The sequence below is a fragment of the Alicycliphilus sp. T452 genome (assembly GCF_054512775.1).
Window position 1 is genome coordinate 1 of record NZ_JBTNEH010000025.1, and the last position, 55,146, is coordinate 55,146.

General features: G+C 70.1%; 51 protein-coding genes (1 of these 51 only partly in view). 18 read left to right on the top strand and 33 right to left on the bottom strand.

The features are described 5' to 3' along the window. Positions 1-256 precede the first annotated feature (256 nt). From gshB to ACX12L_RS18695, 7 genes are all read right to left on the bottom strand, one after another. Positions 257-1,213, bottom strand: coding sequence for a glutathione synthase (gshB, locus tag ACX12L_RS18665; RefSeq protein WP_459263939.1), 957 nt, complete (start codon positions 1,211-1,213; stop codon positions 257-259). Positions 1,214-1,235: 22 nt separating this feature from the next. Next, positions 1,236-2,435: a benzoate/H(+) symporter BenE family transporter gene (locus ACX12L_RS18670; protein ID WP_459263940.1), complete on the bottom strand. Its 1,200-nt coding sequence runs from the start codon at positions 2,433-2,435 to the stop codon at positions 1,236-1,238. Between the two features lie 133 nt (positions 2,436-2,568). After that, on the bottom strand, positions 2,569-4,440 hold the full coding sequence (locus ACX12L_RS18675; RefSeq protein WP_459263941.1) for a potassium transporter Kup: 1,872 nt from the start codon (positions 4,438-4,440) through the stop codon (positions 2,569-2,571). A gap of 93 nt (positions 4,441-4,533) precedes the next feature. Then, positions 4,534-5,829, bottom strand: coding sequence for a glutamate--cysteine ligase (gene gshA, locus ACX12L_RS18680; protein ID WP_103018276.1), 1,296 nt, complete (start codon positions 5,827-5,829; stop codon positions 4,534-4,536). Positions 5,830-5,896: 67 nt separating this feature from the next. Next, on the bottom strand, positions 5,897-7,363 hold the full coding sequence (locus tag ACX12L_RS18685) for a TrkH family potassium uptake protein (protein WP_459263942.1): 1,467 nt from the start codon (positions 7,361-7,363) through the stop codon (positions 5,897-5,899). Position 7,364: 1 nt separating this feature from the next. Next, positions 7,365-8,840, bottom strand: a complete 1,476-nt coding sequence (gene trkA, locus ACX12L_RS18690; RefSeq protein WP_459263943.1) for a Trk system potassium transporter TrkA — start codon at positions 8,838-8,840, stop codon at positions 7,365-7,367. Between the two features lie 379 nt (positions 8,841-9,219). Beyond that, on the bottom strand, positions 9,220-10,500 hold the full coding sequence (locus tag ACX12L_RS18695) for a glutamate-5-semialdehyde dehydrogenase (protein WP_459263944.1): 1,281 nt from the start codon (positions 10,498-10,500) through the stop codon (positions 9,220-9,222). 65 nt (positions 10,501-10,565) lie between these two features. On the opposite strand from ACX12L_RS18695, the gene ACX12L_RS18700 reads away from it, so the two are divergent. Beyond that, positions 10,566-10,853 (top strand): hypothetical protein, encoded by a 288-nt coding sequence (locus ACX12L_RS18700; RefSeq protein ID WP_459263945.1) that lies wholly within the window; start codon positions 10,566-10,568, stop codon positions 10,851-10,853. A gap of 159 nt (positions 10,854-11,012) precedes the next feature. Here the strand turns inward: ACX12L_RS18700 and ACX12L_RS18705 are convergent, their stop codons facing one another. Further along, positions 11,013-11,939: a LysR family transcriptional regulator gene (locus ACX12L_RS18705; RefSeq protein ID WP_459263946.1), complete on the bottom strand. Its 927-nt coding sequence runs from the start codon at positions 11,937-11,939 to the stop codon at positions 11,013-11,015. Between the two features lie 33 nt (positions 11,940-11,972). On the opposite strand from ACX12L_RS18705, the gene ACX12L_RS18710 reads away from it, so the two are divergent. Further along, entirely contained in the window at positions 11,973-12,806 is an 834-nt protein-coding gene (locus tag ACX12L_RS18710; protein ID WP_459263947.1) for an enoyl-CoA hydratase/isomerase family protein, read from the top strand. Between the two features lie 36 nt (positions 12,807-12,842). Continuing rightward, positions 12,843-13,802 (top strand): tripartite tricarboxylate transporter substrate binding protein, encoded by a 960-nt coding sequence (locus ACX12L_RS18715; RefSeq protein ID WP_459263948.1) that lies wholly within the window; start codon positions 12,843-12,845, stop codon positions 13,800-13,802. Between the two features lie 18 nt (positions 13,803-13,820). On the opposite strand, the gene holA is transcribed toward ACX12L_RS18715, so the two are convergent. From holA to leuS, 3 genes are read right to left on the bottom strand one after another with little or no spacing between them, the layout of a single operon-like run. Continuing rightward, a complete protein-coding gene (gene holA / locus ACX12L_RS18720; protein WP_459263949.1) occupies positions 13,821-14,867 on the bottom strand; it encodes a DNA polymerase III subunit delta in 1,047 nt (348 codons plus the stop codon). A 20-nt stretch (positions 14,868-14,887) separates the two neighbouring features. Beyond that, complete coding sequence (locus tag ACX12L_RS18725) at positions 14,888-15,400, bottom strand: LPS-assembly lipoprotein LptE (RefSeq protein ID WP_459263950.1); 513 nt, start codon at positions 15,398-15,400, stop codon at positions 14,888-14,890. Continuing rightward, positions 15,400-18,105 carry a leucine--tRNA ligase gene (leuS, locus tag ACX12L_RS18730; protein WP_459263951.1) on the bottom strand — a complete coding sequence of 902 codons (2,706 nt, stop codon included), beginning with the start codon at positions 18,103-18,105 and terminating at the stop codon, positions 15,400-15,402. The genes ACX12L_RS18725 and leuS overlap by 1 nt, the downstream gene beginning before the upstream one ends. 201 nt (positions 18,106-18,306) lie before the next feature. On the opposite strand from leuS, the gene ACX12L_RS18735 reads away from it, so the two are divergent. The 3 genes from ACX12L_RS18735 to ACX12L_RS18745 all read left to right on the top strand — a co-directional run bounded on the left by ACX12L_RS18735 (position 18,307) and on the right by ACX12L_RS18745 (position 23,418). Beyond that, positions 18,307-19,506, top strand: a complete 1,200-nt coding sequence (locus tag ACX12L_RS18735; RefSeq protein WP_459263993.1) for a mechanosensitive ion channel family protein — start codon at positions 18,307-18,309, stop codon at positions 19,504-19,506. A gap of 182 nt (positions 19,507-19,688) precedes the next feature. Next, positions 19,689-21,215 carry an acetaldehyde dehydrogenase ExaC gene (exaC, locus tag ACX12L_RS18740; protein WP_459263952.1) on the top strand — a complete coding sequence of 509 codons (1,527 nt, stop codon included), beginning with the start codon at positions 19,689-19,691 and terminating at the stop codon, positions 21,213-21,215. Positions 21,216-21,300: 85 nt separating this feature from the next. Then, positions 21,301-23,418 (top strand): TonB-dependent receptor family protein, encoded by a 2,118-nt coding sequence (locus ACX12L_RS18745; RefSeq protein ID WP_459263953.1) that lies wholly within the window; start codon positions 21,301-21,303, stop codon positions 23,416-23,418. An 829-nt stretch (positions 23,419-24,247) separates the two neighbouring features. On the opposite strand, the gene ACX12L_RS18750 is transcribed toward ACX12L_RS18745, so the two are convergent. Together ACX12L_RS18750 and ACX12L_RS18755 are read right to left on the bottom strand one after the other, a co-directional pair. Next, positions 24,248-25,225 carry a quinoprotein relay system zinc metallohydrolase 1 gene (locus ACX12L_RS18750; protein ID WP_459263954.1) on the bottom strand — a complete coding sequence of 326 codons (978 nt, stop codon included), beginning with the start codon at positions 25,223-25,225 and terminating at the stop codon, positions 24,248-24,250. Further along, on the bottom strand, positions 25,222-25,980 hold the full coding sequence (locus tag ACX12L_RS18755) for a quinoprotein dehydrogenase-associated SoxYZ-like carrier (protein WP_459263955.1): 759 nt from the start codon (positions 25,978-25,980) through the stop codon (positions 25,222-25,224). The genes ACX12L_RS18750 and ACX12L_RS18755 overlap by 4 nt, the downstream gene beginning before the upstream one ends. A 263-nt stretch (positions 25,981-26,243) precedes the next feature. Here ACX12L_RS18755 and ACX12L_RS18760 point away from each other — a divergent pair, with 263 nt between their 5' ends. Then, the gene (locus ACX12L_RS18760; RefSeq protein WP_459263956.1) at positions 26,244-26,576 is read left to right on the top strand and encodes a c-type cytochrome; all 333 of its coding nucleotides are present in this window, start codon (positions 26,244-26,246) and stop codon (positions 26,574-26,576) included. Continuing rightward, positions 26,573-26,878 carry a hypothetical protein gene (locus tag ACX12L_RS18765; protein WP_459263957.1) on the top strand — a complete coding sequence of 102 codons (306 nt, stop codon included), beginning with the start codon at positions 26,573-26,575 and terminating at the stop codon, positions 26,876-26,878. Before ACX12L_RS18760 ends, ACX12L_RS18765 begins: the two co-directional genes overlap by 4 nt. A 2-nt stretch (positions 26,879-26,880) precedes the next feature. On the opposite strand, the gene ACX12L_RS18770 is transcribed toward ACX12L_RS18765, so the two are convergent. From ACX12L_RS18770 to ACX12L_RS18805, 8 genes are all read right to left on the bottom strand, one after another. Beyond that, positions 26,881-28,140, bottom strand: a complete 1,260-nt coding sequence (locus tag ACX12L_RS18770; RefSeq protein WP_459263994.1) for an FCSD flavin-binding domain-containing protein — start codon at positions 28,138-28,140, stop codon at positions 26,881-26,883. Next, a complete protein-coding gene (locus ACX12L_RS18775) occupies positions 28,140-28,472 on the bottom strand; it encodes a c-type cytochrome (protein ID WP_459263958.1) in 333 nt (110 codons plus the stop codon). Before ACX12L_RS18775 ends, ACX12L_RS18770 begins: the two co-directional genes overlap by 1 nt. A 133-nt stretch (positions 28,473-28,605) precedes the next feature. Then, the gene (gene pqqD, locus ACX12L_RS18780) at positions 28,606-28,878 is read right to left on the bottom strand and encodes a pyrroloquinoline quinone biosynthesis peptide chaperone PqqD (protein ID WP_459263959.1); all 273 of its coding nucleotides are present in this window, start codon (positions 28,876-28,878) and stop codon (positions 28,606-28,608) included. Positions 28,879-28,885: 7 nt separating this feature from the next. Beyond that, positions 28,886-29,395, bottom strand: coding sequence for a c-type cytochrome (locus ACX12L_RS18785; protein ID WP_459263960.1), 510 nt, complete (start codon positions 29,393-29,395; stop codon positions 28,886-28,888). A gap of 1 nt (position 29,396) precedes the next feature. Beyond that, the gene (locus ACX12L_RS18790; RefSeq protein ID WP_459263961.1) at positions 29,397-29,990 is read right to left on the bottom strand and encodes a pentapeptide repeat-containing protein; all 594 of its coding nucleotides are present in this window, start codon (positions 29,988-29,990) and stop codon (positions 29,397-29,399) included. A 69-nt stretch (positions 29,991-30,059) separates the two neighbouring features. Next, positions 30,060-31,955: a methanol/ethanol family PQQ-dependent dehydrogenase gene (locus ACX12L_RS18795; protein WP_459263962.1), complete on the bottom strand. Its 1,896-nt coding sequence runs from the start codon at positions 31,953-31,955 to the stop codon at positions 30,060-30,062. A 297-nt stretch (positions 31,956-32,252) separates the two neighbouring features. Then, positions 32,253-32,780, bottom strand: coding sequence for a cytochrome b (locus ACX12L_RS18800; protein ID WP_459263963.1), 528 nt, complete (start codon positions 32,778-32,780; stop codon positions 32,253-32,255). Positions 32,781-32,796: 16 nt separating this feature from the next. Next, positions 32,797-34,764 (bottom strand): sigma-54-dependent Fis family transcriptional regulator, encoded by a 1,968-nt coding sequence (locus ACX12L_RS18805; RefSeq protein ID WP_459263964.1) that lies wholly within the window; start codon positions 34,762-34,764, stop codon positions 32,797-32,799. A 301-nt stretch (positions 34,765-35,065) separates the two neighbouring features. Here ACX12L_RS18805 and pedF point away from each other — a divergent pair, with 301 nt between their 5' ends. The 3 genes from pedF to ACX12L_RS18820 all read left to right on the top strand — a co-directional run bounded on the left by pedF (position 35,066) and on the right by ACX12L_RS18820 (position 38,784). Next, positions 35,066-35,557: a cytochrome c-550 PedF gene (gene pedF / locus ACX12L_RS18810; RefSeq protein ID WP_459263965.1), complete on the top strand. Its 492-nt coding sequence runs from the start codon at positions 35,066-35,068 to the stop codon at positions 35,555-35,557. 203 nt (positions 35,558-35,760) lie between these two features. Continuing rightward, positions 35,761-36,174: a hypothetical protein gene (locus tag ACX12L_RS18815; RefSeq protein ID WP_459263966.1), complete on the top strand. Its 414-nt coding sequence runs from the start codon at positions 35,761-35,763 to the stop codon at positions 36,172-36,174. Positions 36,175-36,285: 111 nt separating this feature from the next. Next, the gene (locus ACX12L_RS18820; RefSeq protein ID WP_459263967.1) at positions 36,286-38,784 is read left to right on the top strand and encodes an EAL domain-containing protein; all 2,499 of its coding nucleotides are present in this window, start codon (positions 36,286-36,288) and stop codon (positions 38,782-38,784) included. 18 nt (positions 38,785-38,802) lie between these two features. Here the strand turns inward: ACX12L_RS18820 and ACX12L_RS18825 are convergent, their stop codons facing one another. The 4 genes from ACX12L_RS18825 to ACX12L_RS18840 form a co-directional block, all read right to left on the bottom strand. Further along, a complete protein-coding gene (locus tag ACX12L_RS18825; RefSeq protein ID WP_459263968.1) occupies positions 38,803-39,237 on the bottom strand; it encodes an ExbD/TolR family protein in 435 nt (144 codons plus the stop codon). Positions 39,238-39,243: 6 nt separating this feature from the next. Beyond that, positions 39,244-39,897: a MotA/TolQ/ExbB proton channel family protein gene (locus ACX12L_RS18830; protein WP_459263969.1), complete on the bottom strand. Its 654-nt coding sequence runs from the start codon at positions 39,895-39,897 to the stop codon at positions 39,244-39,246. A 7-nt stretch (positions 39,898-39,904) separates the two neighbouring features. Then, complete coding sequence (gene dapB, locus ACX12L_RS18835; protein WP_459263970.1) at positions 39,905-40,726, bottom strand: 4-hydroxy-tetrahydrodipicolinate reductase; 822 nt, start codon at positions 40,724-40,726, stop codon at positions 39,905-39,907. Between the two features lie 65 nt (positions 40,727-40,791). Beyond that, positions 40,792-41,334, bottom strand: coding sequence for an outer membrane protein assembly factor BamE (locus ACX12L_RS18840; protein WP_459263971.1), 543 nt, complete (start codon positions 41,332-41,334; stop codon positions 40,792-40,794). Positions 41,335-41,445: 111 nt separating this feature from the next. Here ACX12L_RS18840 and fur point away from each other — a divergent pair, with 111 nt between their 5' ends. Continuing rightward, positions 41,446-41,865: a ferric iron uptake transcriptional regulator gene (gene fur / locus ACX12L_RS18845; protein WP_459263972.1), complete on the top strand. Its 420-nt coding sequence runs from the start codon at positions 41,446-41,448 to the stop codon at positions 41,863-41,865. A 7-nt stretch (positions 41,866-41,872) separates the two neighbouring features. On the opposite strand, the gene hprK is transcribed toward fur, so the two are convergent. The 3 genes from hprK to hpf all read right to left on the bottom strand — a co-directional run bounded on the left by hprK (position 41,873) and on the right by hpf (position 43,803). Continuing rightward, positions 41,873-42,826 carry an HPr(Ser) kinase/phosphatase gene (gene hprK, locus ACX12L_RS18850; protein WP_459263973.1) on the bottom strand — a complete coding sequence of 318 codons (954 nt, stop codon included), beginning with the start codon at positions 42,824-42,826 and terminating at the stop codon, positions 41,873-41,875. 25 nt (positions 42,827-42,851) lie between these two features. Beyond that, positions 42,852-43,319 (bottom strand): PTS sugar transporter subunit IIA, encoded by a 468-nt coding sequence (locus ACX12L_RS18855; RefSeq protein WP_094439236.1) that lies wholly within the window; start codon positions 43,317-43,319, stop codon positions 42,852-42,854. Positions 43,320-43,455: 136 nt separating this feature from the next. Continuing rightward, on the bottom strand, positions 43,456-43,803 hold the full coding sequence (gene hpf / locus ACX12L_RS18860; protein WP_013520870.1) for a ribosome hibernation-promoting factor, HPF/YfiA family: 348 nt from the start codon (positions 43,801-43,803) through the stop codon (positions 43,456-43,458). Between the two features lie 310 nt (positions 43,804-44,113). Here hpf and ACX12L_RS18865 point away from each other — a divergent pair, with 310 nt between their 5' ends. Then, complete coding sequence (locus ACX12L_RS18865) at positions 44,114-45,034, top strand: phosphoribosylaminoimidazolesuccinocarboxamide synthase (RefSeq protein ID WP_459263974.1); 921 nt, start codon at positions 44,114-44,116, stop codon at positions 45,032-45,034. 28 nt (positions 45,035-45,062) lie between these two features. On the opposite strand, the gene ACX12L_RS18870 is transcribed toward ACX12L_RS18865, so the two are convergent. Next, on the bottom strand, positions 45,063-45,881 hold the full coding sequence (locus tag ACX12L_RS18870; RefSeq protein ID WP_459263975.1) for an META domain-containing protein: 819 nt from the start codon (positions 45,879-45,881) through the stop codon (positions 45,063-45,065). Next, on the bottom strand, positions 45,878-46,786 hold the full coding sequence (gene trxA / locus ACX12L_RS18875; protein ID WP_459263976.1) for a thioredoxin: 909 nt from the start codon (positions 46,784-46,786) through the stop codon (positions 45,878-45,880). The genes ACX12L_RS18870 and trxA overlap by 4 nt, the downstream gene beginning before the upstream one ends. Positions 46,787-46,924: 138 nt before the next feature. Between trxA and purE the strand changes: the two genes are divergently transcribed. The 4 genes from purE (at position 46,925) to ACX12L_RS18895 (ending at position 50,640) form a co-directional block, all read left to right on the top strand. Continuing rightward, positions 46,925-47,422: a 5-(carboxyamino)imidazole ribonucleotide mutase gene (gene purE / locus ACX12L_RS18880; RefSeq protein WP_459263977.1), complete on the top strand. Its 498-nt coding sequence runs from the start codon at positions 46,925-46,927 to the stop codon at positions 47,420-47,422. An 8-nt stretch (positions 47,423-47,430) separates the two neighbouring features. Further along, positions 47,431-48,600 (top strand): 5-(carboxyamino)imidazole ribonucleotide synthase, encoded by a 1,170-nt coding sequence (locus ACX12L_RS18885; protein ID WP_459263978.1) that lies wholly within the window; start codon positions 47,431-47,433, stop codon positions 48,598-48,600. 5 nt (positions 48,601-48,605) lie between these two features. Beyond that, the gene (locus tag ACX12L_RS18890; protein ID WP_459263979.1) at positions 48,606-49,604 is read left to right on the top strand and encodes an L-threonylcarbamoyladenylate synthase; all 999 of its coding nucleotides are present in this window, start codon (positions 48,606-48,608) and stop codon (positions 49,602-49,604) included. An 82-nt stretch (positions 49,605-49,686) separates the two neighbouring features. Beyond that, entirely contained in the window at positions 49,687-50,640 is a 954-nt protein-coding gene (locus ACX12L_RS18895; protein WP_459263980.1) for an SGNH/GDSL hydrolase family protein, read from the top strand. 72 nt (positions 50,641-50,712) lie between these two features. On the opposite strand, the gene ACX12L_RS18900 is transcribed toward ACX12L_RS18895, so the two are convergent. From ACX12L_RS18900 to dacB, 3 genes are all read right to left on the bottom strand, one after another. After that, the gene (locus ACX12L_RS18900; protein WP_459263981.1) at positions 50,713-51,408 is read right to left on the bottom strand and encodes an OmpW/AlkL family protein; all 696 of its coding nucleotides are present in this window, start codon (positions 51,406-51,408) and stop codon (positions 50,713-50,715) included. A 28-nt stretch (positions 51,409-51,436) separates the two neighbouring features. Then, positions 51,437-52,996, bottom strand: coding sequence for an alpha/beta hydrolase family protein (locus ACX12L_RS18905; RefSeq protein WP_459263982.1), 1,560 nt, complete (start codon positions 52,994-52,996; stop codon positions 51,437-51,439). Between the two features lie 105 nt (positions 52,997-53,101). Further along, positions 53,102-54,574: a D-alanyl-D-alanine carboxypeptidase/D-alanyl-D-alanine endopeptidase gene (dacB, locus tag ACX12L_RS18910; protein WP_459263983.1), complete on the bottom strand. Its 1,473-nt coding sequence runs from the start codon at positions 54,572-54,574 to the stop codon at positions 53,102-53,104. 59 nt (positions 54,575-54,633) lie between these two features. Between dacB and tsaB the strand changes: the two genes are divergently transcribed. Further along, on the top strand, positions 54,634-55,146 hold the 5' portion of the coding sequence (gene tsaB / locus ACX12L_RS18915; RefSeq protein WP_459263984.1) for a tRNA (adenosine(37)-N6)-threonylcarbamoyltransferase complex dimerization subunit type 1 TsaB. Its footprint extends 216 nt past the window's final position; the window shows 513 of its 729 coding nt (coding positions 1-513); the start codon lies at positions 54,634-54,636; the stop codon falls past the right edge of the window.

The following is a 55,146-nucleotide window of genomic DNA, read 5'->3' on the forward strand; positions in this document are numbered from 1 at the left end:
TATGACACGTTTTTTAAAGACCTGTCAAACTTTGTGGTCTTTCGACCCCCCCGCCAACTTCGCAAACCACCATCTCTCGACAACAGTCCGCCTCCGCCAGCGAAGCCTTGAAGTATACATCGGTTTTGAACCTCCTGACTACTCCAAGCAAGGAAATTTCTTTCCTTCTCGCTGCAGCCATCAAGTCCCGGCTGGGAACTGGCTTTCGCTGCAGCAAGCCCGCAAGTATAGCGGGAAAAACGCCCCTCCATAAATATCAGCGCGCCATGCGTTCGATGGCGGTTTCGAGGGCATCCACGAACAGGGCCGCCACATCGCAGCCGGTCTGCTCGAAGATCTCCTGGAAGCAGGTGGGGCTGGTGACGTTGATTTCCGTGACGCAGTCGCCGATCACGTCGACGCCGGCGAGCAGCAGGCCGCGTTCGTGCAGGATCGGGCCCAAGGCGTCGCCGATCTGCTGGTCGCGCGCCGTGAGGGCCCGGGCCACGCCCAGGCCGCCGGCGGCGAGGTTGCCGCGCACTTCCGAGCCCTGGGGGATGCGCGCGAGGCAGTAGGGAACGGGTTTGCCGCCGATGATGAGCACGCGCTTGTCGCCGTCGGCGATCTCCGGCAGGAATTTCTGCACCATGACGCTCTGGCTGCCGCCCTGGTTGAGCGTTTCGATGATGCTGCCCAGGTTCATGCCGTCGGGCCCGACGCGGAAGATGCCCATGCCGCCCATACCGTCCAGGGGCTTGAGGATCACGTCGCCATGCTCGGCGTGGAAGCGCCGGATGTCCTGCGGCTCGCGCGTCACCAGCGTGGGGCCGATGAATTGCGGGAATTCCATGATCGCCAGCTTTTCCGGGTGGTCGCGCAGCGCCCGCGGCTTGTTGAACACGCGCGCGCCTTCGCGCTCGGCCTGTTCGAGCAGGTGAGTGGCGTAGAAGTACTCGCTGTCGAACGGCGGGTCCTTGCGCATGAGCACGGCGCAGAAGTCGGCCAGCGCCGCCTCGCGCGGCTCGCCGGCAGAGAACCAGTCGACGGCATGGCCCGTCAGCGTGATGTCCCGCACGCGCGCCACGACCTTGCCGCCGCACTGCCAGTGCATATGTCGAGGCTCGCAGACCGCCAGCCCGTGGCCGCGGCGCTGCGCCTCGCGCATCATGGCGAAGGTGGTGTCCTTGTAGATCTTGAAGTGTTCGACGGGATCGGCGACGAAGAGGAGATTCATGGCGTGCACGGGTACTGTGTTGTCAAGGCCGGCGCGGCGGCTGGTGCGCGCGGGGCCGCCCATACTGTTGCACAAGTAGCGCAAGGCTGCCCGCGACCACGCCCCAGAACGCCGAGCCGATGCCGGCAAGGGTCACGCCGCTGAGCGTGACGAGGAAGGTGATGAGCGCCGCCTCGCGCTGGCTTTCGGACTGCAGCGCGCCCGCCAGCCCGCCGCCGATGGCCGACAGCAGAGCCAGGCCGGCAATGGCCACCACCAGTTCCTGGGGAAAGGCCGTCAGCAGCCCCGTGACCACCGCGCCAAAGATGCCCACGGCGATGTACAGCAGCCCGCAGGAGGCCGCGGCCGTGTAGCGCCGCGCGCGGTCGGGGTGCGCCTCGGGCCCCATGCAGATGGCGGCGGTGATGGCGCTGAAGTTGAGGGCGAAGGCGCCGAACGGGGCCAGCGCCAGCGTGGCCAGGCCCGTCATGGTGACGAGGCGCGAGACCGGCAGCTGGTAGCCGGTGGCGCGCATCACGGCCACGCCCGGCAGGTTCTGCGAGGCCATGGTCACGATGAACAGCGGCAGGGCCAGGCTCATCAGCGCCTGCAGGCTGAACTGCGGCGCGGTGAATACCGGCATGGCCGGCGCCAGGTGCACGGCGGACCAGCGCATCTGCCCGCCGGCCGCCGCCCAGGCGATGCCCGCGGCCAGCGTGATCACCACGGCATAGCGCGGCAGCAGGCGGCGCGCCAGCAGGTAGGCGAGCAGCATCGCCAGCACCAGCGGCAGCGCCGTCTGCAGGGCCGCGAAGGCCTGCATGCCGAAGCGCGCCAGCACGCCCGCCAGCAGCGCCGAGGCGATTTCCATGGGGATGCGACTCATCACCCGCTCGAACCATCCGGTAACGCCGGCCAGCGTGATCAGCAGCGCGCAGACCATGAAGGCGCCGATGGCCTCGCCCATGGAAAAGCCCCCCGCCAGCCCCGCCGTGGCCAGCACGGCCGCGCCCGGCGTGGACCAGGCGACCATGACCGGCTGGCGCAGGATGAGCGAGGGCACGAGCGAGCACAGACCCATGCCCAGCCCCAGCGCCCACATCCAGGACGTGATCTGCTCCGGCGTGGCGCCGAACGCCTGCGCCGCCTGGAACACGATGGCCACGGAGCTGGTGAAACCCACCAGCACGGCCACGAAACCCGCCGTGAAGGCGGACAGGCTCAGGTCTTTGAAAAACTGCATGGCGGCGGATTGTGGCACCGCCCTCCGGCCGGCACAGCACGCGAAACTATGAAAACCATAGCATTCACCACTTTAAACACAAGGGCCGGAGGCCAAAAACGATGGAATGTGGATGCACCGTGCCGACGGCGGCTCAGATTTCGATCTTGCCGCCCAGCTCGACCACCGCGTTGCTGGGCAGGTTGAGGAATTCGGCCGCCGCGCCCGCGTTGTGGTGCATCTGGGCGAACAGCTTTTCGCGCCAGGCCGCCATGCCCCGGCCGAGGGTGGGCATGACGATCTCGCGCGAGAGGAAGTAGCTCGTGCCCATGGGGTCGAGCTTGATGCCGCGGCCGGTGATGTTGGAGAGCGCGCGCGGCAGGTTCACGTCGTTCTTGAAGCCGTAGTGCACCATCACCTGCCAGCAATCGTGGCCCAGCGACTCCACCTCCAGCCGCTTGTCCATGCCTATCCACGGGGTTTCGTGGTTGCACACGGTGACGAACAGGTTCTGCTCGTGCAGCACCTTGTTGTGCTTGAGGTTGTGCAGCAGGGCGTTGGGCACGATGCCCGGCTCGCTGGTCAGGAACACCGCCGTGCCGTCCACGCGCGCCGGCGGCGCGACGAACAGCGACTCCAGAAACTCCGCCAGCCCCAGCGCCGTGTCCTGCAGGGCCTTGTTGAGCAGTTCGCGCCCGCGCTTCCAGGTCATCATCAGCGTATACACCAGGCCGCCGAGCAGCAGCGGGAACCAGCCGCCCTCGACCAGCTTGAGCAGGTTGGAGCCAAAGAACAGGATGTCCACGGTGAAGAAGAAGCCCGTGGCCGCGACGCACAGCGCCAGCGGGTAGCCCCAGCCGTAGCGCACGACGAAGAAGGTGAGCACGGTGGTGATGGTCATGTCCAGCGTCACCGCAATGCCATAGGCCGCCGCCAGGTTGCTCGACGAGCGGAACAGCATCACGGCCAGCACGATCATGGCGAACAGGGCCCAGTTGACGAAGGGCATGTAGATCTGGCCCGTGTCCCAGGTGCTCGTGTGCTGTATCTGCAGCCGCGGCAGGTAGCCCAGCTGGATCACCTGCTTGGTCACGCTGAAGGCGCCCGAGATCAACGCCTGCGAGGCGATCACGGCCGCCACGGTGGCCAGGCCGACCAGTGGCAGCGTGATCCAGTCCGGCGCCAGGTGGAAGAACGGGTTGGCCACGGCCTCGGGTTCGGCCAGCAGCAGGGCGCCCTGGCCGAAATAGTTCAGCGTGAGCGCGGGCATGACGATGGAGAACCAGGCCAGGCGGATGGGCTGGCGCCCGAAGTGGCCCATGTCGGCGTACAGCGCCTCGCCGCCGGTCACGCACAGCACCACCGCCCCCAGGATGATGAAGGTGGTCCCAGGCTGGTGCGCGATGAAGCGCAGCGCGTGGTGCGGGCTCAAGGCGAACAAGATCTCCGGGTGGCCCGCGATGTGGTAGACGCCCAGCGCCCCGATGGAGAGGAACCAGAGCACCATGATCGGCCCGAAGAACCGGCCTATGCCCGCCGTGCCGCGCTTTTGCAGCAGGAACAGCCCCAGCAGGATCAGCAGCGTGAGCGGTATCACCGCCCTGCGGAACGTGGGCGAGACCACGTCCAGGCCCTCCACCGCCGACAGCACCGTGATGGCCGGCGTGATGACGCCGTCGCCATAGAACAGGCAGGTGCCGAAGATGCCTATCGCCAGCATCCACTTGCGCAGGGCGGGCGCCTTGTCCTTGACCGACTGCGAGGCCAGCGCCAGCATGGCGACCAGCCCCCCTTCGCCGTTGTTGTCGGCGCGCAGCACCAGGACCACGTACTTCAGCGAGACGATGATGGTGAGCGTCCAGAACACGATGGACAGCACGCCGTACACGTTGGCGTGGGTGAACGGCACATGGCCCGAGCCGAACACCTCCTTGAGCGTGTACAGCACGCTGGTGCCGATGTCGCCATACACGACGCCGATGGCGCCCAGGGTCCTAAAGGCCAACGACGATTTGGTGGTTTGCACGGTGCGGTGCCCCTGGTCTCGAGCCAGAAGTTGCTGGTGTTTTTGTGTGGTCGCCATTGTGCGCCGCCCTCGCAGGCGGCGCATGCGCGGCGTTCAGTCGTAGGTCTCGGCCTCGGGGTCCGTGGCTTCCAGCTCGTAGCTGGCGGCCAGCATGGCCAGGCGCGCGATCACGCCGTACATGTAGAAGCGGTTGGGCGCGCTCGCGCCCGGACGGGCGCCGGGCTGGGGCAGCTGGGTGCTGTGCTGGAAGGCCAGCGGCACGAAGCTCGCGCCGGGGGCGTTCAGGTTCTCGTCCACGCCGCGCTCGGCATGCATGCGGTAGAAGCCCCCGACCACGTAGCGGTCCATCATGTAGACCACGGGCTCGGCCACGGCCTCGTGCACGCGCTCCTGGGTCAGCACGCCCTCCTGCACGATCACGTCGTGCACCTCCTGCCCGTCCTTGATCACGGCCATCTTGTTGCGCGTCTTGCGGTTCAGCCCTTCGAGCTCCCTGGCGTCGTGCACGGTCATGATGCCCATGCCGTAGGTGCCGTTGTCGGCCTTGACGACGGCGAAGGGCTTTTCCTTGATGCCGTATTCCTTGTACTTGCGCCGCACCTTGGCGAGCAGCGCGTCGACCGCGCTGGCCAGCCCCTCCATGCCCGTGCCCTGGTTGAAGTCCACGCCCTCTACGCTGCCGAACAGCGGGTTGATGAGCCAGGGGTCTATGCCCAGCATCTTGCCGAAGCGCTTGGCCACCTCTTCGTAGCTCTTGAAATGGTGGCTCTTCCTGCGCACGCTCCAGCCCGCGTGCAGCGGCGGCAGCAGGTACTGCTCGTACAGCTCCTCCAGGATGCCCGGCGCGCCGGCCGACAGGTCGTTGTTGAGCAGGATGGTGCAGGGGTCGAAGTTCTTCAGCCCCAGGCGGCGCTTGGTGCGGATCACCGGCTCCAGCGTCACCGTCTCGCCGTGGGGCAGCGTGATGGTGGTGGTCTTCTTGATGTCCGGGCTGATCGAGCCCACGCGCACGTTGAGCCCGGCCATGTTGAAGATGCGCACCAGCTGCGCCACGTTGGCCAGGTAGAAGGTGTTGCGCGAATGGTTCTCGGGGATGATGAGCAGGTTGCGCGCCTCGGGGCAGATCTTCTCGATGGCCGCCATGGCCGCCTGCACCGCCAGCGGCAGCATCTCGTCGGTCAGGTTGTTCCAGCCGCCGGGGAACAGGTTGGTGTCCACGGGCGCCAGCTTGAAGCCGGCGTTGCGTATGTCCACCGAACTGTAGAACGGCGGCGTGTGCTCCATCCACTCCAGGCGGAACCAGCGCTCGATGGCCGGCATGGAGTCCAGGATGCGCTGCTCCAGCTCGTTGATCGGGCCTGTGAGTGCGGTGACGAGGTGCGGAACCATATAACCCCAGGTATTGCAGTCAAGCGCCGCATTGTAGGGACGCGGCACGCCGCCTCCCGTACGTAGTTCACCGACGCCAGAACGCGGGCGACAGCAGCGCCATGAAGCTCAGTATCTCCAGCCGCCCCAGCAGCATGCCCAGGGTGCAGATCCAGATCTGGAAGTCGGTCAGCCCCGCGTAGTTGGAGCTGGGGCCTATCGTGCCCAGCCCCGGCCCCGTGCAGTGCACGCTGGCGAGCACGGCGGAGAACGCCGTCAGCGGATCCAGGTCGGTCAGCAGCAGCACCATGCTCAGCACGATCACCGTGGCGCCGTAGACCAGCATGAAGGCCAGCACCGAGAAGATCATGCGGTTGTCCACCACGCGCCCGCCCAGCAGCACCGGCTGCACGGCGCGCGGGTGCACCAGGCGCGTGAGCTCGCGGCGCGCCTGCTGCACCAGGATCAGCATGCGCACCATCTTGATGCCGCCGCCCGTCGATCCGGCGCTCGTGGCCACGCCCGACAGGAGCAGCATGAACACCGGCGCGAACACCGGCCAGGCCAGGTAGTCCTGCGTGGCGTAGCCCGTGGTCGTGGCCACCGACACCACGTGGAACATGCCGTGGCGCAGCGCCTGCAGCGGCTCGTACACGCCCTTGGCCCACAGCAGCAGCGCCACCAGCAGGCCTCCGCCGATCAGCACGGCCATGGTGGCGCGCACCTCGGGGTCGCGCCAGAAGCCCTGCCAGTGGCCCTTGCGCAGCGCCACGAAGTACAGCGTGAAGTTGCAGCTGGCCACCAGCATGAAGAACACCGCCATCGCCTCCAGCACGGGCGAGTCGAAGAAGGCGAAGCTCGCCTCGTGCGGGGACAGGCCCCCCAGGCTCACGGTGGTGAACATGTGCATGACGGCGTCCATGGGCGTCATGCCCCCTGCCCAGAAGCACAGCGCGCACACGACGGACAGCACCGCGTACACGCCCCACAGCCCCTTGGCCGTCTCCGTCATGCGCGGCGTGAGCTTGGTGTCCTTGATGGGGCCCGCGGCCTCGGCCTTGAAGAGCTGGCTGCCGCCCACGCCCAGCAGCGGCAGCACGGCCACGGCCAGGATCAGGATGCCCATGCCGCCCATCCACTGCAGGAAGGTGCGCCAGAAGTTGACCGACAGCGGCAGCGCATCCAGCCCCGAGAGCACCGTGGAGCCCGTGGTCGTCAGGCCCGAGACGGCCTCGAAGTACGCGTGGGTGAACGTGATCGGCTGCCCCAGCTGCGCCATGGCCAGCCACAGCGGCAGGCTGGCGCACAGCGGCAGCAGCACCCACACCAGCGTCACCAGGATCACGCCGTGGCGCGGCTGCAGCTCCTCGCGGTGGCCGCGCAGCAGCCACCACAGCGCCAGCCCCGCCCCCAGGGTCGCCAGGGCGGAGGCCGGGTAGACGCGCCACACCGCCTCCTGCAGCCACCACGACAGCAGGCCCGGCAGCACCATGCCCAGGGAGAACATGCACATGAGCATGCCCAGCACGCGCAGGACGGGGAACAGGTCGCGCATTTCAGAAGAAGATGGCGTTCACGCGGAACAGCTTTTCCACCTCGCGCACCAGGCGCTTGTTCGGCAGAAAGAACACCACATGGTCGTTGCTCTCGATCACCGTGTGGCTGCGCGGGATGATGACCTCGGGCGCGCGCGGCTGCACGGGCGCGATGGCGCCCTCGGGCGGCGGCGGCGCGTCCGGGTCGGGCAGGCCGCGCACGATCAGGCCCATGTGCACGGCCGGCGGCAGCGGCAGGTCCTCCACGCGCCGGCCCACCACGCGCGAGCTCTTGCGGTCGCCGCGCGCCACGATCTCCAGCGCCTCGGCCACGCCGCGGCGCAGGCTGTGCACGGCCTGCACGTCGCCCTGGCGCGTGTAGGCCAGCAGCTCGCCCAGCATGGCCTGCGCGGGCGTCAGGGCGATGTCGATCTGCGTGCCGTGCATCAGCTCGGCGTAGGCCTGGCGGTCGATGAGCGCCAGCACGCGGCGCGCGCCCATGCGCTTGGCCAGCAGGCAGGACATGATGTTGTTCTCGTCGTCGTTGGACAGCGCCAGGAAGAAGTCCACCTCCTCGATGCCCTCCTCGCCCAGCAGCTCCTCGTCCGACGACTCGCCCTGCAGCACCAGCACTTCCTCGGGCAGGTTCGACGCCAGCGCCACGCAGCGCTGCGCGTCGTGCTCGATGATCTTGATGTTGAAGCGCCCCTGCTCGGCCGCGAGGGCGCGCGCCAGGCGTTCGCTGACCACGCCGCCGCCGGCCATCATGATGCGGCGCACCACGCGCGGCGGCTGGCCCGGGCGCATGCGCAGCGCCGCCAGCACCTGGGGCACGCGCTCGCGGCCGGCCAGCGCGAACACCTCGTCGCCGGGCTCGATGCGCGTGGCGCCGTCGCAGGGCACGAAGCGGTCGGGCTCGTCGGGAAAGCGCCGGTAGATGGCGACGATGCGTACCGCCACGTCCGGCATCTGCTCGCGCAGCAGCTTGATCTCCAGGCCCACGGCCGGCGCGCCGGTGCGCGCGCGCGCCGACACCAGGCAGGCGCGCCCGTCGGCGAACTCGCGCACCTGCAGCGCGCCGGGGTGTTCCACGAGCTTGCCGATGTAGCGCACCAGCGAGTTCTCGGGGCACAGGATGTGGTCCACCGCGAAGCCCTCGCGCGAGAGCAGCGCGCTGCCGTCCTCGAAGCCGTTGGTGCGCACGCGCGCGATGCAGCGCGGCACGTTGAACTGCATCTGCGCCACCTTGGCGCAGACCAGGTTGGTCTCGTCCTGCGCCGCGCAGGCGATGAGCAGGTCGGTGTCGCGCGCGCCGGCCTCGGCCAGCACGGCCGGGTCTATGCCGTTGCCCACCACGCCGCGCAGATCCAGGCGCGCCTCCAGGTCGCGCAGGCGCTGGGCATCGGTGTCGATGACGGTGATGTCGTTGCTCTCCGACACCAGGCTGGCCGCCGCGCTCTGGCCCACGCGGCCCGCGCCCAGAATGATGATTTTCATGAGAAGTCGGCCTGAACTAGTCAACGGCAGGCAGTTCCCTGCCTTCGATCAAAGCGATCTCTCTCACTGCAAGATCAGTCAAGCGCTGCCGATGGAAAGGCCTTTGGACCAAAACGCTGTTGTTATTGTCAGAGGATGCGCATAGCTGTATGCACTCGGGCTCACCATCAGGGCCAAACAAGACACGAAAGACACGCGTGCTTCGACCTGGATACCAATCAATCCTGTCGTAGAAATAAGTGCGAGAGACATTGCTCTGGGCTAGCTCAGGCACCAAGCCCAAAGCACTCACAAGCAAATCATGGAGTTCTTGCTTGCTCATCCAATACTCCCTCGTCTCGATGCTGACATACGCTGTCACTATGAAATCAGGAGTTGATCAGCCCCGCACCTCGCCCTCGCCCAGCACCACCCACTTGAGCGACGTCAGGCCCTCGATGCCCACGGGCCCGCGCGCGTGGAACTTGTCGGTGCTGATGCCGATCTCGGCGCCCAGGCCGTACTCGAAGCCGTCGGCGAAGCGCGTGCTGGCGTTGACCATCACGCTGGCCGAGTCCACCTCGCGCAGGAAGCGCTGCGCGTGCATGTGGTCGCGCGTGAGGATGGCGTCCGTGTGGTGGCTGCCGTAGCGGTCGATGTGCGCCATGGCCTCGTCCAGCCCCGCAACCACCTTCACGCTGATGATGGGCGCCAGGTACTCCTCGCCCCAGTCCTGCTCGGTGGCCTCGGCCAGGTCGGCGCCCGGCACGGCGCGCAGGATGGCCAGCGCCTCGGGGCAGCCGCGCATCTGCACGCCCTTGGCGGCGTAGACGGCGCCGATCCTCGGCAGGAAGGCGGCCGCCACGCCGCGCGCCACCAGCAGGCCCTCGCTGGCGTTGCAGGGGCTGTACTTGTTGGTCTTGGCGTTGTCGGCCACCTTCACGGCCATGTCCAGGTCGCAGGGGTCGTCCACGTAGGTGTGGCAGTTGCCGTCCAGGTGCTTGATCACGGGCACCTTGGCGGAGGCAGCGATGCGCTCGATCAGCCCCTTGCCGCCGCGCGGGATGATCACGTCCACGTACGCGGGCATGGCGATGAGCTGGCCCACGGCCGCGCGGTCGGTGGTCTGCACCAGCTGCACGCCGTGCTCGGGCAGGCCCGCCTCGGCCAGCGCCTGCGCCACCAGCCGCGCCAGCGCCCGGTTGGAGTCGATGGCCTCGGAGCCGCCGCGCAGGATGCAGGCGTTGCCGCTCTTGATGCTCAGGGACGCGGCCTCGATGGTCACGTTGGGCCGGCTCTCGTAGATCATGCCGAACACGCCGATGGGCACGCGCATCCGGCCCACGCGGATGCCGCTGGGCTGCTGCTTCATCCCGATGATCTCGCCGATGATGTCGGGCATGGCCGCCAGCTGCTCGCAGCCCTGGGCGCAGGTCTCGATCACCGTGGGCGTGAGCCTGAGCCGGTCCACCATGGGCTCGGCCAGGCCCGCGGCGCGGGCGCGCTCCAGGTCGCGCGCGTTGTCCTGCTGCAGCGCGTCCACGTTCGCGCGCAAGAGCCGCGCCAGGGCCAGCAGCGCCTTGTTTTTGATAGCTGCCGGCGCCCGCGCCATGAGCGCTGAGGCGGTTTTTGCTTGCAAGCCCAGCGTCTGGGTGTATTCGGCGATGTTCAGGGCGTTCATACGCGAATTGTGGCGCAGTTCGCCCCTGGCGTGCCCGCACGGCAACCGGCGCTACGCTATGCACCATGAGCACCCAACCCGCCACCCACCAGCTCGACCGGCTGCAGCACGACCTGCGCGCCCTGCAGGACATGCGCACCAGCCCCCACGCCTTCAGCGCCGCCGCGCGCGGCCACGCCGACCTGCTCGCGGCCCTGCCGCCGCGCTACGGCGAGGTGCTGCTGGGCCTGCTGGACCGCCTGGAGGCCGGCGCCCTCTTCACCGAGGAAAGCTGCTCCTTCAGCCACCAGGGCGTGGTGGACAGCCTGCAGCTGTGGGTGGACAAGGCGCGCGGCGTGCTTGCGAGCAGCTGAACATGCGCTCCCTTTGATCCGCCTGGCAGGCTTGATGGACTGGCGGCACGCCAACGATGCCGACCATCGAGACCGCCAGGACCGCGGGGCTGGCCGACAAGGCGCGGGGCACAACCTGCGCCTGATCCTGGCCGCGCTGCGGCTTTGCCGCGGAAGCAGTCAAGCCGTGATGTGCCGCCGCACGACGGCGTGCCACGCGCGCAGCGCCGGGTCGTCGGCCTCGCTGGCGAGCCAGGCGCCGCGCACGATGGAGGCCACCGGGCTGGCCTGCAGGTCTACGAAGCACAGGTCCGGGTATCGCGACCGCACCAGGCTGCGCGGCACGAGGGTGATGCCCAGTCCCTTGAACACGCAGGCCAGCACCGTCAGCCAGTGGCGGGCCTCGTGCCGCACGCGCGGATGGAAGCCCGCGGACAGGCACAGCGACACCACGTGGTCGTAGTAGGCCGGCGAGAAGGTGCGCGCGAACAGGACGAAGGGCTCGTCCTTGAAGCGGGCCAGATCGACGGCCCGCGCGCGGCGCCGGCCGGTGTTCAGCACCGCCCGGGCCATCGGGTGCGCGGCGGGCAGGCACAGCACGAAGGGCTCGCACAGCAGCTCCTCGGACATCACCGTCGCCGGCAGCGCCGTGCTGTGCACGAAGCCGTAGCGGATGCGGTGGCGCTGCAGGGCCGGGATCTGGTCGGCCGTGCTCAGCTCGACCAGGCGCAGGTCCACGTCGGGGTGGCTCTGTCCGAAGACCTGCACGGCGCGGTCCAGGCCGCGGTGCAGCATGGAGGCGAAGAAGCCCACCTCCAGCGTGCCCTGCATGCCCTGGTGCACGCGCGCGGCCGTGGCGTGGGCGCGCTCGAACTGGCTGGCGACTTTCAGCGCCTCCTCGTAGTAGGCCGCGCCGGCCGCGGTCAGCCGCACCTCGTGCGTGCTGCGCTCCACCAGCGCGAAGCCCAGGGCCTGCTCGAGCTGGCGGATGGAGACGGAGAACGGCGGCTGGGAGATGTGGCAGCGCTGCGCCGCGCGCCCGAAGTGCAGCTCTTGCGCGAGGGCGATGAAGTGGCGCAGGTGGCGCAGTTCGATGGCGGTGGTCATTCGTCGGGCGAATCAGCTGTTCCCGAAAGAATAATGGACGGGACCGGACGCACGCCGCGACACTGCCGCATCGATGGACAAGGAGGCAGCGTGCAGGATCTGGTGCAGTACACGGTGAGCGACGGCGTCGCCGAAATCACGATGAACCGAGGGCCGGTCAACGCGATCGACCTGGGCCTGGCGCGCGGCGTCATCGAGGCCTACCGCCGCGCGCGGGAGGACCGCGCCGTCGGCGCCGTGGTGCTGACCAGCGCCATGCCCGAGGTGTTCTCGGCGGGCCTGGACCTGAAGCTCGCGCTGGACTACGACGGCCGGCAGCTGCGCGCGTTCATCGAGGTCTTCTACTACGAGATGCACGAGGCGCTGTACCGCCTCGGCAAGCCGGTGATCGCCGCCGTCAACGGCCATGCGCGCGCGGCCGGCGTCACCTGGGCCGTGTCGTGCGACATGGTCGTGGCCGCGCAAGAGGCCGACATGGGCTATCCGGAGATCGACGTCGGCCTGCTGCCGGCCATGCACCTGGTGCACTTGCCGCGGCAGGCGGGCCGGCACCGCGCGGCCGAGCTGCTGTTCACCGGCGACATCGTGAGCGCGCGCCGCATGCAGGAGCTCGGCGTCGTCAACCACGTGGTCCCGCGCGCGCAGGTGCTGCCGACGGCGCGCGCGCTGGCCAGCCGGCTCGCCCGCAAGTCGCCGCTGGCGATGAAGCTGCTGCGCGATGCCTTCGTGCGCGCCAACGATCTCGACTACCGGCGCGCGATGGAAGGCGTGATCGAGACCATGTGCTCGCTCAAGGACTCCCCCGACTCCCGCGAAGCGCTGCGCGCGTTCGTGGAGAAGCGCGCGGCCGTGTACGGCGAGCGCTGAACCGATTCCGGCCCGATCCACTTCCAGGAGACTTCCATGAACGCATTCCACCGCCTCGTCGGCGGCGCGGTGCTGGCCTGCGCCGCCGCCGCGGCCTGCGCGCAGGCCTGGCCCGCCAAGCCGGTCCGCATCGTCGTGCCGTTTCCGGCCGGCACGGTGACGGACACCGCGACCCGCATCCTCGCCCCCGCGCTGGCGGCGTCGCTGGGGCAGCCGGTCGTCGTGGACAACCGCGCCGGCGCCGACGGCGCGATCGGCGCGCAGGAGGTGGCGCGCGCCGCGCCGGACGGCTACACGCTGCTGATGTCGACCAACGGCTTCGCCGCCGTGCCGGCCATGCGCAAGGCGCCGCCGTACGACGCGGTGCGCGACTTCACGCCGGTGTCGATGGTGTGCCGCTTCGCCTTCTTCCTGTTCGTCAACGCCGCGGTGCCGGCGACGACCGTGGCCGGGCTGATGGACCATGCCCGCGCGCACCCCGAGGCGCTGAACTACGCGACGGGCAATCCCACGGGCATCGTCGCGACCGGCCAGATGCTGTCGCTGGCGGGCGTGAAGATGACGCAGGTGCCCTACAAGGGCGAGCCGGCGGCGGTGGTGGACCTGGCGAGCAACCGGGTGCAGCTCATGTTCGGCACCATGACGACCGCCGGCCCGCACGTGGCCAGCGGCAAGCTGCGCATGCTGGCCACCACGCTGCCGGCGCGCAGCCCGGCGTTCCCGGAGGTTCCGACCATGGCCGAGGCCGGCTTCCCGGGCTTCGCCGTGGCGTCCTACGCCGCCTTGCAGGGGCCGGCGGGCCTGCCGGCCGACATCGCGCAGCGCCTGTCGCGCGAGGTGGCCGCCGCGCTGGCCCGGCCCGAGGTGCGGGAGGCGCTGGCCCGGCAGAACATCGTCCCGGCGGCGTCCACGCCGCAGGAGCTGGCAGCCTACGTCCGCGAGCAGCTCGCGCTCTATGCCCGCGTGCTGAAGGAGGCCGGCGTCCAGCCCGAATGAGGCCGCCGGCCTGCCGGCTCAGCGCCCCAGCCGGCACATCTGCAGCGCCAGCCGCGAGAGCGCCTGCCAGCCGCTGGTGGGCCAGTCCGGCACCTTGAGGCCCTTGACGATGCCGTCCACGACGTGGGCGGAGTGCACCAGGCGCGCCAGCTGCGCGTCGCCCGCCTGCGGCAGCAGGCGCTCGTACAGGCGCTCCTTGGCGCCCCAGATGCGGTTTTCGCGCAGCGCCATGGGCAGGGGCTTGCCGGCGTTCATGGCGTCCTTCACGCGCTTCAAGGCGCGTATGTCCTCGGCCAGCGCCCAGTGCACGAGCACTTCGGCCTCGCCCTCGGCCTGCAAGCCGTCGAGCATGCGCTGCACGCGCGCCACCTGGCCGGAGAGGACGGCCTCGCTGAGCTTGAACACGTCGTAGCGCGCGACGTTGAGCACGGCGGCCTCGACCTGCTCCCAGGTGAGCTCGCCCGGGGGGTGCAGCAGCGCGAGCTTTTGTATCTCCTGGTGCGCGGCCAGCAGGTTGCCCTCCACGCGGTCGGCGAAGAACTGCAGCGTGCGCTGACCCTCCTCGCCCGCGGCCACGCGCTGGCCCTGGGCGGCCAGGCGCTGGGCGATCCACTGCGGCAGCGCGGCGCGCTCCACGGGGTCGATCTGCACGGTGGCGCCGTGCGCCTCCAGGGCCGAGAACCACGCGCCCGTGCGGGTGGCCTTGTCCAGCCGCGGCAGCAGGACGATAGCGAGGGTGCTGTCGTTGCCGTCGGCCTGGGCGGCGATCTGCTGCAGCGCGGCGGCGCCGTCCTTGCCGGGCTTGCCCGAGGGGATGCGGATCTCCAGGATCTGCTTGTCGGCGAACAGGCTCAGGGACCCGCCCGCGGCCAGCACCGCGCTCCAGTCGAAGTGCGCGCCGGCGACGGTGTGGCTGCTGCGCTCGGTGTAGCCCTGGGCGCGCGCGGCGGCGCGGATGGCGTCCTGCGCCTCCTGCTGCAAGAGCGGCTCGTCGCCGTGCAGCGTGTAGAGCGAACGCAGGCCTTTGTGCAGTTGCGCGCCGAGCTGGTTCAGTGGGATTTGCATAGGGCCCCGTGAGGCGGGCGTCACTGGGGTTTCACGGCGGACAGGCGGCGTATCAGCTGCCGGACCAGGTCGTTGCGCATGTCGCGAAACAGCATGGCCTCTTCGCCTTCCTTGGACAAGGCCAGCGTTTCGTTGTAGCTGATGTCGCGCTGCTGCAGCAGTTCGGTGTCGGCGATCCATTCCTGGCCCTGCTGGCCGCGCAGGCGGAAATGTATGCGCAGGCGCAGCTGCAGCTCGCGCACCTGGCCGGCGGAGCTCAGGCCCACGGCCACGCGCTCCTGCCGCTCGGAGAGCAGGTCCAGCACGGCCTCGGCCTGGGGCATCTGGGCGGGGTCGGTGAGCACGGTGAGCTCGCCGCCCCCGCCCTGCAGGGTGCGGACGAGGTCGCGCGCGAGCGCCGAGCCCCCGGGGGCCTGCACGTACAGCGTGCGGAAGGCGAACTCCGGCGCGCCGCGCAGGCGGAAGCCGCAGGCGCCGAGCAGGCCGGCCGCGGGGGCGGCGGCCAGGCCGGCGAGCAGTGTGCGCCTGAGCATCACAGCACCACGTTGACGAGGCGCCCGGGCACGATGACGATCTTCTTGGGCGCCCGGCCTTCGGCGAACTTGTGCAGGTCGGGGCTGGCCAGCGCCGCCTGCTCGATGGCGGCCTTGTCGGCCGTGGCGGCGACGCGGATGGCGCCGCGCAGCTTGCCGTTGACCTGCAGCATGAGTTCGAGCTCGTCCTGCACCAGGGCCTGCGGGTCCGCCTGGGGCCAGGCGGCGTCCAGCAGGTCGCCCAGCGTGCCGGCATAGCCCAGGCCCTGCCACAGCGCGTGGGTGATGTGGGGCGTGGCCGGGTAGAGCACGCGCAGCAGGATGCCGAAGCCCTCGATCAGCGCGACCTGGGCGCCGGCGCCGTCCATGGCCTTGAAGTCCTCCAGCGCGTTGATCATCTTCATGGCGCCCGAGACCACGGTGTTGTACTGCATGCGCTGGTAGTCGTAGTCCACCTGCTTGAGCACGGTGTGGATCTCCAGGCGCAGGGCGCGGGCCTCCTTGCCGAATTCCACGTCTTTCAGGCTTGTAGCGCCCGCCACGCTTGCCAGTGCAGCTTCTTTATCGATAGCAGACAGCTTGACGCCGAAGTTCCACACGCGGCGCAGGAAGCGGTAGCTGCCCTCGACGGCGGCGTCGTTCCATTCGAGCGTGAGCTCGGGCGGCGCGGTGAACATGGTGTACAGGCGCGCGGTGTCGGCGCCGTACTTCTCGATCAGGTGCTGCGGGTCCACGCCGTTGTTCTTGGACTTGGACATGGTGCCCACGCCCTCGTAGTCGATGGGCGTGCCCGCGCTCAAGAGGCCGTCGCCGCTCTCGGCGGGGTTCCTGAGCCGCGCGCCGACGATCTTGCCGGACTCGTCCAGCACATGCTCCACGTCGTGCGGCCAGAAGTAGTCCTTGGCGCCCTTGGCCGTGCGGCGGCTGTAGATGTGGTTGAGCACCATGCCCTGCGTGAGCAGGCGGGTGAAGGGCTCGTCGACCTTGACCAGACCCAGGTCGCGCATGACCTTGGTCCAGAAGCGCGCGTACAGCAGGTGCAGGATGGCGTGCTCGATGCCGCCGATGTACTGGTCCATGGGCATCCAGTAGTCGGCGCCCCCGGCGACCATCTTCTCGCCGTTCCTGGCGTCGCAATAGCGCATGAAGTACCAGGAGCTGTCCACGAAGGTGTCCATGGTGTCGGTCTCGCGCCGCGCGCTCTTGCCGCAGCAGGGGCAGGTGACGCCGGCGTGGAAGGCCTCGCTCTTGACCAGCGGGTTGCCCGAGCCGTCGGGCACCAGGTCCTGCGGCAGCACCACTGGCAGGTCCTTCTCGGGCACGGGCCGGGGGCCGCAGTCCTCGCAGTGGATGATGGGGATGGGCGTGCCCCAGTAGCGCTGGCGGCTGATGCCCCAGTCGCGCAGGCGCCAGGTGGTCTTGAGCTCGCCCAGGCCCTCGGCGGCCAGCGCATGGGCCACGGCGGCCACGGCGTCCTGGTGGCCCAGGCCGCTGAAGTTGTCGGAGTTGATGGTGACGCCGCGCTCCTTGTCGGCGTACCAGTCCTGCCAGCGCTGGTCGTCGAAGCACTCGCCATCGACCAGGATGACCTGCGTGATCGGCAGGTCGTACTTGAGGGCGAAGGCGAAGTCGCGCTCGTCGTGCGCGGGCACGCCCATCACGGCGCCGTCGCCGTAGCTCATGAGCACGTAGTTGCCGACCCAGACCTCGATCTGCTCGCCCGTCAGGGGGTGGGTGACGAACAGGCCCGTGGGCATGCCCTCCTTTTCCTTCAGGGCCAGCTCGGCCTCGGTGGTGCCGCCCTTCTTGCATTCCTCGATGAAGGCGGCAAGCCGCGGGTTGCCGGCCGCCGCGTGCTGGGCCAGCGGGTGCTCGGGCGCCACGGCGCAGAAGGTAACGCCCATGATGGTGTCGGCGCGCGTGGTGAACACGTAGAGCCTGCCGTCCTGGATCGGCTGGCCGTCCGCGCCCCGGATGTCGTGCGTGAACGCGAAGCGCACGCCGCTGGACTTGCCGATCCAGTTCTCCTGCATCAGCCGCACCTTGTCGGGCCAGCCGTTCAGGGTCGCCTTCTCGTTGCCGATCTGCACGTGGTCGAGCAGCTCCTGCGCGTAGTCGGTGATCTTGAGGTAGTAGCCCGGGATCTCGCGCTTTTCCACCGGCGCGCCGGTGCGCCAGCCCTTGCCGTCGATGACCTGCTCGTTGGCCAGCACCGTCTGGTCCACCGGGTCCCAGTTCACGACCTGGGTCTTGCGGTAGGCGATGCCCTTTTCCAGCATCTTGAGGAACAGCCACTGGTTCCACTTGTAGTAATCGGGGTCGCAGGTGGCCACCTCGCGGCTCCAGTCGATGGCCAGGCCCATGGCCTGCATCTGCTGCTTCATGTAGGCGATGTTCTCGTAGGTCCACCGCGCCGGGGGCACGCCGTTCTTGAGCGCGGCGTTCTCGGCCGGCAGGCCGAAGGCGTCCCAGCCCATGGGCATGAGCACGTTGTAGCCCTTCATGCGCAGGCTGCGCGTGAGCATGTCGTTGATGGTGTAGTTGCGCACGTGGCCCATGTGCAGCTTGCCGCTGGGGTAGGGCAGCATGGAGCAGGCGTAGAACTTCGGCCGGGCCGCGTCCTCGGCCACGCGGTAGGCGTCGCTGGCGTTCCAGTGGGCATGCGCTGCGCGCTCCACCTCGGTGTGGTTGTATTTGTCTTGCATGGAAGCTGGAGAAAAAGGGACTGCGGGGAACTGCGCTGCGGCGCAGCGGTCACACTAAGCATCAGTTGCGCCCAATTCTAGGCGTTCATCCCCCATTCCACCCCGCACCGCCCGCCCGCAAGGGCCGGCGTGCCGTTCCATTGCAAGGAGTTTTTCTTGACCGAGACCACCCTCGCGCTGCTGGGTTCGTTCAGCCCCCGGATGCAGGCGGCCATCGGCCTGGCGGGCCTGCTGCTGCTGTCCTACGCCGCCCAGGCCGTGGCGCAGTACCTTCTGCTGCACATGGTGCCGCGCATGCGCGAACGCATGGACGTGCGCTGGGCGCGCGTGGTCTGGCACGACCAGGTGCTGCGCCGGCTGGCGCGCGTGGTGCCGTCGCTGGTCATACAGGCGGGCATCGGCGCCGTGCCGCACCTCGACCCGGCGGCCTTCGCGGTGATCCGCAACCTGGCCGTGGCGCTCACCGTGCTGCAGCTGGTGCGCACGCTCAACGCCCTGCTCGACGCCGTCCTGCTGGAGCAGGCGCCGGGCGGCGCGCCCACGGGCACGCGCTCCATCAAGAGCTACGTGCAGCTGGGCAAGCTGGCGCTGACCCTGGTGGGGGCCATCGTCATCGTGGCGGTGCTCATCGACCGCTCGCCGCTGATCCTGCTGTCGGGCCTGGGCGCGATGTCGGCGGTGCTGATGCTGGTGTTCAAGGACACCATCCTCTCGTTCACCGCGGGCGTGCAGCTCTCGTCCAACGACATGCTGCGCGTGGGCGACTGGATAGAGATGCCCCAGGTGGGCGCCGACGGCGACGTGGTGGACATCGCCCTGCACACGGTGAAGGTGCAGAACTGGGACAAGACCATCACCACCATCCCCACCTGGCGGCTGATGAGCGAGAGCTACCGCAACTGGCGCGGCATGAGCGAGTCCGGGGGGCGGCGCATCAAGCGCACGCTGCGGCTCGACACCGCCACCGTGCGGTTCCTGAGCGACGAGGACATCGACCGCCTGTCGCGCATCACCCTGCTGGCGCCCTACCTGGCGCACAAGCGCGAGGCCGTGCACGCCACCAACGCCGCCCTGGGCGAGGACGCCGCCGCCCCCGCCAACCGGCGGCGGCTGACCAACCTCGGCACCTTCCGCGCCTACGTGCAGGCCTACCTGCGGGCCCACCCGGGCATCCACCAGGGCATGACGCTGATGGTGCGCGCCCTGGAGCCCACGGCCGAGGGCGTGCCGCTGGAGCTGTACTGCTTCACCGCCACCACGGCCTGGGTGCAGTACGAAGCCATCCAGGGCGACATCTTCGACCACCTGATCGCCGTGCTGCCCGAGTTCGACCTGCGCCTGTACCAGAGCCCGACGGGCGGCGACATCCGGGCGGGCCTGCGGCAGGCCGCGGCGCAATGAAAACCCGGCATGCCCTGTGTACCAGGGCATGGCGGCGGTGGCGCAATCTGGGACACATGCGTCGCGATTCGTGACAGTCGGCGGCGCACAGGCCCCGGTCCGGGGCTTGGCACGGAGTTTGTATGTCTTCCGGCAGTCGGTTTTCCTGCCTGCACCGACCTTCAACCCAACCGGAGACCACCATGGACATGTTCGAGCTCAAGCACTTCAACCTCGATGCCCGCTACCCCTACAAGCAAAAGTACGACAACTTCATCGGCGGCACATGGGTGGCCCCGCTGGCCGGACGCTATTTCGACAATGTCTCCCCCATCACCGGCAAGCCGTTCTGCACGGTGGCACGGTCGGACGCCAACGACGTGAACCTGGCCCTGGACGCCGCCCACGCCGCGCAGGCCGCATGGGCCAGGACCTCGGTGACCGAGCGCTCCAACATCCTGCTCAAGATCGCCGACCGCATGGAGCAGAACCTGGAGCTGCTGGCGATCGCCGAGACCATCGACAACGGCAAGCCCCTGCGCGAAACCATGGCCGCCGACATTCCGCTGGCCATCGACCACTTCCGCTACTTCGCGGGCTGCATCCGCGCGCAGGAGGGCGGCATCTCCGAGATCGACGCCAACACCGTCGCCTACCACTTCCACGAGCCCATCGGCGTGGTCGGTCAGATCATCCCGTGGAACTTCCCCATCCTCATGGCCTCGTGGAAGCTGCCCCCGGCGCTGGCCGCGGGCTGCTGCGTGGTGATGAAGCCCGCCGAGCAGACCCCAGCCTCCATCATGGTGCTCATGGAGCTGATCGCCGACCTGCTGCCCCCGGGCGTGGTGAACATCGTCAACGGCTTCGGCAAGGAGGCCGGCGAGGCGCTGGCCACGAGCAGGCGCATCTCGAAGATCGCCTTCACCGGCTCCACCGCCGTGGGCCAGCGCATCCTGCACGCCGCGGCCGACAACCTGGTCCCCTCCACCGTGGAGCTCGGCGGCAAGAGCCCCAACATCTTCTTCGCCGACGTGCTGGACGCCGACGACGAGTTCCTGGACAAGGCGCTCGAAGGCTTCTCCATGTTCGCGCTGAACCAGGGCGAGGTCTGCACCTGCCCCTCGCGCATCCTGGTGCAGGAGTCGATCTACGAGCGCTTCATGGAGCGCGCCGTGGCGCGCGTGCAGTCTATGAAGCAGGGACACCCGCTGGACAAGAGCACCATGGTGGGCGCGCAGGTGTCGCAGCAGCAGCTCGAACGCATCCTGGGCTACATCGACATCGGCCGCCAGGAAGGCGCCCGGTGCCTGACCGGCGGCGAGCGCCTGCGCGCGGGCGGCGAGATCGACGACGGCTTCTTCATCAAGCCCACGCTGCTGTACGGCCAGAACGGCATGCGCGTGTTCCAGGAGGAAATCTTCGGCCCCGTGGCCTCGGTGACGACCTTCAAGGACGCGGCGGACGCCGTGCGCATCGCCAACGACACCGACTACGGCCTGGGCGCCGGCGTGTGGACGCGCAACGGCATGCAGGCCTACCACATGGGCCGCGCCATCCAGGCGGGCCGCGTGTGGACCAACTGCTACCACCTGTACCCCGCGCACGCCGCCTTCGGCGGCTACAAGAAGTCGGGCATCGGCCGCGAGAACCACAAGCAGGCCCTGTCCAACTACCAGCAGACCAAGAACCTGCTCGTCAGCTACAGCCCGAAGGCGCTCGGCTTCTTCTGACCCCCCGTCACCCCGCGCGCCGATGATGCAACGCCTGCGCGCAGGCGTTCTCCATGGCGGCCGCCACCATGAGAAGGAGTGGAGCATGCATTCGAACCAGCTCTGCACGGCCGCCGGCCGGCCGCTGCGCGCCGCGCTCTGCGGCCTGCTGTGCGCCCAGGGCGCGGCGGCGCAGGAGGCCGCGGCCCCTGCCCTGCCCGAAGTCACGGTGCGCAGCGTCCTGTCGCCCACAACCGTGGAGAAGGCCCCCGCCGCCGTCACCGTGGTGGACGGGCAGCAGCTGCGCGAACGCCAATGGCAGGTGAACCTGTCGGAGTCGCTGGGCAGCGTGCCCGGCATGCTGATACAGAACCGCCAGAACTACGCGCAGGACCTGCAGCTGTCGATCCGCGGCCATGGGGCCCGATCGACCTTCGGCGTGCGCGGCATACAGGTGTACATGGACGGCATCCCGGCCACCATGCCCGACGGCCAGGGCCAGGCCAACCACATCGACCTGTCGTCGCTGGAGCGCCTGGAAGTCCTGCGCGGCCCCTACTCCACGCTGTACGGCAACGCCTCGGGCGGCGTGATACAGGCCTACACCGAGCGCGGCGAGGGCCCGCCGCAGCTGCACAGCAGCTTCGCCATGGGCAGCAACGGCCAGAAACGCCTGGGCCTGAAGGCCACGGGCGAGAGCGGCGGCGTAGGCTACACCGTCAGCGCCAGCCGCTACCTGACCGACGGCTACCGGCGCCAGAGCACGGCCGACAAGAACCTGCTCAACGCCCGGCTGGACACCAGCAGCGGCGAATACAGCCACTGGACGGTGGTGGCCAACCACGTGGACATGGACGCCCAGGACGCGGGCGGCGTCACGCCCGCGCAATGGGCCGCCGACCACCGCGCAGTCGCCCAGGGGGCGCTGGACTTCAACACGCGCAAAAGCCAGCGCCAGACCCAGGCCGGGCTGATCCACGAGCACCAGATCGGCGGCGCCGACCGCCTGCGCCTGATGGTCTACGCCGGCCAGCGCCACATCACCCAATACCAGTCCATGCCGGTGGCCGCGCAGAAGCCCGCCACCAGCGCCGGCGGCGTGATCGACCTGGAGCGCGGATACGGCGGCCTGGATGCGCGCTGGACGCGCCGGCAGGGCGCGGTCAACTGGGTGCTGGGGCTGGCGGCCAACGCGGTGGAGGAAGACCGCAAGGGCTACGAGAATTTCCAGGGCAGCCAGCTGGGCGTCCAGGGCAGCCTGCGCCGCGACGAGCGCAACCGCCTGAGCAACATCGACCCCTACGCCCAGGCCAGCTGGGCCTTCGCGCCCGCCTGGAGCCTGGACGCCGGCGTGCGCTGGAGCAACGTGCGCTTCGACTCGCGCGACCGGTACGTCACCCCCGGCAATGGCGACGACAGCGGCAAGACCGGCCACCACCGGCTGCTGCCCATGGTGTCGCTGCAGCACCAGCTCGATGACAGCACCCAGGCCTATGCGTCTGCGGCGGGCGGCTTCGAGACGCCCACCTTCAACGAAATCTCCTATCGCCCGGGCGGCCTGGCGGGCCTGAACTTCCAGCTGCGCCCCGCCGCCTCGACCAGCGCCGAAGTGGGCGTGCGCCAGCGCTGGCAGGGCCGGGACTGGCGCGGCACCTGGACGGCGGCGCTGTTCCAGACGCTCACCGACGACGAGATCGTGGTCGCCACCAGCACGGGCGGCCGCACCACGTACCAGAACGCCAACCGGACGCGGCGCCGCGGCCTGGAGCTCGCCAGCAGCACCTGGTTGGGCCCCCGGTGGCGGCTGGAGGCCGCCCTGACCCTGCTGGACGCGCGCCTGCGCGACGGCTTCTGCGACGCCCAGGGCGGCTGCGTCGCCGCCGGCCGGCGCATCGCGGGCACGGCCAGGCACCAGGCCTTCGCGGGCCTGTACTGGAGCCCCGACAACCACTGGAACGTGGGCCTGGACTGGCGCCAGGTGGGCCGCATCGCCGCCAACGACGGCAACAGCGTGTACTCCCCCGGCTACGGCGTGGCCAGCCTGAGCGGCGAGCATGTGCGGCGCCTGGGCGCCTGGACGCTCAAGGCCTTTGCGCGGGTGGACAACCTGGCGGACAGGCAATACGTCGGCTCGGTCATCGTCAACGAGAGCAATGGCCGCTTCTACGAGGCCGCGCCCGGCCGCCAGTGGATGGCGGGGGTCAGTGCTGCCTACCAGTTCTGAGCTTCAATGTTTTTGGATTTGATTGGGCTCCAGGGCTTGCCTGGCAAGCGCTTGCAGCTATCTTTTTTGGTTTGGATTGTGGGGTTTCATGTGGCTGGCCGGGATGTGCGCCCGGCGGCGCACTCACTTTCTTTTGCTTCGCCAAAAGAAAGTAAGCAAAGAAAAGGCGGCCCTGCTGTCCGTGACCCTTCGCTTCGCTACGGGCAACCTGCGGTGCTCGCGCATGGGGTGTGCCGCATAACTCACTGCGCGCTGCGCGCTCCGTTCGGACAAATGCGGCAAGTCAGTTCACGAAGCATGGGCGCTGCGACGCCCATGCCCACCCCATGCGCTGCGCTCCTCGGCACGGCCAGAAGGGAACCCGCGATACGGGCCATCGCTACGCTCGGCCCCGCCTTCGCGGCGCGTAGCGCCCGCGCGTTCCAGGCCGAGCGCAGCGATGGCCCGTGTGGCTGTCCACCCCCTTCTGTATGCGCCTGCGGCGCGACGGCTGCGGGGTGGCATGCGCGTCGGAGCGCGCATGCTTCGTTGTCTAGCTCGCCGTGGTTGTCCGAACGGAGCTGCGCAGCAGCGCAGTGAGTTCCACGGCGCACCCCGCAGCCGTTGCGCCGCAGGTTGCCCCGCAGCGCAGCGGAGGGGTCGCAGACAGTAGGGCGCGTTTCTTTGCCTACTTTCTTGCCGCGCGGCAAGAAAGTAGGTCGCCCGCCGGGGCGAGTCCCGGCCAGCGACATAGAAAACCCACAACCCAAACCAAAAAAGATAGCTGCAAGCGCTTACCAGACAAGCCAAGGAGCCAAATTCAGCCCAAAACCCTTGACGCGTTCCAAACCTACTTGGGCCGCCCCAATGCCCGCTGTTCATAGCCCGGATACCACTGCGCCAGGCTGCGCCGCAGCTCGGCGGGCTGGGCGCCCCAGTGGGCGAAGCGCGCGGGCACGGGCTGCTGCATCAGCTCGCCCAGGTCCATGCCGCGCTCGGCGCCGTCCTGCATGAGTTGCCGCAGCCACAGCAGCCAGTCGCGCGTCTGCTCTATGCCCAGCAGGCCCGCGTGCACCGGCCCGTGGCTGGGCACGACCGTCTGGAACAGTCCCTGCGCCTGCCACTGCGCCAGGGTGTCGAGGCTGGCCAGCCAGGCCGCCATGTCGGCATGCGGCGTGGTGGGCACGCGCCGGGCGAACACCAGGCCCCCGGCGAACAGCACGCCGGTGTGGTGGTCGAGCAGCACCAGGTCGTCCGGCGTGTGCCCGTGCAGGCGGCGCAGCTCCAGGCGGTGCCGGCCCAGGCGCAAGGTCTGCGGCTGCAGCGCCTGGCGCGCCGGGCTGGCACGGGTGGCGCGCATCCAGTCACCGCACAGGCGGTACAGGTTGTCCTCGTAGGCCGCGCCCTCGGCGCGCATGCCGGCGATGCTGCCCGCCAGGGCCTGCGTGGGCACGTCGTCCCAGGCCTGGTTGCCCAGGAAATAGTCGGGGTGCAGGTTCAGGTTCAGCACCTGGCGCACCGGCTCGTCCGTGACGCGCGCAATGGCGCGGCGCTGCTGCTCGCCGTACAGGCGCGAGGGGCCTGTGTTGATGACGACCACGCCCTCGCCCGTGGCGATGAAGGCGGTGTTGATGATGTTGCAGCCATTGGCGCGCGAGAAGTCCTCCACCGCGCCCTCCAGCACCCAGGTGTCGGGCGCTATCCGGCGCGGCTGCAGGCCGTAGTCGAGCCGGCGCGCATCCACACGCGGGGGCGCGGGTTCCCCGGTTTGCGCCGCCGCGCCGGCGGCGCAGGCCAGCAGCAGCGCGGCCACGCGCAGGCGCCTCATGCCCGCACCTCGGCATCGATGCGGTTGCCGTTGTTGTCGCGCCCGAGCAGGCGGAACGCCTGCGGCCCCGCGGCGGGCAGCTCCAGCGTGAGGATCGGGTTCTCCGACACCGGCTCATGCAGCTCCAGGCGCCACCAGGGCTGGCCCCGGGCATCGGCCAGTTCCAGGTGCTCCAGGTAAAACGCCGGAATGCCGGCCACCAGGCCGGTATCCATGGGATGCATGACGCGCACGCGCAGGCGGCGGCTGCCTTCCATGGCGTTGGGGAAGATGCGCGCCTGCACCTGGTTCAGGGTGTTCCTCCAGGAGCCGTCGGCGCGGCTGGCGCCGGGCACCGTGCAGCCCCCGCCCGCTGCCTGGACCATCACGCCGCCGGCATGCCACTGCCCGTCATGGGTCTGCGCCAGGGCGCGCACCGGCGAGGCCTGCTCCATGCGCATGCGGAAGGCCAGCACCGGCAGGGCGCGCAAGGGCTCGAAGCCGAGCACCTCGCGTATCGGGTTGCGGTCGGCCAGCACCAGGATGCGCCGGATGCCGCCGCCGGTGCCGGCCAGCGCGCGCCCATCGATCTGCACCGGCACGTTCAGGGCATCGTCGGCGAAGGCCGGGGTGCGTACCCGCATGGCATCGGTGAAGCGCACCGGCGCGCCGTCCAGGTATTGCCGGCGCAGCGTGGGCCACTGCGGCGAGCCCAGGGGATCGTCCTGCGCGGCATGCAGGGGCCCGAGGCCGCACAGGGCGCCGGCGAGCAGCATTTGTCGTCTTTGCAGCATGGGGTAAATGGGGCGGTGGCGGACAGGCCCACCGCAAGCAAGACCGATACCAGCGCCCGCCCCGCGCCCGGCGCGGGCGATTGTTCCAACGCGCAGCAACGCCTGCCGCGCGGAATGTCCCGCCCTGCCACACCAGCGTGCTCCCCAAGGGGCCGGGCAACTGGCATGGATGTTGCACCGGCCGTTGCGTCATCGCCGCGGCGGCCTGCCGCCCTCTTCCCACCTTTGCTTCATCGGGTTCTGCCATGCGCTTCGTCTTCACTCTCGGTACCCTGATCGCCGCCCTGGCGGGCGCTGCCGCCCAGGCGGCCTCCACCGACCTGGCGGCGGCCATGGAACTGGCCAAGGCCAACGGCTGCTACAGCTGCCATGCGGCCGCGGAAAAAATCGTCGGCCCGGCATTCGCCTCGGTGGCCGAGAAATACGCCGGCGACAAGGACGCCGCCGCCTCGCTGGCGCAGTCCATACAGATGGGCTCCAAGGGCAAATGGGGCCGCGCCGCCATGCCCGCCCACCCCAGCCTGAGCGCGCAGGAGCTCAAGCTCCTGGCCGGCTGGGTGCTGGCCACCAGGCCATGAACCCGGCACCGCCGCAGCACCCCTGCACGCTGCTGGGCGCGGCACGCATGGCGCTGGCGCCGGTGGACGACACGCGGGGCATGCGGCTCAAGGCCCATGCCGCCTGCAGGCTGGGCTATCACCGCGACGCGCGCAGGCTGTGGGAGTCCATGGCCCGCGCCGGCGATGCCGACGCGCTCTACCAGCTGGGGCAGATGGCCGAGCAGGGCCTGGGCGAGCCGCCGGACGGCCGCCGCGCCCGGGCGCTGTACCAGCGCGCCGCGCAGGCGGGCCATGCCGCTGCCGCGGCCAGGCTGGCCTGACGTCAGCCGCCCCAGATGTCGGCGCCGATGGCCGCGTACCAGGCGGCCCCATGGCGCGCCTCGGCCGCGCGGAACGCGGCGTCGGCGTCCAGGGGGCTGATGCCCACGGTGTGCGGCACGTCCACCAGGCGCCCTTCCTGCGCGCGGTAGACGCCGGCCACCGAGATGCCGTAGCCCGGGCCCACCAGGCTGTAGCAGGTATTGGCGTAGCTTGCCGCGGGCGGGGGACGGCCCTGCAGCTCGGCGGCCAGGGCGGCGGCGACCATCTTGCCCTGGTTGTTCGCGGCAAAGCCGGACTTGGGCATGGGGCCGGCAAGGCTCGCATCGCCCAGCACGTGGATGCCCGGCACCTGCCGGGACTCGAAGTTCTCGCCCCTGACCGGCGCCCAGCCGCTGTCGTCGACGACGCCGGCGCGCGCGGCGATGAAGCCGGCCTTCTGCGGCGGTATCACGTTCAGCACCTGGCCCCTGTGGCGCGCGCCGAAGACGGTCTCCACCTCCAGCGCGGCGGCATCGACGCGCACCACCTGGCCGTCGCCGGCCAGGCTGACCCATTCGATCATGCCGCCGTACAAGGCCTTCCAGCCCTGCAGGAACAGGGCCTTCTTGGAGAAGTTGTTCTTGGCGTCGAGCAGCAGGATCTTGCTGCGCGGCTTGTGCCGCTTGAAGTAGTGCGCCACCAGGGACGCGCGCTCGTACGGCCCCGGCGGGCAGCGGAACGGGTTGTCGGGAATCACCATGACGAAGGTGCCGCCGTCGGCCATGGCCTGCATCTGCCGGCGCAGCAGCCGGGTCTGGGCGCCGGCCTTCCAGGCATGCGGGGCGCGCCCGGCGGCGGCCTCGCCGTAGCCCTCCAGGGCATTCCAGCGCATGTCCACGCCGGGCGACAGCACCAGGCGGTCCCACTGCAGGCGGCTGCCGTCGGCCAGCTGCAGGCTGCGCCGCGCGGCGTTCACGTCGACGGCCTGCGCATGCACCACCCGCACGCCCACCGCGCGCAGGCCGTCGTAGCCGTGGCGCAGGCTGTCCCAGCCGCGCAGGCCGGCCAGGTAGTGGTTGGAAAACGGGCAGGTGTAGAAGCTGCGCGCCGGCTCCACCAGCGTGACGCGCAGCTGCGGCGCGTACCGGCGCAGGTAGCGCGCCGCCGTGGCGCCGCCGAAGCCGCCGCCGACCACCACCACGTGCGCGCCGCCGCCCTGCCCGCGCACCAGGGCCGGCATGGAAAGGGCCGCGCCCAGCCATTGGCGGCGCGATATGGGCATCATGGCTGCTCCTGGCCGGCGAACCACCGGGCCAGGGCCTGCAGCTGGGCATCGTCGTAGCCTTGCAGCAGCAGGGGCATGATGGTGGCCCGGGCCGTGGCGCCGGTCTTCATGGCCTTGAGGGCCTGCATGCGCTGCCACAGCACGCCGGCCGGCCGGCCGCGCAGGCTGGGGATGGAGCCGCCCGTCCCGGGCGCCTGCCCCTGTGGGCCATGGCAGGTGACGCAGTTGCCCGCGAGCACGGCGACGTCCTGCGCGCTGGGGGCGCCCCCCCCGGCCGGGCGGGCGGCCAGGGGCAGCAGCATGGCCATGCCGATCAGCAGGAGCTTCATGGCAGGCCGGCCAGCCATGCGGATCGCGCCATTCCATTTCTCGATCAATCGAGTACGCGAAGGCGAAGCGCAGACAGTACAACCCGTACGGCAAGCGAAGCCGACAAAGTAATCGGTTGATTTAGAAATGGAATCAGTCGAGCCAGCCACGGCGCAGGCCCTCCTCGATCAGGGAATGCACCTGGGGCGCGATGCCCCGGGCGCCGAACAGGGCCTCCAGCTCGCTGACGATGTCGTCCAGCGTATGCCTGCCATCGCAGCGGCGCAGGATCTCGGCGGCGCTGTCGTTGAGCTGCACCATGCCCTGCGGGTACAGCAGGACCCAGCCCGGCTGCGCGGCCTCGTACCGCATGCGCAGGCGCCGCGACAGGCGGGGCAGCGCGGGGACATCGATGGAAGGGTTCATGGGCTTCTCAAGGGCGTGCGGCATGCTCCACGGGCTGCGCGGAAGGCTGCGCCGGCGCGGCCTCGACGAAGCTGCGCAGCGCCCAGGCCAGCTCGGGGGCGATGACGCCGTCCCACGGCGGCATGTGCACGATGCCGAACTTCTGCTTGCCCCAGCGCAGCGACTGGATGAAGAACGCATCGGCGTCGCCCTGGCAGCGCTGGCGCAGCGCCGCGTCCTCGATGCGCAGGCAGACCTTGCCCATGCGCCGCAGGTCGGGCGCCGGGGAGCGCGAGCCGTTGGCGTCGGTGCCGTGGCAGTGCGCGCAGCTCTGGTTGAAGGCGCTTTGCCCGATGGCGATGGCCTGGGCATTGCCGCGCAGGGGGTTGGGCTCCGCCCAGGTGCGCGCCTGCGCGGGCAGGGCCGAGGTGTCCACCTGGGGTGCGGTGCGCTCGATGGCGTGGGCACCGGTGCCGGCGGCCGCCAGCGCCAGGCCGGCGCACAGGCGCAGGAGGGTGCGGTGCGTGGCGCGGTGCATGTCACCTCCAGTCCGGGCTGCAGCCCTTGCAGCCGTCCAGGGCCGATTCGTTGAACGTGGTGTAGAGGGTGAAGTTGCCCTCGAAGACGGCGTCCTTCAGGTTGGTGGCGACGAACTTCGCCTCCTGCAGGTCGTTGGCGATGAAGCGCGTGCCGACGAACCAGGCATGGTTCAGGCGCGCCATCTCCAGGCTGGCGCCGTTGAACTCGGCGCCGGAGAAGTCCGCGCGCATCAGGCGCGCGGCCTCCAGGTCGGTGCCGGTCAGGCGGGCGTTCCTGAAGTCGGCGTTGGACGCCGTGGCCTTGGAGAGCCTGGCGCCCGTGAGGTTGGCGCCCTGCAGGTTGGCCACGGCGAGGTTGGCGCCGCGCAGGTCGGCGCGCGTGAGGTCGGCGCCGCGCAGGTCGGCGCCCGAGAGGTTTTTGCCCACCAGCCTGGCGTGGCGCAGGTCGGCGCCGGGGCAGCGCGTGTAGGGCCAGATGGGGCAGCCGTTGATGACCAGCGGTTCGGCGGGCGCGTCGCCCGCGGGCTGGGCCCAGGCGGCGCCGGCGCACAGCGCCAGTACCAGGGCCGGCAGGGTACGGGGGGAAAGAGGCATGGGGACTCCCATCCGGGAAGACATCCGGGAAAGGGCCCGCGCCGCGGGGCGGCGCGGGCCGGGGCTGCGTCAGCGGTTGGCCACCTGTTGCTGCCTGGGCAGCTTGAACACCCACATGGAGCCGCCCTGCGAGACCTGCTTGGTCAGCTCGGCCATGTCGCCGCCCCACAGCGGCACGGCGCCGCCGTAGCCGGACTGGATGGCGACGTACTGCTCGCCGTCCATCTCCCAGGTGACGGGCACGGAGACGATGCCGGAGCCGGTCTGGAACTTCCACAGCTCCTTGCCGTTCTTCTGGTCGAAGATTTTCAGGAAGCCGTCGGACGTGCCCGTCACCAGCAGGCCGCCGCCCGTGGTCAGCGTGCCCGCCCACAGCGGGAACTGCTCCTTGTGCTCCCACTCGATCCTGCCCGTCTGCGGGTTGATGGCGCGCAGCGTGCCCACGTGGTCGTCGTGCAGCTTCTTGATGCGGAAGCCCTGGCCCAGGTAGGCCGCGCCCGCCTTGTAGGTGATGTGCTCGGACCAGTAGTCCATGGCCCAGTGGTTGGCGGGGATGTAGAACAGGCCGGTGTCGGGGCTGTAGCTCATGGGCATCCAGTTCGTGCCGCCGAGGAACGGGGGCGAGACGAAGATGCTGTCGCCCTTTTCCTCGCCCTCCTTGGGCTCGGGCGGGCGGTTGTTGTTCTCGATCGGCAGGCCGGTCTTGAGGTCGAAGCCCTTGGCCCAGGTGATTCCGTCGACGAAAGGCCAGGCGTTGATGATGGCGTTCTGCTTCCAGGGGTGGCCGCCGTCGGCCCGGGCGAGCTTCTCGCGGTTGGTGACGAAGAAGAAGCCGTTGCGGTCGGCGTGCGCCGAGGCCTTGACGGTCTTGCCCGTCTTCGCGTCCTTGTAGTCGAACAGCAGCACCGAGTTGTTGCCCGAGAAGTCCCAGGCGTCGTTGGGCGTGTGCGAGAAGAAGCCCTTGAGGTCGCCCGTCGAGGGATCGACGTAGGCCTGGCCCGAGGTGTACAGGCTGGGCCAGTTGCGCGGGTCGTCGCCCTTGGCGGTGCGCTTCCAGGTGTTCCACGGCGCGGGGTTGCCGGTGCCCACGACGATGGTGTTGGTCTCCACGTCGAAGCTCGCGGTCTGCCACGGCGCGCCGCCGCCCTGGCTCCAGGCCTCGGCCTTGCCCGTGGGGCTGTTCGGGTCGTTGGGCCAGGTGGGCGCCTTGGGGTCGCCCGTGGGGGTGCTGGGCTGGCCGTTCAGGCGCCCCACGTGGCCTTCGACCATGGGGCGTGCCCACACTTCCTTGCCGGTGTCGGGGTCGCGCGCGTAGAGCCAGCCGACCACGCCGAATTCGTCGCCCGAGGAGCCATGCACCAGCAGCACCTTGCCGGTCTTCCGGTCCTTCACGATGAAGGGCGCGCCGGTCATGGTGTAGCCCACCTTGTGGTCGCCGAACTTCTCGTTCCACACCACCTTGCCGGTGGCGCGGTCCAGCGCCACGACGCGCGCGTCCAGCGTGCCGAAGAAGACCTTGTCGCCATAGATGGCGGGGCCGCGGTTGACCACGTCGCAGCAGGGGCGGATGTCCTCGGGCAGGCGGTGCTCGTAGGTCCACAGGCGCTTGCCGCTGCGCGCATCGAGCGCCACGAAGCGCGAGTACGAGGCGGTGACGTAGATCACGCCGTCGTGCACCAGCGCCTGCGCCTCCTGGCCGCGCTGCTTCTCGCCGCCGAAGGAGTAGCTCCACACCGGCACGAGGCCCGCGACGTTCTTCGCGTTCAGGGTTTTCAGGGGGCTGTAGCGCTGCGCCGTCAGGCCCAGGCCGTAGGTCAGCACGTCGCCGGTGCTCTTGTGGTCGTTGGCGATGTCTTCCCAGGTGACGGGCTTGACGCTGGCGGCCTGGGCGGTCAGCGCCAGGGTGGCGGCCAAGGCCAAGCCGATGCGGCTCGGGCGCGGGCTGCGGGCGGGCGTGGTGGACATGCTGGTGTGCTCCTTGTGTTGTGGTGGATGAATCACGCAGGAGCCAATGCAAAGGGCATGCCAACGGGTGGCCTCTGCCGGGGGCAGGCAGTTCGCCGGGCGCGGCGTTCAAATGTGGAGCGAACGATGGGCCGGCACTGTTCCTTTCAGGAGCAGCCGGGCGGACAGCCGGGGCCGGCCATCAAAAGAAATAGCTGCTTGCGCCGTATCCATGAGGTTTTCAGTCCAAAAAGACCTGAAACTCCCGTGGATACAGCGCAAGCAGCTACTGTTTTTGAAGACCTGCGCCAGCGCGCATCAGCGCATGCGCAGGATCAGCCCGTCCTTGAGGATGAATTGGTGGTGCAGGAAGGCCAGCACATGCAGCGCCGTCAGCACGATCAGGGCATAGGCCGCCCATTGGTGCACGCCGGCGAGCAGCTCCTTGGCCGGCTCCCAGCGCTGGGCCAGCTGCGGCAGCTGCAGGCCGAAGAACCGTATCGGGTAGCCCGAGAACACCGAGCCCAGGAAGCCGGACAGGGGCATGACCAGCATGAGCGCATACAGCAGGCCATGGCCGGCCCGCGCCAGCAGCCGCATGGCGGCCGCCATGGGCACGGCCGGCACGCGCGGGCGCACGGCCATCCAGCCCAGGCGCACCAGCAGCAACAGGCCCAGCAGCATGCCCACGGACTTGTGGACGTTGAACCAGTAGGCCCGCAGGCCGCCGCCGCCCTTGGGCAGGCCCTGCATCCACAGGCCCAGGGCGATTTCGGCCAGCAGCAGGGCGGCCATCAGCCAGTGCAGCCAGACCGAGAAGCGGTCGTATCTCGCGGTGTGCGCCATCGCCTGCCTTCCGAAGTCAGTTCAGCAAGTCCGGCGGCAGCAGGTTCTTCTTGCGGTAGATGGTGTTGCGGGAAACACCCAGGGCCTTGGCCGCCGCCGACACATTGCCCTTGTGCAGCTGCAACATCTGTGCCATGGCATGGAGGGTGACGTCCTGCAGGCTGTGGCTGTCGGGGCCGGCATCGCCGCCCGGGCCGGCCGGCGGGGCGTCTGCGGGCAGCGCGCGCACGGGCGCCCGCACCGCCTGCAGCTCCTCCAGGAAGTCGTCGGGCAGATGCCCGGGCGCGATCTGCCCCTCGCGGCCCACCATGACCACCGCCGTGCGCAGCAGGTTGTGCAGCTGGCGCACGTTGCCGGGCCAGTGGTAGCGCCGGAACAGCGCCATGACGGGCTCCGAGATGCCGACGTGCAGCCCGCCGTCGCACAGCGACTTGAGCAGCTTCCTGACCACGCAGTCGAAATCCGTGCGCTCGCGCAGCGCCGGCAGGCGCACCACCAGGCCGTTCAGGCGGTAGTACAAGTCCTCGCGGAAGTCACCGCGCGCGATCAGGTCCTTGAGGTTCTTGTGGGTGGCGCAGACCACCGCCACGTCCACGTCCACCTCCTTGCCCGCCCCCAGGGGACTGATGCGCCGCTCCTGCAGCACGCGCAGCAGCCGCGCCTGCAGATGCCTGGGCATGTCGCCGATTTCGTCGAGGAACAGGGTGCCGCCGTGGGCCTGGGCGATCTTTCCGACGGCGCCCTTCTTGCGCGCGCCGGTGAAGGCTCCCTCCTCGTAGCCGAACAGCTCGGCCTCGATCAAGGATTCGGGAATGGACGCGCAGTTGACCGCCACGAAGGGCTGGCGCGCCCGCGCGGAATCGTTGTGGAACGCCCGGGCCAGCAGGTCCTTGCCGGTGCCGGTCTCGCCCAGGATCATCACCGGTATGTCGCGGTCCACCACCTTGCGCAGCTTGTGGATCACCGCCGCGACCTGGGTGTCGCCCGTGTCCAGGTACTGCAGCGACGACAGCTGCGCCTTGCGCGCGGGCGCCGCGCCGCCCTGCTCCGCGACGGACCGCTCGGCAAACGTGGGGGCCGCCCAGGGGCCGGCCGGCTTGACGTCGGCCCGGCACCAGACGGAGACGCCGCTGTGCAGGTGCAGCTGCCTGGGCGCATGCGAAGCCCCGCCGAACAGCTCCAGCAGGGCTGACATCGGCAGGTCGAACAGCGAGGAAAAGGTGCGCGCCTGCAGGGCGCTGAAGGGCAGGCCCAGCTGGAACTGGGCGCTGCGGTTGGCCGACAGGAAGCGCCCCTCGGGGGTGAACACCGCGATGCCCTCGACCAGGGTGCCCAGGAATTCCGGGCGCGCATGGAAGTGCAGCCGGACCGCCTGGGGGAAGCTGCCGGCGAGCATCTGGTTCTCGATCATCTGCGCCGACATGCGCACCAGGGCCAGGGTGTGCTGGTGGTAGCTGCGGTGGTCGCCGGAGACATCCAGCGCGCCGACGACCTGGCCATGGGGATTGAAAATCGGCGCGCACGAGCAGGTCAGCGCGTGGTTGGCGTGCATGTAGTGCTGCTCGCCGTGCACCGTGACCGCCGTCTCCTCGCTCAAGGCAGTGCCTATGGCATTGGTGCCCTTGGCCTTCTCCGACCAGTCCACGCCAGGCGCCAGGGCGACGCGGGAGGCCTTTTCCAGGAAATCCTTGTCCCCCAGGGAGTGCAGCACCAGCCCCTGCGCGGTGGTCAGCAGCACCATGCTGTGGGTGTTGGCGATCTGCTCGTACAGCGTCTCCATGACCGGCTCGGCGTACTGGAACAGAAAGCGGTTGCCCTCCACCACGTCGCTGAGATCGCACTGCGCCAGCGTGGAGAAGTCCGGCCTTTCCCGGGCAACCACGCCATAGCGCTGGGAACGCCGGTGCGCCTTGCCTATGACCTCTGCGTAATCCTGGGCCGGCCCCTGCGGCTGTGCCGGCGGGCCAGAAAAAGGGATGCTCATCATGTCTCCAGATCCGGGCATCGATGGACCCGGTTTTTTAGTGCGCCATGCGCCAGAAAGCTTGGCGCATGTGCACAGATATCACAAGGCCTCCTGGGATCCCGGGCATTTTCCGTCCATGCCCTCGCAACCGTTGCCTGCAAAAAGTGTTCCAACCCGCACCGCGCCTGATTGCTCCAGGCTGCAACACCCCGCGGCACGGCCTTCACCCGTGCATTGCCCCATGTGCAGACGCTCCGGTCTGGTCCGCATATTGCTTCGCTGCAGGGGAATCCCCCCTTTTCCCTGACAGGAGACATCCATGCGCGTCATTTCCCCACGTTTTCCGCAACGCCCGCTGCACCGGTTGCTGGCCCTGGCCCTGGCCTGCAGCGCAGCGGGTGCCATGGCCCACGGCGATGTGGTGCCGCAGGCCGTGGACACCAGCAGCCTGCCGCAACTGGGCAGCAAATGGCTGGAGGCCAACCCCTACAGCAAGAGCGCCGCGCAAAAGGAGGCCTTGCGCATCGGCAGCTCGGCCTACAACCAGAACTGCGCCCGCTGCCATGGCCTGGAGGCCGTCTCGGGCGGCATCGCCCCGGACCTGCGCAAGTTCGACGAGGAATGCAGCGGCCTGGCCGATGCCGGCAAGAAAGCCGCCTGCTACACCGACATGGACGACTATTACCTCGGCACGGTCAGGCGCGGGCGTACGCGCGACGGGCGCGTCTACATGCCGCCCTTCGAGGGCACGCTGTCGCAGGAGGCGATCTGGGCCATACGCACCTACCTGGAGGTGCGGCGCGGGCAATGACGGGCCCCGGCTTGCCTGCTTGCGCCGCAGGCCTGCGAGCCGCGCCGCATCCATGATTTCAACGGCCATGGGGCGGCGGACCGTCGGCGCGCAGCCGCAATCTGCGCCAGGCGCATCGCCAGCCCGCGCCGCGGCCAGGCCTGCTCGGGCCTTCATGGAACCATCGGGAATCCCTGCCAGGCAGGCACCGGGAACCTCTTCTCTTGATGGCCGGTTACATGCGGCCCGGAGTGCGCGGCGACCCGCAACCCCACCAAATTCTTGACGCGCATCACATCTGTCGGCATCTACCATCAAAACCATGCGATACGAGCGTCAAACACTGTCAACATTTGGCAACGTTTTATCCAAAAAGAAACGGCTGGTCGTATATTCATGTAACTACAAGTCACATCGATCCGCGCCACGCCGCCCGCACAATTCTGCGGGCCGCAGCCGCTGGCGGTCGATTGAAAAACATGCAAACCAGAGACATCACCGTTCGCCGCATGGATCCATGCGTGCTCCCGCTGGCGGGCCGCGCCCTGCTGCGGGAATTGCAATCGGCCTTCCAGGGCATCGCGGCACGCCGCGCCCCGCGGGCGGCGGGCATCGGACTTTCCATTGCCCGGAAATAAGAAGCAAGCAATACAATAGTTACGCAACCAACAGTTACGTACTCCGCCGTGCTTCCTCCCATCCTTCCCGGCTCAGCCCCCACGGATCAGGATCTGCATGGGCAGCTCCTGGTGCAAACGCTGGAGCAGGCCGTCGACGCCGTGGTCGTCATCGACGAGCACAACCGCGTGGTGCTGCTCAACGCGGCGGCCGAGGCCCTGTGGGGCTGGCCGCGCGCCGAGGTGCTGGGCCGCAACGTCGGCATGCTGGTGCCGCCGGGCATCCGCGAGGCGCACGACGGTTACGTGAACACCAACCGCACCACGGGCGTCAACCGCATCGTGGGCACTTCGCGCGACGTGCCGGTGGAGCGCCGCAACGGCACGCGGCTGTGGGCGTCGATGTCGATTTCCCGCGTGGTGATCGGCGCGCGCGTGCTCTACACCGCCTTCCTCAAGGACGTGACGGCCCAGCGCGCGCAGCAGCAGCACCTGCGCCAGCTCTCGCTCGTCGCCGACCGCAGCGGCAGCGGCATGGTCGTGGCCGATGCCGGCCGGCGCATCACCTACGTGAATGCGGGCTTCACGCGGCTGCTGGGCTTCGCCAGCGCCCAGGCGACCGGGCGGCTGCTGCCTGAACTGGCCTGCGGGCCACACACCGACACGCACACCGTCGATGCCCTGCGCGCCTGCGCCGAGGCCGGGCAGGAGATGCTGACCCAGCTGCTGCTCTACACGAGCGACGGGCGCCCGCTCTGGGCCTCGGTCATGATGAACCCGGTGCGCGGCGCCGCGGGCGAGCTGGAACACATCGTGTTCGTGCTCACCGACATCACGCACACCAAGATGCACGAAGTGCTCCAGCACAAGGTGCTGGATGCGATGGCGCACAACGCGCCGCTGCACGACGTGGCCATGCTGCTGTGCCGCGAGATCGAGCGCATCGCGCCCGAAGTCACCGCCACGCTGCTGGAGGTGGACGCCGACGGCTGCCTGCGCGTGCTCGCCGCGCCCAGCATGTCGCCCGAGATCGAGGCCCTGACCAACGGCGTGCCCATCGGCCCCGAGGTCGGCTGCTGCGGCGCGGCTGCGGCCACGGGCCGGCCGGCGCTGTCCGCCGACATCGCGACCGACCCGCGCTGGGCACCCGTGCAGCAGGCGTTCACCGGCCACGGCCTGCGGGCCTGCTGGTCGAACCCCGTCAAGGCACGCGACGGCACCGTGCTCGGCACCCTGGCCTTCTACTACCGCGAGCCGCGCGGCCCCGACGCGCTGCACGAGCGCCTGGTGGACATGGGCCTGCACCTGTGCGCCCTGCTGCTGGAGCGCGAACGCGAGCGCGCCCACATCCACCAGCTCGCCTACTACGACGCGCTCACGGGCCTGGCCAACCGCAGCATGCTGCGCACGCAGGCCGAGCGCAGGCTGCACGAAGCGCGGCGCAGCGGCACGCCGCTGGCGCTGCTGTTCATCGACCTCGACCGATTCAAGCAGGTCAACGACACGCAGGGCCACCCCGCGGGCGACGCGCTGCTCGGTGCCGTGGCCGCCCGGCTCCAGGACAGCGCCCGCGCCGGCGACGTGGCCGCGCGCATGGGCGGCGACGAATTCGTGCTCGTGCTGCCGCAGTGCGGCGCCAGCCAGGCGACCGCCGCGGCCGACCGGCTGCTCGCCGCCATCGCCCGGCCCGTGGAGGCCGAAGGCACCACGCTGTACCCCGGCGCCAGCCTGGGCATCGCCATGTACCCCGAGGACGGCGCAGACGCCGACAGCCTGCTGCGCTGCGCCGACATGGCGATGTACCAGGCCAAGAGCGCGGGTGGCCAGTGCTACCGCTTCTACAGCGCCGCGATGAACGACCAGGCGCAGGAACGCTCGCGCCTGGAGGCCGACCTGCGCACGGCGCTGCGCACCGCAGGCCTGGCCCTGCACTACCAGCCCCAGATGCGCGGCGAGACCCTGCACGGCGTGGAGGCGCTGCTGTGCTGGACGCACCCGCAGCACGGCCCCATCCCGCCGCCGCGCGTGGTGGAGGCGGCCGAGGAGTGCGGCCTGCTCGACGCCCTCACGCAATGGGTGCTGCAGGAAGCCTGCCGCCAGATGGCCGACTGGCGCGGGCGCGGCGTGGCCGTGCCGCGCGTGTCGGTCAACATCGAGGCCGGCAGCTTCCTCGACCCCGCCCTGCCGGACATGCTGGCCGGCACGCTCGCGGCCCACGGCCTGCGGCCCGCGGATCTGACGGTGGAGATCACCGAGGCCGTCATGCTCACGCCCGACCCGGCCGTGCTCGCCACCGCGCGCGCCGTGCGCGAGCGCGGCATCGCGCTGTCGCTGGACGACTTCGGCACCGGCTACTCCAGCCTGGGCTCGCTGCACCGCCTGCCGATCGGCGAGATCAAGCTCGACAGGAGCTTCGTGCAGGACATCGAGACCAGCGCCACCGCCCGCTCGCTGACCTCCGCCGTGCTGCACATCGCGCGCGGGCTGGACCTGTCCGTGGTCGCCGAGGGCGTGGAAACGCCCGCCCAACGCCAGTTCCTGACCGAGCAAGGCTGCGCCGTACTCCAGGGCTACCTGCTGTCGCCGCCCGTGCCCGCGGATGCGCTGGAATCCTGGCTGCGGGGAGGATGACGCAGCCCGGGCGGCAAGCTATTTCCTCGATGGCTCCGCCCGCACCGGCTCGGCCACGAAGCCGATGCGCGACAGCCCCACGGCCTGTGCCGCGCCCATGAGCTCCACCACGCGGCCATAGGGCACGGCCGCGTCGGCGCGCAGCTGCACCTCGGTGTCGGGCCGGCGCGCGGCGATGTCCTTGAGGCGCGCGGCCAGCGCGTCCCGCGCCAGCGCCTCGCCGTCGAGGAAGGCCTGGCCCGACCTGTCCACGGACACTGTGACGGACTGCGGCGCCGCGCCCGGCTGCGTACCCTGGGCGCGCGGCAGCTCCAGGCGGATGGAGTTGGCCAGGAGCGGCGCGGTGAGGATGAAGATGACCACCAGCACCAGCATCACGTCCACGAGCGGGGTGACGTTGATCTCGCTCATGGGCTCGGGGCCCCGGGTGCGCTCCAGCCGGCCGAATGCCATGGCGGCTCAGCCTGCGGCGGCGACCAGCTCGCGCAGGTCGCGCGCGAAGCCTTCGAGGTCGGCCTCGATGCGGCCGATGGCGCGGCCGAACCAGTTGTAGGCCAGCACGGCGGGGATCGCCACCGACAGGCCCGCGGCGGTCATGACGAGCGCCTCGCCCACGGGGCCGGCCAGGCGTTCGATGGTGATCTGCTCGGCGCCCGCGAGCGCCCCGAGCGCATGGTGGATGCCCCACACGGTGCCCAGCAGCCCCACGAAGGGCGCGGTCGAGCCCACGGTGGCGAGCAGCACCTGGCCGAACTGCAGCCGGCCCAGCACGCCGTGCAGGGCATCGCGCAGCGCGCGCGTGAGGCGCTGGGCAACAGCGCCCTGGTCGGCCAGCGCGGCGCCCGAGCCGGAGCGCGCCACCTGCGCGGCGGCGCGCACCAGCGGCAGCACCAGCGCCTCGCGGTCGAAGGGCGGCAGGCGTTCGAGCCCGGCGGCGAGCGACGGCGACTGCCAGAACGCGGCCGTGCTGCGCGGCACGTCCACGCGGGCGCGCCACATCAGGCGCAGCTTCCAGAGGATGACGACCCAGCTGGCCACCGACATGGCGAGCAGCAGCAACGCCAGCCCCTGCGTGACCGCGTCGCCCTGGTGCAGCCAGCGCATGCCGTCCATGGGGCGGCTACTTGAGGTTCAGCACGTCGAACATGTCGAACATGCCCGCGCGCTGCCCGGCCAGGAAGCGCACGGCGCGCAGGCTGCCCTGCGCGTAGCCGGCGCGGCTGCTGGACTTGTGCGTGATCTCCACGCGCTCGCCGGTGCCGGCGAACAGCACGGTGTGATCGCCCACGATGTCGCCGCCGCGCACGGTGGCAAAGCCGATGCTGCCCTCCTTGCGCTCGCCCGTGTAGCCGTAGCGCTCGTACACGGCGCGGTCGGCGAGAAGCGTGCCCTGGGCCTCGGCAATGACCTCGCCCATCTTGAGGGCCGTGCCCGAGGGCGCGTCCACCTTGTGCTTGTGGTGCGCCTCGATGATCTCGATGTCGTAGCCCGTGGCGAGCGCCTGCGCGGCCATCTGCAGCAGCTTGAGCGTGACGTTCACGCCCACGCTCATGTTGGGCGCGAGCACGATGGCCACCTTGCGCGCGGCGGCCTCCATGCCGGCCTTCTGCGCGTCGGAGAAGCCCGTGGTGCCGATGACCATCTGCACGCCCAGCTCGGCGCACACGGCCGCATGGGCCAGCGTGCCCTCGGGGCGCGTGAAGTCGATCAGCACGTCGGCGTCCTTCAGCCCCTCGCGCAGGTCGGCGGTGATGGCCACGCCGCTCGCGCGGCCCAGGAAGGCGGCGGCGTCCTGGCCCACGGCGGGGCTGGCGGGCAGGTCCAGCGCACCGGCCAGCACGCAGTCGCCGCTCGCCTGGATCGCCTCGATGAGCATGCGGCCCATGCGGCCGCTGGCGCCGGCGACGGCCACGCGGCGGGGTACGGAAGAGGATGAGGTCATGTCAGCTCGCAATCAAAACGGAACGGGCTCCGCGGCGCGGCCAGGGGCGGGCCGCGGGCGGAGTCTCAGCGGCGCGGCGATTCCAGCGGCGGGTAGCTCGCGACGGGCGGCGCGGCGGGCGCAGCGGACGGCTCGGGCGCAGCGGACTCGGCCTTGGGGAAGCGCGCCAGCTGCGCCTCGGTGGCCTCCAGCTGGGGCACCTTGGGCTTGGACACCTTGGAGGTGAGCGAGGCCACGAATTCGGACTCGGAGGGCATCTCGTCGCCTTCGACGCGGTCCATCACGTTGTCCTTGAAGAACACGGTGAGCTTGCGCGTCTGCGCCTCCACGCCCGGGCGCTTGAGCGTGAAGACGTATTCCCAGCGGTCGCCGTGGAACACGCTCACCATGAGCGGCGTGCCCAGGATCTCGCGCACCTGCTGGCGCCCCATTCCGGGCTGCAGCATCTGCACCTGCTCGCGCGAGACGAAGTTGCCCTGCACCACGGCCACCTTGTAGGGCGTGACGACGTTCGACAGGCGCTCGCCGGTGCCCGCGCAACCGGCCAGCGCGGCGGCCAGCAACACTATGGCGCCCCGGCGGGCGCCCCAACGGGCGGGAGCAGACATGGGTTTAGGCATAGGGGATATGATCCGGTCCATTGTAGCGGCCCGGGCCTGGCGCCAGGCCTGCGGGGCACGCCATCCATGATTTCGCCCTGGCACACGAAGGACCTTGTCATGACGAACATCGACGAACTCAAGAGCACCGGCCTGAAGGCGACGCTGCCCCGGCTGAAGATCCTGGAGATCTTCCAGAAGGGCGCCCAGCGCCACATGACGGCCGAGGATGTGTTCCGCGTGCTGCTGGACGAGCGCTCGGACATCGGCCTGGCCACCGTCTACCGCGTGCTCACGCAGTTCGAGCAGGCCGGCATCCTGATCCGCAGCAACTTCGAGAGCGGCAAGGCCGTCTACGAGCTCAACGAGGGCCAGCACCACGACCACTTCGTGTGCACGGCCTGCGGCAAGGTCGAGGAGTTCTACGACCCCGAGATCGAGAAGCGCCAGAACCTGATCGCCCAGGCCAAGGGCTGGGTCATACAGGACCATTCCATGGCCCTGTACGGCCAGTGCGCCAACTGCGCCAAGAAGCGCTGATGCACGGTCAGGTGCCGCCGCCTTCCATGGCGCGGCGGTGGCGCTCGACGAATTCCTGGTAGGTGTCTATGCCGCGCAACTGCAGGATGGTGTTGCGCACCGCGGCCTCGACCAGCACGGCGATGTTGCGCCCGACCACCACCTGGATCACCACCTTGAGCACGGGCACGCCCAGCACGTCCTGCGTGAGCGGCTCGTAGGGCATGCGCTCGTAGTCGCGCTCCAGGGTTTCCTTGCGCACCAGGTGCACGATGAGCTTCAGGCGCATCCTGCGGCGCACGGCCGTCTCGCCGAAGATGGCGCGGATGTCCAGCAGGCCGATGCCGCGCACCTCGAGCAGGTTCTGCAGCAGGTCGGGGCACTTGCCCTCGATGGTGGTCTGGTTGATGCGGTACAGGTCCACCGCGTCGTCGGCCACCAGGCCGTGGCCGCGCGAGATCAGCTCCAGCCCCAGTTCGCTCTTGCCCAGGCCCGATTCGCCCGTGATGAGCACGCCCAGGCCCAGGATGTCCATGAACACGCCGTGCATGGTGGTGCGGTCGGCGAAGTGCTTGGACAGGTAGGCGCGCAGCACGTCGATGACGAAGGCCGCCGACTCCCGCGTGGCGAACAGCGGAATCTGCGCGCGCTCGCACATCGACACCACTTCCTCGGGCGCGGCCTGGCCGTCGGCCAGCACCAGCACCGGAGGCTCCAGCGTGACGATGCGCGCAATGCGGCGCTTGCAGTCCCCGGACGTCGCGTTGGTCAGGTAGGCGACCTCGCGCTCGCCCAGAACCTGCGCGCGATAGGGGTGGATGTAGTTGAGGTAGCCGACGAGGTCGGCACCCGAGCGCGCGGCGCGCACGGCCACCTCGGTGAAGCGCCGCTCCGAAGCGCCCAGCCCCGCCACCCACTCCCATTTGAGCAGGGTGCGGAACTCCTCGAAGAGGACATCGGCGCTGACGACGTTGGGCTTCACGGCGGCCGGCGGCTGGGGCGTGGCGTCAGGCGCTCTGGGCCGATTGCCAGCCCGAGATCATGCCGTGCAGGCTGGCGGCGTCGGTGCAGCTCTTGAGGCGTTCGCGCAGCGCGCTGTCGCTGAGCAGCTCGGCGATTTCCGACAGGATCTCCAGGTGCTTCTGCGTGGCCGCCTCGGGCACCAGCAGAAAGATCAGCAGCACCACGGGCTGTTCGTCGGGCGCGTCGAAGCCTATCGGCTGGGCCAGTTGGAACACCGCCGCCATGGGCGACTTCAGTCCCTTGATCCGGCCGTGCGGAATGGCCACGCCGTGGCCCAGCCCCGTGGAGCCCAGGCGCTCGCGCGCGAAAAGGCTGTCGGTGATCAGGGCCCGGGACAGGCCGTGCTGGCTTTCGAAAAGCAGGCCGGCCTCCTCGAATGCACGTTTTTTGCTAGTGGCATCGACGCTCACGAGCACTTGTGCGGGAGGCAGTATGGAAGCAAGTCGATTCATGGTCACAGTGAGCGACGATTATGCACGCCCAGCGGAAACCCTGAGAGTGTATCCACCAGCAACAAAAAACCGCCCCGTGGGCGGTTGCGGCACCGCTTTTGCACGGCGGTGGCGCGGACGGGCTCTGGCCGCTCCTTCAGGAGGCCGCGGCGGCCTGTACGGTGGCGCGGCGTACGCCGGCCTGGTGGTCCTGCATGCGGTCCTTGTGGCGCACGACCATGCGGTCGAGCTTGTCCATCAGTTCGTCCACGGCCGCGTACAGGTCGAAATGCGCACTCTCCACGAACAGGTCGTTTCCTTTCACGTGCACCGTGCACTCGGCGCGCTGGCGTTTTTCCTTTTCCTTCTGCTTCTCCACGGTCAATAGCACCTTGACATCCACCACCTGGTCGAAGTGGCGGATGATGCGCTCCAGCTTGGACGTCACATAACTGCGCAAGGCGGGGGTCACTTCGAGGTGATGACCGCTGATCGTCAAGTTCATAGACAAGCCTCCTGTGGCTCACTCGTTGAAAAACACCGCCCCGGTACCGGTCCGGGGCAGCTGGCGAACATGCATGCATTCGGGCCTGGATTCACTATGCGCCCGCACGCACCGGAACGCAATGCGTTCCCGCCCCATGTGCACGGGATATGGCGGCGGGGTGCCAAGGCGCGCAAAAAGCTTCACAATCGGCTGGATTTCCAGCCCGTGGCGACCTGCGGATCACCGCGCCACGGGCTCCGGCGCCATGGCTAGAATGGCCCGCTTTGGCCCCGGCGATGGCGGGGCAGACCTTTCGCCCAACCGTCTCATGACCCAGCCCAGCACCTCCGCCCTGCACACCTCCGCCCTGACCTCGCTGCCGCTGCTGGCGCGCGGCAAGGTACGCGACAACTACGCCGTGGGCGACGACCGCATCCTGATGGTGGCCAGCGACCGGCTCTCGGCCTTCGACGTGATCATGGGCGAGCCCATTCCGGGCAAGGGCGAGCTGCTCACGCAGATGGCGCTGTTCTGGTTCGACAAGCTCGGGCACATCGTGCCCAACCACCTGACCGGCGAGGCGCCCGAGAGCGTGGTCACACCGGCCGAGGCGCCCCAGGTGCGGGGGCGCTCCATGCTCGTCAAGCGCCTCAAGCCGATTCCCATCGAGGCCGTGGTGCGCGGCTACCTGGCCGGCAGCGGCTGGAAGGAGTACCAGGAGTCGCGCTCGGTCTGCGGCGTGCCGCTGCCGGACGGCCTGACCAACGCAGCCAGGCTGCCCCACAGCATCTACACGCCGGCCGCCAAGGCCGCCATGGGCGAGCATGACGAGAACATCACGTTCGAGCGCACCGTGGAGATGGTCGGCCCGGAGCTGGCCGCCAGGATCCGCGACATCAGCATCGCGCTGTACGAGGCCGCCGCCGCCATCGCGCTCGCCAAGGGCATGATCATTGCCGACACCAAGTTCGAGTTCGGTCTCACCGACGCCGGCGAGCTGGTGCTGATGGACGAGGTGCTGACCCCCGACAGCTCGCGCTACTGGCCCGTGGAGGGCTATGCCGAGGCGCTGGCCCGCGGCGAGAACCCGCCCAGCTACGACAAGCAGTTCGTGCGCGACTGGCTGGAGCAGGCCCAGGTGGGCGGCAAGCCCTGGAACAAGACCGCCCCCGCGCCGCGCCTGCCGCGCGAGGTGGTGGAGAAGACCGCCGCCAAGTACCGCGAGGCGCTGCAGCGGCTGACGGCCTGACCCCCCGGGCGCGCCCGCCATCACGGCATCACGCGGCCTGCAGCGGCGGTTCCTCGTCCTCGGGCGGCGGCGCTCCGCGCTCCTCGGCGACAAAACGCAGCAGGGGCTTGCCGGCGCTGTCGCGCAACTCCAGCATGCGCCCCTGCTGCATGTAGGAGGCGGCGGCTCCGAGCTGCTGCAGGTAGGCCAGCTCGCTCGTCCCGCCCTTCAGGCACAGGCGCAGCCCCGACACCAGCGCGTCGAAACGCAATTGCCCGCCGGCCAGCGCGTAGCGCGCAGCGAAGCGGTTGCAGCCGCCCGAGCCCATTGCCCGGTTGGAGTCGCGCGCGAGCACCAGATGGGCGGCCTCGGCGCCCGCCGCCGGTGGCGGCAGGGCAGCCCTGCCCACCACCTCGGCCAGCTTCCAGTAGGTCTGGCGCAAGGGCACGGCAGCCGCCAGCGTGGCATCGAGCAAGGGCACGCGCGCCACGATCACGTCCACATGCCGGAACTCCGGGCTCAGCAGGACCGGATGCACGCCCGGCGTATCCAGCAGCAGGCGCCCCTGCTGCGTGAGCGCGGCGCGCACCTCGTAACGTCCCTGGGGATGAATGAGCGCCTGCCGGTAGGGAATGCGCAATTCGTAGGGCAACGGCCCCGCGGGGGCCAGGCGCTGACGCCCCAGGACCAGGGGCGGCTCCCCCGCCTGCGTGACGTCCACCAGGGCGGCATCGAACACCGCGCCGGGCGGGACGTAGAGCCGCTCGCGCGAAATCACGGCGCCGGTGATGAATGCGTCGGGCCCCGGCGCACCGGCGCAGCCGGCAAGCAGCAGCGCCGCCAGCCACGCGCCGCGGCGCCCGCTCAACTCAGCACGACGCTGGACAGGCGCCGGCGGTAGGTCGCCACCACGGGGTCCTCGGGCGGGATCTGGCCCTCGGCCACCTTGGCCCTGGGCGGCTCGATGATCTCCAGGATGGCCACGTAGGTCTTGCGCGCGGCCTCGTCGTTCCAGGTCTTGTCGCGCATGAGGATTTCCAGCAGCTCGTCCATGGCATCCGTCCAGCGCTGCCGGGCCATGAGCCAGCGCGCGCGGCCGAAGCGCGCCTCGAAGTCGCGCTTGTTGGCGGCGATTTTTGCATCGAATTGGGCATCAGCGCCCTCCCCATGGGCGCCAGAAGCTACGAAATCAAGAGCATCCATCCAGGCCCTGAGCGCGCCCAGGCGGCGCGAGGCATCGGCCTTTGCGATCACGGGGGCGAAGGCGACCTTGGCATCGTCCTCGCGGCCGAGCTGCAGCAGCAGCTTCACGTAGTCGAAGCGCGCCTCGTCGTTGGCCGGGTCGGTGGCCACGGCGTGCTGCAGCTTTTCCAGCGCGCCCTCGGTGTCGCCCTCGGCCAGCGCATCCTGCGCCTCTTCCTCCTGCTCCTCTGCCTGCAGCGCCTCGGCGCTGGGCACGTGTTTGTCGAGGAAGGCGCGCAGCTGGCCCTCGGGCTGCGCGCCCATGAAGCCGTCGACCGGCTGGCCGTTCATCATCAGCACGCAGGTCGGAATGCTGCGGATGCCGAACATGGCGGCCAGCTGCTGCTCCTGGTCGGAGTCGATCTTGGCGAGCTTGAAGCGGCCCGCGTATTCGGTCTCCAGCTTTTCCAGCACCGGGCCCAGCGTCTTGCACGGGCCGCACCAGGGCGCCCAGAAGTCCACCAGCACGGGCTGGTTCATGGAGGCGGCTACCACCTCGGTCTCAAAGGTTTCTAGGGTGACGTCGATCATGTGTAGGCATCCCGGTAATGGCTCAACGGGGATTCTCGGACATATTCGGCGCCGGGGGACGGAGTGCCGGCAGGGCGCATGCGCAAAAAGTAAAATGCCGGGTTCCCCCCGACGAACGCCGTTGCGCGCACTCTTCACATGAACCCCATCCAGATCGGCGTGGTCATGGGCTCCAGCAGCGACTGGGACACCATGCAGCACGCAGTCGCCATCCTCCAGCAGTTCGGCGTCGCGCACGAGGCGCAGGTGGTCTCGGCCCACCGCATGCCCGACGACATGTTCCGCTACGCCGAGGCCGCCGCCGGCCGGGGCCTCCAGGCCATCATCGCGGGCGCGGGCGGCGCCGCCCACCTGCCCGGCATGATCGCCGCCAAAACCTGCGTGCCGGTGCTGGGCGTGCCCGTGGCGAGCAAGCATCTCTCGGGCGTGGATTCGCTGCACTCCATCGTGCAGATGCCCAAGGGCGTGCCCGTGGCCACCTTCGCCATCGGCGCGGCCGGCGCGGCCAACGCGGCGCTGTTCGCCGTGGCCCTGCTGGCCAGCAACGACCCTGCGCTGCGCGAGCGGCTCGAAGCCTTCCGCGCCGAGCAGACCGCCGCCGCGCGCGCCATGACCCTGCCCCCGGTGGCCGCATGAGCGCGGATATGAGTGCGGGCCTGGGCGTGATCCTGCCCGGCGCCACGCTGGGCGTGCTCGGCGGCGGGCAGCTGGGGCGCATGTTCGTGCACGCGGCCCAGGCCATGGGCTACGCCACGGCCGTGCTGGACGACGACGCGGCCAGCCCGGCCGGGCTGGTGAGCCAGCACCACATCCGCGCCGGCTACGAGGACCCGCAGGGCCTGGCCGCGCTGGCGCGCCTGTGCGCCGCCGTGACCACCGAGTTCGAGAACGTGCCCGCCGCCGCGCTCGACATCCTGGCGCGCAGCCTGCCCGTGTCGCCCGCGGGCGGCGCCGTGGCGATCGCGCAGGACCGCGCGGCCGAGAAGGCCCACTTCGTGCGCTGCGGCGTGCCCGTGGCGCCGCACGCGGTGATAGAGACGCCCGCGCAGCTCGCCGCCGTGGATGCCGGCCTGCTGCCCGGCATATTGAAGACCGCGCGCCTGGGCTACGACGGCAAGGGCCAGGCGCGCGTGCAGACGCCGCAGGAACTGGCCGCCGCCTGGGACGACCTGGGCCGCGTACCCTGCGTGCTCGAAAAAATGCTGCCGCTGGCGCACGAGTGCTCCGTCATCGTGGCGCGCGGCCGCGACGGCCATGCCGTGCACCTGCCCGTGCAGCGCAACCTGCACCGGGGCGGCATCCTGGCCGTGACCGAAGTTCATGAGGGAAATCTGCCTCCAGCGCAGGCCAGCCAAGCGCTGGCAGCTGCCAAATCGGTAGCAGACGGCCTGGACTACGTGGGCGTGCTGTGCGTGGAGTTCTTCGTGCTGCAGGACGGCGCCCTGGTGGTCAACGAGATCGCCCCGCGCCCGCACAACAGCGGCCACTACAGCCAGAATGCCTGCGACGTGTCGCAGTTCGAGCTGCAGGTGCGCGCCATGGCCGGCCTGCCCCTGGTGCAGCCGCGCCTGCACAGCCCGGCCATCATGCTGAACCTGCTGGGCGACCTGTGGTTCAGGAACGGCGACGGCCCCGCCACGCCGCCCTGGGACGAGGTACTGGCGCTGCCCGGCTGCCACCTGCACCTGTACGGCAAGCGCGACGCGAAGCGCGGGCGCAAGATGGGCCACCTGAACGTCACGGGCGCCACGCCCGAGGCCGTGCGCGCCACGGCGCTCGAGGCGGCGGCCCTCCTCGGCATCGAACCCTTCTGACCCCCATGATCCTGGACGGCGCGCTCCCCTCCTCGGTACAGGCCGCGGCGCAGGCGCTGGCGCGCGGCGAGCTGCTGGGCCTGCCGACCGAGACCGTCTACGGCCTGGCGGCCGACGCCGACGACGACGCGGCCGTGGCCCGGATCTTCGCCGCCAAGGGACGGCCCGCCAATCACCCGCTGATCGTGCACGTGGCCGACAGCGCGGCCATCACCCACTACGCCAAGGAGGTGCCGCTGTTCGCGCAGCAGCTCATCGACGCCTTCTGGCCCGGCCCGCTCACGCTGATCCTGCCGCGCCTGCCCGCCGCGGCGCGGGCCTCCACGGGCGGGCAGGACAGCGTGGGCCTGCGCTGCCCCGCCCACCCCGTGGCCCATGCCGTGCTGGCCGCCTGCCAGCGGCTCGACCCGCCCGTGTGGGGCGTGGCCGCGCCCAGCGCCAACCACTTCGGCAAGGTCAGCCCGACCACGGCGCAGCACGTGGCCGACGCGTTCGGCGAGGAACTGCTGGTGCTCGACGGCGGCGCCTGCGCCGTGGGCATCGAATCCACCATCATCGACTGCACGCGCGGCGTGCCGGTGCTGCTGCGCCCGGGCGCCGTCTCTCGCGCGGACGTGCAGCGCGCCTGCGGCCTGCATCCACTATCGAAAGAAGAGCTTCCAGCGCACACCCCGCGCGCGTCAGGCACGCTTCTGGCGCATTACGCCCCGACGGCACGCGTGCGCCTGATGGACGCCCGGCAGCTGCAGGCCGGCCTGGACGTGCTGGGCGCCGACGCCGCCCACCTGGCCGTTTATGCGCGCGCGCCGCTGCGCTCGGCATCGTCCAGGATCATCCTGCGCCGCATGCCCGACGACGCGGCCGCGGCCGCGCAGCAGCTGTTCGCCGCGCTGCGCGGCTTCGACGACGCGGGCGCGCGCCTGATCTGGATCGAGACCCCGCCCGACGCGCCCGACTGGGAGGGCGTGCGCGACCGCCTGCAGCGCGCCGCGGCCGCCGGCTGATCCCTGCATGGCGCCACGCACCGCCATACCCCTGACGCGACCCTGTCGTTAAACTCTCGCCCACCTCAATCCGGAGAAATACATGCCAGCAAATTGGATGCGCCGCAGCTTCTTGGCGGCCGCCTGTGCATCGGCCGCCCTGCTGGCGGCCTGTGGTTCCAGCACCGTCGAATCCGCCTTCGCGCCCACGCGCTTCATCGCCTTCGGCGACGGCCAGGCCGACGTGGGCCAGAAGGGATCGAGCTACACGGTCAACGACGGCAGCCTCAACATCTGGACGCTGCAGCTCGCCTCGCGCTACGGCGGCACGGTCCAGCCCGTGTCGGCAGGCGGTCTGAGCTACGCCCAGGGCAATGCGCGCGTGGCGGCCACTCCCGATGCGGCGGGCGATGCCAGCACGCCCACGGTGGCGCGGCAGGTGGACCAGTTCCTTGCCGGCCAGCAGTTCGCCGATGGCGACCTGGCGATATTCAGCGCCGGCGTGGGCGACATCGTCGCCGGCATGGCCGCCGTGCAGGCGGGCACGCTCACCGAGGACCAGTACGTGAATGCCGCTGGCAAGGCGGGCCAGGACCTGGCCGCGCAGGTGCGCCGCCTGTCCGACGCCGGCGCCAAGCACATCCTGGTGACCGGCACCTACGACCTGAGCCGCACGCCCTGGGCCGTGGCCATCGGCAGGCAGGACCTGATCAGCCGCGCCAGCCTGCGCTTCAACAACGACCTGCTGGTCGCCATCGAGGACCTGCGCAAGACCGTGTTCTACGTGGACATTGCCTACTACGTGAACCTGTTCCAGGGCAACCCCGGCGGCTATGGCTTCACCAACGGCAGCACGCCGGTCTGCACCTCGGTGGACGCGGGCCCGGGCATAGGCATAGGCGCGGGCGAGGTGAACTCGGCCCTGTGCACCCCGTCCACGCTGCTGGCCGGCGCCGATTACAACCTCTATGTGTTCGCCGACAAGGTGTACCTCACGCCGAACGCACACCGCAGGCTCGGCGATTACGTCTACGACCGCCTGCGCCTGCGCTGGTGACCGCGGGCCGTCCCGCGCATGAAAAAGCCGACCCGCGGGTCGGCTTTTTCGCATCCGGCGGCAACAGGCCGCTCAGAACGTATAACCGGCGTTGACGGTCAGCACCACGGGGTGGAAGCGGATGTCGATCTCGCGCTGCACGCCGGCCGTGCGCGTCGTGAGCTTGCTCTTGACGCGCGCCGTGGCGATGGCGCCGGTGATGGACCAGCGCTCGTTGATGCGGTAGCTCAGGCCCATCTGCCCCGCCAGGCCCCAGGAATCGGAGAGGCGGATGTCCGTGGGGCCGCCGTTGAGCGCGTTGTTCGCGGCCGTGGAGGTGCGCTTGTCGAAGTTGGTGTAGTTCAGCCCCACGCCCACGAAGGGGCGCCACCGGCTGGCCGCGTCGCCGAACTTGTAGTTGAAGAACAGCGTGGGGGCGATCTGGCGCACCTCGGCCACCTTCCGGCCGTCGAAGGCCACGATGTGCGGCGGCAGCCAGGGGGCGACCTTGGCGTTCACGTCGTGGGTCGGGGGGTAGCCCAGCGCGAGCTCGAACTCCATGTTCGGGTGGAACCCATAGGCCAGCGACAGGAACAGCGTGGACTTGTTCTGCACATCGATGCTGATGCCCGACGGCGGGCCGGGCAGCATGGGGCCCACGGCGTCGGTGGCCGAGGAATGGGGGGCGATGTGGCTCAGGCCGCCGCGCACGGTGAACTGGGCCGAAGCGGTGCCGCACAGCGCGAGCAGCGCGGCGGCGGACAGGGCATGGGGGATGAAGCGTGCCATGGTGTCGGTACTCCTTGTGCAACGGCGTTCAGCCGCCCGATGCCAGCACCTGCTGGAAGAACGCGCGCGCGGCCACGTTGCAGAACGGCGGCACCAGCGAGCCGTGGTAGGCCTGCACCACGGCATTGGCGCCGCCCTGCGCGGCCGCATTGGCCTTGGCCTGGGCGAACCCCGCCTTGACGGCGGCGAACGGGTCGGACGCGCCGCCGCTGGCCGAATCCACGTCCAGCACCGTCAGCACGCCGGCCGGCAGCGCCAGCGGCGAGGGGGGAGACCACAGTCCTTGCATGAGCACGGTATTGGCCTGGTAGAACACCGTCGGGTCGGCATTGCCGCCGCACAGCAGCACCGGGCGCTGGGGCGCCCAGTTGCGCAGGTCGTTGGCCTTGAAGGCCTTGCGCAGAGGATGCTGGGGCGTGGCGGCCTGCCCTCCGGTGGTGAGCGCGGGCACGGCGCCATCGGGGTTGGCCATGGCGTCTTGCAGGTAGGCCAGGCGCGCGCTGTTCTTCACCAGGTTGTTGCTGCCAAAGCCCAGCGCGAACAGCGGCGCCAGCTCCGGCGGCTGGGTCGGCGGCGTGATGCCGGCGAACGCGGGCGCGGGCGGCGTGCTGCTGAAGAGCGCCGTCTGCGGCAGCTTGCCCTGGGAAAAGAGCGTTTCGATGGGCGTGGTGGACGGCAGCAGCTGGTCTATGCCGGTGGCGTAGGCCGCTTCGAACATGTCCGATGGCTGGCCGTAGATGTTGCCGTAGGCCTTCTGGTAGCTCGACGCCAGCAGCGGCGTGAACACGGTGGCGGCCAGGTTCACGTTGCCGTAGTACACGGCATCGCCGAAGGCGCCCAGCGCATACGGCCCCGACATGGGCGCCGAGGCCGTCACGGGCTGGTTGGCCGCCTGCAGCGCGCGGTGCGTGGCCATGGCCACGTGGCCGCCCTGCGAGTAGCCGGTGATGAGCAGCTTGCCGCCGTCCTGGCCGTTGATGCCGGGCAGCGCCTTGCGCGCGGCGGCGAGCGCGTCGATCATCTCCTTGGACTGCTGGTCCGCGTTCAGGTAGGGGTGGTAGCCGAGCTTGGAGACGTCGTAGCCCGCGTAGTTGGGCGCCACCACGATGAAGCCCTGCGCCGCATACATGGCGGCCAGCAGCGTGCCCTCGGAGGCGCCGGGGCGCGCGGGCTCGGTGATGTCGGCGATGTTGTAGCCGCGGTCGGTGGACGTGCCGTGGGCATACAGCACCACGGGGCGCGGGCCGCTGCAGCCCGCCGCGTCGCCCGAGGGCACCATGAGCGCGCCCGAGGCGTTCGTCTTCTCGCCCGCGCCGCCCACAGTGCCGTACTCGATGTAGTGGACGTTCACGCCGCACCTGGGCGCGCCCGCGAGCGCCAGCAGGCTCTGGCCGCTCGGACTGGCCGCGAGCCGGTCCTTGAACTCGGCGGCGGAAAGCGCCGTCACGCGCAGCGGCGGGTTGTACATGAGGGAGCCGCGCGCCCCGCTCAGGTCGGTCGCGGTGCTGCCGCCCGGATCGGAGCCTCCGCCGCATGCCGCCAGCATCGCGGCGGCGCTGGCCATGGCCAGTCCTGTCCATTTGTTCATCGCTGATCTCCTGTTATGAATAGAACGATCGTTCTTTTTTGGATTGCGCGATGTTAATCCCGGCCCCCGCCTCCGGTGGGGCGGGAAACCACCAATGCGGGCCGGTCACATGCCCGTATCGCGCGCAGCCCAGTCGACCAGCGCGTCGAGCGCGGGCCGCGCCGCGGCCGCGTCCGGGTGGTTGACGATGGCCACCAGCACGTAGCGGCGCCCGCTGGCGGCCAGCACGTAGCCGGCCATGGCCGCCACGTCGCGCAGGCTGCCGGTCTTGAGGTGGGCGGCGCCCGCGGGCAGGGCCGGCCTGCGGCGCAGCGTGCCGTCCACGCCCGCGACCGGCAGCGAGGCGACGAACTCCGGCATCACGGGCGAGGCCCAGGCCTGCTGCAGCATGCGCGCCAGCGCCCGCGGGCTCAGGCGCGCCTCGCGGCTCAGGCCCGCGCCGTTGTCCACCACGGGCGCATCGGCGCCGCCCATGCGCTCGCGCCACCACTGGGCGAGCACGGCGCGCGCGGCCTCGAAGCTGCCCTGGCCGCCCCTGTGCAGCCCCAGCGTGAGCAGCAGCTGCTGCGTCATGACGTTGTTGCTGTGCTTGTTGATGTCGCGCACCACCTCCGCCAGCGCGGGCGAGCGGCTGCCGAACGCCGGCTGCAGGCCCGCGGGCACCTGGCCGTCGCGCACGCGGCCCGCAAGCGTGCCGCCCACTTCGCGCCACATGCCCTCCACGGCGCGCGCCGCATAGCCGCCCGGATCGGCCGGCGCCACGGACCACTCGCGCGCGCCGCAGGCCTGCGGGTACACGCCCTGGAAGGCGATGCGCGCGGCATCGGCGAAATCGGCGCGCAAAGTGGTGCGCCAGTCGCCGCATGCCGTGCCCGGGGGCGCCAGGGGCACGCTGGCCGGCAGCTCCACCCCGGCCAGCGGCGGCGCGTAGCGCACGCGGGCCACGCCGGCCGCCGCGTCGGGCGTGAAGTCCATGGCCACGGCCTTGTAGTTGAGCAGCAGCGCGTCGGGCGCGGCGTTGTAGGGGCGCCAGGGCTCGCCGTCGAACCCGGCCGGGTCGTGGTCCGGCAGCGCGAAGGCGCCGCGGTCGAGCACGATGTCGCCCTCGATCCGGGCGACGCCCAGCGCGCGCAGGCTGCGCATGAGCAGCCACAGCCGCTCCACCACCAGCTTGGGATCGCCCTGGCCCTTGATGTAGACGTTGCCGCGCAGGCGCCCGTCCCGGGGCATGGCGTCCAGGTACACGGGCGTGTCCCAGGTGAAGGCCGGGCCCAGCATGTCCAGCGCCGCGAAGGTGGTCACCAGCTTCATGACCGAGGCCGGGTTGCCCGCCTTGTCGCCCTGGTAGGCCAGGCGCGCGGGCGCGCGCCCCTCGACATCCACGACCATGGCCGACAGCGCCGTGCGCGGCAGCCCGGCGCGCTGCAGCGCCGCATCGACGGCGGGGGGCAAGGCGCCGGCATCGGCCGGCGGGCCGGACGGGGCCGCGGCGCAGGCCCCCAGGCAGAAGCTGGCGATGCCGGCGCAGGCCGCGCGGCGCAGGCGGCGCAAGGCACGCGCAAAGGACGGGGGCAGCATGGCCGCAAAGTCTATCGCCCCGCCCATGGCCCGGCGCAGAGCCGATAATCGGGCCCTCCATGAACCTGCTCGCCTTCGACACCAGCACCGACACCCTGTCCATCGCCGTGCGGCACGACGCGCTGGTGTGCGAGCACCACGGCCCGGGCGGCGCCCAGGCGTCGGCCACCCTGATCCCGGCCATCCGCGCGCTGCTGGCGCAGGCCGGGCTGTCGTTCGAGCGGCTCGACGCCGTGGCCTTCGGCCGCGGGCCGGGCTCGTTCACGGGGCTGCGCACGGCCTGCTCCGTGGCCCAGGGCCTGGCCTTCGGCGCGCGCGGCGGCCAGGGCGTGCCCGTGCTGCCCGTGGACACGCTGCTGGCCGTGGCCGAGGAGGCGCGCGCGGCGCATGGCTGCACGCGCGTGGTCGCCGCGCTGGACGCGCGCATGGACGAGGTCTACGCGGCGCCCTTCGAGTGGCGGCCCGACGCCACGGCCGCCGCCGGCGGCCACTGGCGCGCGCCGCAGGACTTCGGCCTGTGCGCCCCCGAGGCCGTGGAGGTGCCCGCCGGCTGGACGCTGGCCGGCAACGCC

Coding starts and splice junctions, on each gene's coding strand:
- gshB (WP_459263939.1), bottom strand. CDS start 1,213: ATGAATCTCCTCTTCGTCGCCGATCCCGTCGAACACTTCAAGATCTAC.
- ACX12L_RS18670 (WP_459263940.1), bottom strand. CDS start 2,435: ATGCAGTTTTTCAAAGACCTGAGCCTGTCCGCCTTCACGGCGGGTTTC.
- gshA (WP_103018276.1), bottom strand. CDS start 5,829: ATGGTTCCGCACCTCGTCACCGCACTCACAGGCCCGATCAACGAGCTG.
- ACX12L_RS18685 (WP_459263942.1), bottom strand. CDS start 7,363: ATGCGCGACCTGTTCCCCGTCCTGCGCGTGCTGGGCATGCTCATGTGC.
- trkA (WP_459263943.1), bottom strand. CDS start 8,840: ATGAAAATCATCATTCTGGGCGCGGGCCGCGTGGGCCAGAGCGCGGCG.
- ACX12L_RS18695 (WP_459263944.1), bottom strand. CDS start 10,500: ATGAACGCCCTGAACATCGCCGAATACACCCAGACGCTGGGCTTGCAA.
- ACX12L_RS18700 (WP_459263945.1), top strand. CDS start 10,566: ATGAGCACCCAACCCGCCACCCACCAGCTCGACCGGCTGCAGCACGAC.
- ACX12L_RS18705 (WP_459263946.1), bottom strand. CDS start 11,939: ATGACCACCGCCATCGAACTGCGCCACCTGCGCCACTTCATCGCCCTC.
- ACX12L_RS18710 (WP_459263947.1), top strand. CDS start 11,973: ATGGACGGGACCGGACGCACGCCGCGACACTGCCGCATCGATGGACAA.
- ACX12L_RS18715 (WP_459263948.1), top strand. CDS start 12,843: ATGAACGCATTCCACCGCCTCGTCGGCGGCGCGGTGCTGGCCTGCGCC.
- holA (WP_459263949.1), bottom strand. CDS start 14,867: ATGCAAATCCCACTGAACCAGCTCGGCGCGCAACTGCACAAAGGCCTG.
- ACX12L_RS18725 (WP_459263950.1), bottom strand. CDS start 15,400: ATGCTCAGGCGCACACTGCTCGCCGGCCTGGCCGCCGCCCCCGCGGCC.
- leuS (WP_459263951.1), bottom strand. CDS start 18,105: ATGCAAGACAAATACAACCACACCGAGGTGGAGCGCGCAGCGCATGCC.
- ACX12L_RS18735 (WP_459263993.1), top strand. CDS start 18,307: ATGCAGGCGGCCATCGGCCTGGCGGGCCTGCTGCTGCTGTCCTACGCC.
- exaC (WP_459263952.1), top strand. CDS start 19,689: ATGGACATGTTCGAGCTCAAGCACTTCAACCTCGATGCCCGCTACCCC.
- ACX12L_RS18745 (WP_459263953.1), top strand. CDS start 21,301: ATGCATTCGAACCAGCTCTGCACGGCCGCCGGCCGGCCGCTGCGCGCC.
- ACX12L_RS18750 (WP_459263954.1), bottom strand. CDS start 25,225: ATGAGGCGCCTGCGCGTGGCCGCGCTGCTGCTGGCCTGCGCCGCCGGC.
- ACX12L_RS18755 (WP_459263955.1), bottom strand. CDS start 25,980: ATGCTGCTCGCCGGCGCCCTGTGCGGCCTCGGGCCCCTGCATGCCGCG.
- ACX12L_RS18760 (WP_459263956.1), top strand. CDS start 26,244: ATGCGCTTCGTCTTCACTCTCGGTACCCTGATCGCCGCCCTGGCGGGC.
- ACX12L_RS18765 (WP_459263957.1), top strand. CDS start 26,573: ATGAACCCGGCACCGCCGCAGCACCCCTGCACGCTGCTGGGCGCGGCA.
- ACX12L_RS18770 (WP_459263994.1), bottom strand. CDS start 28,140: ATGCCCATATCGCGCCGCCAATGGCTGGGCGCGGCCCTTTCCATGCCG.
- ACX12L_RS18775 (WP_459263958.1), bottom strand. CDS start 28,472: ATGAAGCTCCTGCTGATCGGCATGGCCATGCTGCTGCCCCTGGCCGCC.
- pqqD (WP_459263959.1), bottom strand. CDS start 28,878: ATGAACCCTTCCATCGATGTCCCCGCGCTGCCCCGCCTGTCGCGGCGC.
- ACX12L_RS18785 (WP_459263960.1), bottom strand. CDS start 29,395: ATGCACCGCGCCACGCACCGCACCCTCCTGCGCCTGTGCGCCGGCCTG.
- ACX12L_RS18790 (WP_459263961.1), bottom strand. CDS start 29,990: ATGCCTCTTTCCCCCCGTACCCTGCCGGCCCTGGTACTGGCGCTGTGC.
- ACX12L_RS18795 (WP_459263962.1), bottom strand. CDS start 31,955: ATGTCCACCACGCCCGCCCGCAGCCCGCGCCCGAGCCGCATCGGCTTG.
- ACX12L_RS18800 (WP_459263963.1), bottom strand. CDS start 32,780: ATGGCGCACACCGCGAGATACGACCGCTTCTCGGTCTGGCTGCACTGG.
- ACX12L_RS18805 (WP_459263964.1), bottom strand. CDS start 34,764: ATGAGCATCCCTTTTTCTGGCCCGCCGGCACAGCCGCAGGGGCCGGCC.
- pedF (WP_459263965.1), top strand. CDS start 35,066: ATGCGCGTCATTTCCCCACGTTTTCCGCAACGCCCGCTGCACCGGTTG.
- ACX12L_RS18825 (WP_459263968.1), bottom strand. CDS start 39,237: ATGGCATTCGGCCGGCTGGAGCGCACCCGGGGCCCCGAGCCCATGAGC.
- ACX12L_RS18830 (WP_459263969.1), bottom strand. CDS start 39,897: ATGGACGGCATGCGCTGGCTGCACCAGGGCGACGCGGTCACGCAGGGG.
- dapB (WP_459263970.1), bottom strand. CDS start 40,726: ATGACCTCATCCTCTTCCGTACCCCGCCGCGTGGCCGTCGCCGGCGCC.
- ACX12L_RS18840 (WP_459263971.1), bottom strand. CDS start 41,334: ATGTCTGCTCCCGCCCGTTGGGGCGCCCGCCGGGGCGCCATAGTGTTG.
- fur (WP_459263972.1), top strand. CDS start 41,446: ATGACGAACATCGACGAACTCAAGAGCACCGGCCTGAAGGCGACGCTG.
- ACX12L_RS18855 (WP_094439236.1), bottom strand. CDS start 43,319: ATGAATCGACTTGCTTCCATACTGCCTCCCGCACAAGTGCTCGTGAGC.
- hpf (WP_013520870.1), bottom strand. CDS start 43,803: ATGAACTTGACGATCAGCGGTCATCACCTCGAAGTGACCCCCGCCTTG.
- ACX12L_RS18865 (WP_459263974.1), top strand. CDS start 44,114: ATGACCCAGCCCAGCACCTCCGCCCTGCACACCTCCGCCCTGACCTCG.
- trxA (WP_459263976.1), bottom strand. CDS start 46,786: ATGATCGACGTCACCCTAGAAACCTTTGAGACCGAGGTGGTAGCCGCC.
- purE (WP_459263977.1), top strand. CDS start 46,925: ATGAACCCCATCCAGATCGGCGTGGTCATGGGCTCCAGCAGCGACTGG.
- ACX12L_RS18885 (WP_459263978.1), top strand. CDS start 47,431: ATGAGTGCGGGCCTGGGCGTGATCCTGCCCGGCGCCACGCTGGGCGTG.
- ACX12L_RS18890 (WP_459263979.1), top strand. CDS start 48,606: ATGATCCTGGACGGCGCGCTCCCCTCCTCGGTACAGGCCGCGGCGCAG.
- ACX12L_RS18895 (WP_459263980.1), top strand. CDS start 49,687: ATGCCAGCAAATTGGATGCGCCGCAGCTTCTTGGCGGCCGCCTGTGCA.
- ACX12L_RS18900 (WP_459263981.1), bottom strand. CDS start 51,408: ATGGCACGCTTCATCCCCCATGCCCTGTCCGCCGCCGCGCTGCTCGCG.
- ACX12L_RS18905 (WP_459263982.1), bottom strand. CDS start 52,996: ATGAACAAATGGACAGGACTGGCCATGGCCAGCGCCGCCGCGATGCTG.
- dacB (WP_459263983.1), bottom strand. CDS start 54,574: ATGCTGCCCCCGTCCTTTGCGCGTGCCTTGCGCCGCCTGCGCCGCGCG.